Source organism: Blastococcus sp. SYSU DS1024 (assembly GCF_054050795.1).
Map to the genome: position 1 here is coordinate 223,841 of NZ_JBJHAA010000003.1, position 57,671 is coordinate 281,511.

47 protein-coding genes and 1 tRNA gene (1 of these 48 cut by a window edge) are annotated in these 57,671 nt (G+C 74.4%); 28 read left to right on the forward strand and 20 right to left on the reverse strand.

Features of this window, described 5'->3' with window-relative positions:
* Positions 1-98 precede the first annotated feature (98 nt).
* From ACI79S_RS04460 to ACI79S_RS04510, 11 genes are all read left to right on the forward strand, one after another.
* Positions 99-1,094 carry a hypothetical protein gene (locus tag ACI79S_RS04460; protein WP_456592234.1) on the forward strand — a complete coding sequence of 332 codons (996 nt, stop codon included), beginning with the start codon at positions 99-101 and terminating at the stop codon, positions 1,092-1,094.
* Positions 1,095-1,424: 330 nt separating this feature from the next.
* Positions 1,425-6,170: a PKD domain-containing protein gene (locus ACI79S_RS04465; protein WP_456592235.1), complete on the forward strand. Its 4,746-nt coding sequence runs from the start codon at positions 1,425-1,427 to the stop codon at positions 6,168-6,170.
* A gap of 159 nt (positions 6,171-6,329) precedes the next feature.
* Positions 6,330-9,872 (forward strand): transcription-repair coupling factor, encoded by a 3,543-nt coding sequence (mfd, locus tag ACI79S_RS04470; RefSeq protein WP_456592236.1) that lies wholly within the window; start codon positions 6,330-6,332, stop codon positions 9,870-9,872.
* Between the two features lie 61 nt (positions 9,873-9,933).
* On the forward strand, positions 9,934-10,914 hold the full coding sequence (locus ACI79S_RS04475) for a SurA N-terminal domain-containing protein (RefSeq protein WP_456592312.1): 981 nt from the start codon (positions 9,934-9,936) through the stop codon (positions 10,912-10,914).
* A 4-nt stretch (positions 10,915-10,918) separates the two neighbouring features.
* A complete protein-coding gene (locus ACI79S_RS04480) occupies positions 10,919-11,845 on the forward strand; it encodes a MazG family protein (RefSeq protein ID WP_456592237.1) in 927 nt (308 codons plus the stop codon).
* Positions 11,846-11,869: 24 nt separating this feature from the next.
* Positions 11,870-13,270 carry a mechanosensitive ion channel family protein gene (locus ACI79S_RS04485; protein ID WP_456592238.1) on the forward strand — a complete coding sequence of 467 codons (1,401 nt, stop codon included), beginning with the start codon at positions 11,870-11,872 and terminating at the stop codon, positions 13,268-13,270.
* 61 nt (positions 13,271-13,331) lie between these two features.
* A complete protein-coding gene (gene eno, locus ACI79S_RS04490; RefSeq protein ID WP_456592239.1) occupies positions 13,332-14,609 on the forward strand; it encodes a phosphopyruvate hydratase in 1,278 nt (425 codons plus the stop codon).
* 10 nt (positions 14,610-14,619) lie between these two features.
* Positions 14,620-15,216, forward strand: coding sequence for a septum formation initiator family protein (locus tag ACI79S_RS04495; protein WP_456592240.1), 597 nt, complete (start codon positions 14,620-14,622; stop codon positions 15,214-15,216).
* A 94-nt stretch (positions 15,217-15,310) separates the two neighbouring features.
* On the forward strand, positions 15,311-15,793 hold the full coding sequence (locus tag ACI79S_RS04500; RefSeq protein WP_456592241.1) for a DUF501 domain-containing protein: 483 nt from the start codon (positions 15,311-15,313) through the stop codon (positions 15,791-15,793).
* Complete coding sequence (locus tag ACI79S_RS04505; RefSeq protein ID WP_456592242.1) at positions 15,790-16,740, forward strand: Ppx/GppA phosphatase family protein; 951 nt, start codon at positions 15,790-15,792, stop codon at positions 16,738-16,740. Before ACI79S_RS04500 ends, ACI79S_RS04505 begins: the two co-directional genes overlap by 4 nt.
* 63 nt (positions 16,741-16,803) lie before the next feature.
* On the forward strand, positions 16,804-17,565 hold the full coding sequence (locus tag ACI79S_RS04510) for a uracil-DNA glycosylase (RefSeq protein ID WP_456592243.1): 762 nt from the start codon (positions 16,804-16,806) through the stop codon (positions 17,563-17,565).
* Here ACI79S_RS04510 and ACI79S_RS04515 read toward each other — a convergent pair whose 3' ends face one another.
* Positions 17,566-18,465, reverse strand: a complete 900-nt coding sequence (locus ACI79S_RS04515) for an alpha/beta hydrolase (protein ID WP_456592244.1) — start codon at positions 18,463-18,465, stop codon at positions 17,566-17,568.
* A gap of 142 nt (positions 18,466-18,607) precedes the next feature.
* On the opposite strand from ACI79S_RS04515, the gene ACI79S_RS04520 reads away from it, so the two are divergent.
* A tRNA-Leu gene (locus tag ACI79S_RS04520) sits at positions 18,608-18,681 on the forward strand.
* Positions 18,682-18,703: 22 nt separating this feature from the next.
* Here the strand turns inward: ACI79S_RS04520 and ACI79S_RS04525 are convergent.
* Positions 18,704-19,963: a MalY/PatB family protein gene (locus ACI79S_RS04525; protein ID WP_456592245.1), complete on the reverse strand. Its 1,260-nt coding sequence runs from the start codon at positions 19,961-19,963 to the stop codon at positions 18,704-18,706.
* A 268-nt stretch (positions 19,964-20,231) separates the two neighbouring features.
* On the opposite strand from ACI79S_RS04525, the gene ACI79S_RS04530 reads away from it, so the two are divergent.
* Positions 20,232-21,080, forward strand: coding sequence for a Bax inhibitor-1/YccA family membrane protein (locus tag ACI79S_RS04530; protein ID WP_456592246.1), 849 nt, complete (start codon positions 20,232-20,234; stop codon positions 21,078-21,080).
* Between the two features lie 71 nt (positions 21,081-21,151).
* Here the strand turns inward: ACI79S_RS04530 and ACI79S_RS04535 are convergent, their stop codons facing one another.
* Positions 21,152-22,372 (reverse strand): acetyl-CoA C-acetyltransferase, encoded by a 1,221-nt coding sequence (locus tag ACI79S_RS04535; protein ID WP_456592247.1) that lies wholly within the window; start codon positions 22,370-22,372, stop codon positions 21,152-21,154.
* Positions 22,373-22,493: 121 nt separating this feature from the next.
* Complete coding sequence (locus tag ACI79S_RS04540; protein ID WP_456592248.1) at positions 22,494-23,525, reverse strand: SGNH/GDSL hydrolase family protein; 1,032 nt, start codon at positions 23,523-23,525, stop codon at positions 22,494-22,496.
* A gap of 95 nt (positions 23,526-23,620) precedes the next feature.
* Here ACI79S_RS04540 and ACI79S_RS04545 point away from each other — a divergent pair, with 95 nt between their 5' ends.
* Positions 23,621-24,946, forward strand: a complete 1,326-nt coding sequence (locus ACI79S_RS04545; RefSeq protein ID WP_456592249.1) for a DUF2252 domain-containing protein — start codon at positions 23,621-23,623, stop codon at positions 24,944-24,946.
* Here ACI79S_RS04545 and ACI79S_RS04550 read toward each other — a convergent pair.
* The 3 genes from ACI79S_RS04550 to ACI79S_RS04560 are packed head-to-tail and all read right to left on the reverse strand — an operon-like array spanning position 24,897 to position 28,877.
* Positions 24,897-25,397: a GNAT family N-acetyltransferase gene (locus ACI79S_RS04550; protein WP_456592250.1), complete on the reverse strand. Its 501-nt coding sequence runs from the start codon at positions 25,395-25,397 to the stop codon at positions 24,897-24,899. The genes ACI79S_RS04545 and ACI79S_RS04550 overlap by 50 nt on opposite strands.
* Before the next feature lie 14 nt (positions 25,398-25,411).
* On the reverse strand, positions 25,412-27,397 hold the full coding sequence (locus ACI79S_RS04555) for a VWA domain-containing protein (protein WP_456592251.1): 1,986 nt from the start codon (positions 27,395-27,397) through the stop codon (positions 25,412-25,414).
* A gap of 1 nt (position 27,398) precedes the next feature.
* Positions 27,399-28,877: a sigma 54-interacting transcriptional regulator gene (locus ACI79S_RS04560; RefSeq protein WP_456592252.1), complete on the reverse strand. Its 1,479-nt coding sequence runs from the start codon at positions 28,875-28,877 to the stop codon at positions 27,399-27,401.
* Positions 28,878-28,947: 70 nt separating this feature from the next.
* On the opposite strand from ACI79S_RS04560, the gene ilvA reads away from it, so the two are divergent.
* From ilvA to ACI79S_RS04580, 4 genes are all read left to right on the forward strand, one after another.
* Complete coding sequence (ilvA, locus tag ACI79S_RS04565; protein ID WP_456592253.1) at positions 28,948-30,174, forward strand: threonine ammonia-lyase; 1,227 nt, start codon at positions 28,948-28,950, stop codon at positions 30,172-30,174.
* Between the two features lie 144 nt (positions 30,175-30,318).
* Positions 30,319-31,317 (forward strand): ATP-binding cassette domain-containing protein, encoded by a 999-nt coding sequence (locus ACI79S_RS04570; protein ID WP_456592254.1) that lies wholly within the window; start codon positions 30,319-30,321, stop codon positions 31,315-31,317.
* Positions 31,314-32,120, forward strand: coding sequence for an ABC transporter permease (locus tag ACI79S_RS04575; RefSeq protein ID WP_456592255.1), 807 nt, complete (start codon positions 31,314-31,316; stop codon positions 32,118-32,120). The genes ACI79S_RS04570 and ACI79S_RS04575 overlap by 4 nt, the downstream gene beginning before the upstream one ends.
* A gap of 45 nt (positions 32,121-32,165) precedes the next feature.
* Positions 32,166-34,220 (forward strand): M3 family metallopeptidase, encoded by a 2,055-nt coding sequence (locus ACI79S_RS04580; RefSeq protein ID WP_456592256.1) that lies wholly within the window; start codon positions 32,166-32,168, stop codon positions 34,218-34,220.
* A 122-nt stretch (positions 34,221-34,342) separates the two neighbouring features.
* Here the strand turns inward: ACI79S_RS04580 and ACI79S_RS04585 are convergent, their stop codons facing one another.
* Both ACI79S_RS04585 and greA read right to left on the reverse strand, forming a co-directional pair.
* Positions 34,343-34,675: an RNHCP domain-containing protein gene (locus ACI79S_RS04585; RefSeq protein ID WP_456592257.1), complete on the reverse strand. Its 333-nt coding sequence runs from the start codon at positions 34,673-34,675 to the stop codon at positions 34,343-34,345.
* 8 nt (positions 34,676-34,683) lie between these two features.
* Complete coding sequence (gene greA / locus ACI79S_RS04590; protein WP_456592258.1) at positions 34,684-35,187, reverse strand: transcription elongation factor GreA; 504 nt, start codon at positions 35,185-35,187, stop codon at positions 34,684-34,686.
* A gap of 248 nt (positions 35,188-35,435) precedes the next feature.
* Between greA and mca the strand changes: the two genes are divergently transcribed.
* Both mca and ACI79S_RS04600 read left to right on the forward strand, forming a co-directional pair.
* Positions 35,436-36,323, forward strand: coding sequence for a mycothiol conjugate amidase Mca (mca, locus tag ACI79S_RS04595; RefSeq protein ID WP_456592259.1), 888 nt, complete (start codon positions 35,436-35,438; stop codon positions 36,321-36,323).
* A complete protein-coding gene (locus ACI79S_RS04600) occupies positions 36,320-36,640 on the forward strand; it encodes a hypothetical protein (protein WP_456592260.1) in 321 nt (106 codons plus the stop codon). Before mca ends, ACI79S_RS04600 begins: the two co-directional genes overlap by 4 nt.
* Before the next feature lie 78 nt (positions 36,641-36,718).
* Here the strand turns inward: ACI79S_RS04600 and katG are convergent, their stop codons facing one another.
* The gene (katG, locus tag ACI79S_RS04605; protein ID WP_456592261.1) at positions 36,719-38,935 is read right to left on the reverse strand and encodes a catalase/peroxidase HPI; all 2,217 of its coding nucleotides are present in this window, start codon (positions 38,933-38,935) and stop codon (positions 36,719-36,721) included.
* A 488-nt stretch (positions 38,936-39,423) separates the two neighbouring features.
* Here katG and ACI79S_RS04610 point away from each other — a divergent pair, with 488 nt between their 5' ends.
* Both ACI79S_RS04610 and ACI79S_RS04615 read left to right on the forward strand, forming a co-directional pair.
* A complete protein-coding gene (locus tag ACI79S_RS04610; RefSeq protein WP_456592262.1) occupies positions 39,424-40,023 on the forward strand; it encodes a hypothetical protein in 600 nt (199 codons plus the stop codon).
* Between the two features lie 33 nt (positions 40,024-40,056).
* Positions 40,057-41,310, forward strand: a complete 1,254-nt coding sequence (locus tag ACI79S_RS04615; protein WP_456592263.1) for a geranylgeranyl reductase family protein — start codon at positions 40,057-40,059, stop codon at positions 41,308-41,310.
* 194 nt (positions 41,311-41,504) lie between these two features.
* On the opposite strand, the gene trhA is transcribed toward ACI79S_RS04615, so the two are convergent.
* Positions 41,505-42,317, reverse strand: a complete 813-nt coding sequence (gene trhA, locus ACI79S_RS04620; protein ID WP_456592264.1) for a PAQR family membrane homeostasis protein TrhA — start codon at positions 42,315-42,317, stop codon at positions 41,505-41,507.
* 138 nt (positions 42,318-42,455) lie between these two features.
* On the opposite strand from trhA, the gene ACI79S_RS04625 reads away from it, so the two are divergent.
* From ACI79S_RS04625 to ACI79S_RS04650, 6 genes are all read left to right on the forward strand, one after another.
* Positions 42,456-43,235, forward strand: coding sequence for an isoprenyl transferase (locus ACI79S_RS04625; RefSeq protein WP_456592265.1), 780 nt, complete (start codon positions 42,456-42,458; stop codon positions 43,233-43,235).
* Positions 43,236-43,258: 23 nt separating this feature from the next.
* A complete protein-coding gene (locus ACI79S_RS04630) occupies positions 43,259-44,476 on the forward strand; it encodes a DUF885 domain-containing protein (RefSeq protein ID WP_456592266.1) in 1,218 nt (405 codons plus the stop codon).
* Positions 44,477-44,479: 3 nt separating this feature from the next.
* Positions 44,480-44,866, forward strand: a complete 387-nt coding sequence (locus tag ACI79S_RS04635; protein ID WP_456592267.1) for a hypothetical protein — start codon at positions 44,480-44,482, stop codon at positions 44,864-44,866.
* Between the two features lie 68 nt (positions 44,867-44,934).
* A complete protein-coding gene (locus ACI79S_RS04640; protein ID WP_456592268.1) occupies positions 44,935-45,930 on the forward strand; it encodes an ATP-binding cassette domain-containing protein in 996 nt (331 codons plus the stop codon).
* Positions 45,927-46,685, forward strand: a complete 759-nt coding sequence (locus tag ACI79S_RS04645) for an ABC transporter permease (protein ID WP_456592269.1) — start codon at positions 45,927-45,929, stop codon at positions 46,683-46,685. Before ACI79S_RS04640 ends, ACI79S_RS04645 begins: the two co-directional genes overlap by 4 nt.
* Positions 46,686-46,950: 265 nt before the next feature.
* A complete protein-coding gene (locus tag ACI79S_RS04650; protein ID WP_456592270.1) occupies positions 46,951-48,246 on the forward strand; it encodes a PhoH family protein in 1,296 nt (431 codons plus the stop codon).
* 168 nt (positions 48,247-48,414) lie between these two features.
* Here the strand turns inward: ACI79S_RS04650 and ACI79S_RS04655 are convergent, their stop codons facing one another.
* From ACI79S_RS04655 to fliN, 9 genes are all read right to left on the reverse strand, one after another.
* Complete coding sequence (locus ACI79S_RS04655) at positions 48,415-48,663, reverse strand: hypothetical protein (protein ID WP_456592271.1); 249 nt, start codon at positions 48,661-48,663, stop codon at positions 48,415-48,417.
* The gene (locus ACI79S_RS04660) at positions 48,660-51,497 is read right to left on the reverse strand and encodes a hypothetical protein (protein ID WP_456592272.1); all 2,838 of its coding nucleotides are present in this window, start codon (positions 51,495-51,497) and stop codon (positions 48,660-48,662) included. Before ACI79S_RS04660 ends, ACI79S_RS04655 begins: the two co-directional genes overlap by 4 nt.
* Positions 51,478-53,523: a flagellar biosynthesis protein FlhA gene (gene flhA / locus ACI79S_RS04665; protein ID WP_456592273.1), complete on the reverse strand. Its 2,046-nt coding sequence runs from the start codon at positions 53,521-53,523 to the stop codon at positions 51,478-51,480. The genes ACI79S_RS04660 and flhA overlap by 20 nt, the downstream gene beginning before the upstream one ends.
* Before the next feature lie 178 nt (positions 53,524-53,701).
* Complete coding sequence (locus tag ACI79S_RS04670) at positions 53,702-54,850, reverse strand: EscU/YscU/HrcU family type III secretion system export apparatus switch protein (RefSeq protein ID WP_456592274.1); 1,149 nt, start codon at positions 54,848-54,850, stop codon at positions 53,702-53,704.
* A gap of 11 nt (positions 54,851-54,861) precedes the next feature.
* Positions 54,862-55,626 (reverse strand): flagellar biosynthetic protein FliR, encoded by a 765-nt coding sequence (gene fliR / locus ACI79S_RS04675; RefSeq protein WP_456592275.1) that lies wholly within the window; start codon positions 55,624-55,626, stop codon positions 54,862-54,864.
* Between the two features lie 4 nt (positions 55,627-55,630).
* Positions 55,631-55,906 (reverse strand): flagellar biosynthesis protein FliQ, encoded by a 276-nt coding sequence (fliQ, locus tag ACI79S_RS04680; RefSeq protein WP_456592276.1) that lies wholly within the window; start codon positions 55,904-55,906, stop codon positions 55,631-55,633.
* Positions 55,906-56,751 carry a flagellar type III secretion system pore protein FliP gene (fliP, locus tag ACI79S_RS04685; protein ID WP_456592277.1) on the reverse strand — a complete coding sequence of 282 codons (846 nt, stop codon included), beginning with the start codon at positions 56,749-56,751 and terminating at the stop codon, positions 55,906-55,908. The genes fliQ and fliP overlap by 1 nt, the downstream gene beginning before the upstream one ends.
* A complete protein-coding gene (locus tag ACI79S_RS04690; RefSeq protein ID WP_456592278.1) occupies positions 56,748-57,182 on the reverse strand; it encodes a FliO/MopB family protein in 435 nt (144 codons plus the stop codon). Before ACI79S_RS04690 ends, fliP begins: the two co-directional genes overlap by 4 nt.
* On the reverse strand, positions 57,179-57,671 hold the 3' portion of the coding sequence (gene fliN / locus ACI79S_RS04695; protein WP_456592279.1) for a flagellar motor switch protein FliN. It continues 248 nt past the right edge of the window; 493 of the gene's 741 nt are visible here — the last part of the coding sequence; its start codon lies beyond the right edge, outside the window — the gene reads right to left on this strand; it ends in the stop codon at positions 57,179-57,181. Before fliN ends, ACI79S_RS04690 begins: the two co-directional genes overlap by 4 nt.

A 57,671-nucleotide genomic window follows, 5' to 3' on the forward strand; every position in this document is an offset into this window, starting at 1 on the left:
CAGCGGCGCGTGGTGCAGTGGTGCCCAGCCCACGACCGGCACGGCTCGCCGCGGTCCGGGGCACGACCACCTCCTCCGTCGGCCGGGAGCCCTCCTCGATGACCGGAAGCACTGGTCCCGGAGCGACCCGGCCACCGGCCGGCCGCGGGTTCCGCCGGCCCGGGTGGGCGCTCGCGCTCGGCGCCGTCGTGCTGGCGGCCGCGCTCGTGGCGGCCTCCGACCGGGACCCCCCGTCGCTGCGGGCCGACACGGCCTACGCCACGCGCTGCCTGGCGGTGGGCGCGGCGGTGACCGCCGACCCGGGGTCCGGGCTCTCGGCCCTCGAGACCTTCCTCGAGGCAGACGAGCAGATGGGGCCGCTGACGATCCGGCGGAGCTTCGACCCGCGCCTGCCGCGCAGCTTCGACCGGTCGGCGGCCGCGGGCGATCCCGAGGCCGGCGTCCACACCTTCGTCTCCTGGAAGCCGCCGGACGGCGACCACCGCGGGGCGGCGCAGGGCCGGTACGACGAGCAGATCGCGGCCTGGGCGCGGAGCGTGCCCGCCGGTGTCTTCGCCACGTCGTTCCACGAGCCGGAGAACGACATGACCGGGCCCGAGTTCGTGGCCTTCCAGCGGCACGTCCACGCCGTGGTCGAGGCGGCGAACCCGGGCATCCACTGGGGTCCGGTCTACATGGCCTACTGGTGGGACCCGGCCGAGCCGTCCCACTACATCGGCGACCCGGCGCTCTGGTGGCCGGGCGAGGAGCACGCCGACTTCGTGGGGCTCGACTGGTACGGGGCCGACCCGGAGCCGATGACCGCCAGCCCCTCCTTCCGGCACTGGTACGAGTTCATGGAGCCGACCGGGGTGCCGCTCTTCATCACCGAGTACGGCCAGTACGTGCTGCGCGAGGGGGAGCAGGCCGATCCCGTCCTCCTGCAGCGGCGCGTCGAGGCGATCCGCACGGACGCCGCCTGGATCGCCGAGCACCCGCGCATCCGCATGTGGCTGTACTGGCAGGGCACGGGGCGGCGCGGCGACTGGCGGTTGCACGACGACGCGTCCCGGGCGGCGTGGCGCGCCGTCGCGGACACCGGTTGCAGTCCGTGACGAGGGACATGTCCAGCTACTTTTAGTAGTTAGACAGGCGCAGCGGGTAGGTGTTCCGGGCCGGCCGGGCGACTCGTCCCCAGTAGGCCCCGCCACTCGTCGCCCAGCGTGATCACCGCTGGTGGAGGGCCTGTTCGAGGCTGATCACCGAGCGTCCACCGGCGCCGTCCACCCCGTCCGGGGTGCACCCGGACGGGCGAATGGTGACCGTTTGCCTCGACCCGCTCGACCACGCTCTGTGATGCTCCCGCCCGAACGCAGCTCGCCGACGTCGTGTCGCCGGGCTCGCCGTGTGAGGGGAAACGGGGTTCGGGGGACATGGTGTCGAGGTTGAGGCTGCTCTGCGGCCTGGTGGTGACCGCCATCCTGGCGACGCTGGTCGGCGCCACGGGGACGGCGGTCGCGGGCGTGGCGCACGACGGCGTGGTGCAGCAGGCTCCCTACGCCCGCACCCCGCAGATCCTGAACGGCCGGGTCCTCGACCTCGCCGAGGTGGGCGACCGCATCGTGGTGGCCGGCACCTTCACCCAGGTGCGCGACGCCAACGGCAACGGCGGGGTGACGTTCGACCAGCCCTACCTCTTCGCCTTCGACCCCGCGACCGGCGCGGTGGACCCCTCCTTCCGGCCCGTGCTGAACAGGGCGGTCAACGCCGTGACCGCCGGCCCCGACGGCACCGTCTACGCGGGCGGCAGCTTCACCACCCTCAACGGCGCGGACTCCCGGAACCTGGTGCAGCTCTCCCTGGCTTCCGGGCTGCGCACCGGCTCCTTCCGCGCGGGCAACATCAACGGCTCGGTGGACGACCTCGAGGTCTCCGGCAGCCGGCTGTTCGTCGCCGGGCAGTTCACCACCGTCGCGGGCGTCCCGCACGGCGGCCTCGCCACCGTCGACGTGACGACCGGTGCCCTCGACGAGTACATGGGCATCGACGTCCTCGAGAACCACAACTGGCCGCGCGGTACCGCGCGCGCCTCGGTCGGCGTCGAGAAGATCGCGATCTCGCCGGACGGGTCCCGCCTCGTGGCGATCGGCAACTTCCGGACCGCCGACGGGCTCCCCCGTGACCAGGTCGTGTCGGTGCAGCTGCAGGCCGGCGGCGCGGTCGTCGACCCGAACTGGCGCACCACCCGCTTCGAGCCCGCCTGCTCGTCGTGGAGCTTCGACTCCTACGTGCGGGACATCGACTTCGCGCCGGACGGCAGCTACTTCGTGATCGTGTCCACGGGCGGCGCGCACCCCGGGACGCTCTGCGACGCCGCCGCGCGGTTCGACTCCGCCGCGTCCGGCCAGTCGGTCGAGCCGCGCTGGGTCAACGAGACCGGTGGCGACACGCTCTACTCCGTCGAGGTGACCGGCAGCGCCGTCTACGTCGGTGGGCACCAGCGGTGGATGAACAACCCCACCGGCAGGGACTCCGCCGGCGCCGGCGCCGTGCCGCGGCCGGGCCTCGCCGCCCTGGACCCCGCGAACGGCCTGCCGCTGTCCTGGAACGCCGCCCGGCACCCCCGCGGGGTCGGGGCCAAGGCGATCCTCGCGACCTCGACCGGGCTCTACGTCGGCAGCGACACCGAGTACATCGGCAACCGGGAGCACTTCCGGCCCCGGCTGGCGTACTTCGAGCTCGCGGGTGGCAGCTCGGTGACGCCGGCGGCGGTGCGGCAGCTGCCCGCCACCGTGGTGCGCGCCGGCGGGACCGCCACGGGCTGGTTCGTGAACAACAACGTCGTGCGTGCTCGCTTCTTCGACGGCACGACGGCGTCGGCGGACGTCTCCGTCGACACCGCCGGCACCAACTGGGGCCGGGCGCGGGGCGCCTTCATGGACGGCGACACCCTCTACTACGGCTACCCCTCCGGGACGAGCTACGCCCTCTACCGGCGGACCTTCGACGGGGTGTCCTTCGGCCCGGCGACGCTCGTGGACCCCTACAACGACCCGAAGTGGAGCGACGTCGCCACCGGGTCCACCCGCGACGGCCAGCCGATCCACTACCGCGGCGCCCTCCCGGACTTCTACGGCCAGCTCTCCTCGGTGACGGGCATGACCTACGCCGACGGGCGCATCTACTACACCCGCAGCGGTGCGCAGGGGCTGTACTACCGCTCCTTCTCGCTCGACAGCGGGGTCGTCGGCGGCACCGAGCACACCGCCGCGAGCTCCGGCTTCGGCAGCGTCGCCGGCATGTTCGTCTCCGGTGGCCAGCTGCACTGGGCCAACTCGTCGAACGGCGAGCTGCGCCGGGTCGCCCTGGTCGGCGGGGTGCCCAGCGGCGCCTCGGTCGTCGCCGCGGCCGGCCCGTCCACCCGGGGCGGGGCCGACTGGCGGACGCGGGCCATGTTCCTCGCACCGCAGCCCAACGTGGCGCCGACCGCGTCGTTCACGACCGACTGCCTCGGCCTCGTCTGCTCGCTCGACGGCGCCGGGTCGACCGACGGCGACGGCTCGGTGGCGTCGTACTCGTGGACGTTCGGCGACGACACCACCGCCACCGGGTCGATGGCGAGCAAGACCTACGCCGCGGCCGGCTCCTACCCGGTCACGCTCACGGTGACCGACGACGACGGCGCCTCGGCGAGCACGACGCAGACGGTCACCGTCGCGCCGGTCGCCTCGGGCGAGGGGATCGCGCTGCGGGACTCCGCCGGCGTCTCGGCGCGGGTCGTGACGTCCGCGTCGCTGACCGTGCCGGCGTCGGTGCGGGCCGGTGACGCGCTGGTCCTGGCGCTGACCACCAACTCCGACGCCACCGGCCAGGCGCCGGCCGGCTACGCGCTGGTGGGCACCCAGACCTCGGGCACCGCGATGACCACCCAGGTGTTCTCGCGGGTGGCGACGGAGGCCGACGCCGGTGCCACGGTGACGGTGGACCTGAGCAAGCAGGCCAAGGTCACCCTGCAGCTGGCGGCCTACTCGGGCACCGACTGGCGGGACCCGATCGCCTCGGTCACCGCTGCCGCGGAGGTGGGTGGCACGGCGCACACCACGCCGACCGCCATGGTGGACGCCGGCAGCTGGGTGGTCTCGGTGTGGTCGGACCGCTCGTCCTCGGCCCGCACCTTCGCCGCGCCGTCCGCGACCGCGGTCCGGAGCAACCTGGCCGGCGTCGGCAACGGTGACATCGCCTCCCTGGTGGCCGACGGGGGAGCGCCCGTCCCGGCCGGCCAGGTGGGTGGCCTCACCGCGACCGTCCCGGTCGCGAGCGGCCGCGCCACGATGCTGACCGTCGTCCTGGCCCCGGGGGACGGCACCCTCCCGCCGGCCAACGTGGCCCCGACCGCGGCGATCGAGTCGACGTGCGCCTCGCTGACCTGCTCGTTCGACGCCACGGGCTCCACGGATGCCGACGGCACGGTGACCGGGTTCGCGTGGGACTTCGGTGACGGGCAGGTCGCCACGACGGCGACGGCGGAGCACACCTTCGCCGCGGCCGGTGACCACGAGGTCACGCTGACCGTCACCGACGACGACGGTGCGACCTCCGTGGCGACGTCCACGGTGACGGTCGCGGCGCCGCCGTCGGCGTCCGGGATCGGCCTGCGCGGTTCGTCGGGGTCCGCCGACCGGGTGGTCACGAGCGCCGCGCTGGAGGTGCCGGCGTCGGTGCAGGCCGGGGACGGGCTGCTGCTGGTGCTGTCGACGAACTCGACGGTGACCGGGGCCGCTCCCGCGGGCTGGGCCGAGGTCGGGCGGGTGACGGCAGCCGACCTGAACCCGACGACCCAGGTGTTCTCCCGGGTCGCGGCGGCCGGAGACGCCGGGACGACGGTGGCGGTGCCGCTGAGCGGGCAGGCGAAGGTGACGCTGCAGCTGATGGCCTACTCGGGCACGGCCGCGACCCCGGTGGCCTCGTTCACCGCGGCGACCGACGGCGCGGGCACCGCCCACACCACCCCGACCGCGACCGCGGCCGAGGGCAACTGGGTGCTGTCGGTGTGGTCGGACAAGCAGGGCGACGAGCGGCAGTGGACGCCGCCCACGGCCGGGGTGACCGAGCGCAGCAACATCGCGGGGGTGGGCAGCGGCGACATCGCCACCCTGGTCGCCGACAGCGGCGGCCCGGTCGCGGCCGGCCCGGTCGGCGGGCTGACCGCCACGGTGCCGACGCCCAGCAACCGGGCCACGATGATCACCCTGGTCCTCGTCCCGGAGGGCGGCGTCGTCGCCCCGCCGGCGAACGCGGCGCCGACGGCGGCGATCGGGTCGACGTGCGCCTCGCTGACCTGCTCGTTCGACGCCACGGGCTCCACGGATGCCGACGGCACGGTGACCGGGTTCGCGTGGGACTTCGGTGACGGGCAGGTCGCCACGACGGCGACGGCGGAGCACACCTACGCCGCGGCGGGTGAGTACGAGGTCACGCTGACCGTCACCGACGACGGCGGCGCGACGGCGGTGGCGACCTCGACGGTGACGGTGGCCGCGCCGCCGCCGCCCGTGACCGCCGGCATCGGGCTGCGGGGCTCGGCGGGGACCTCCGACCGGGTGGTCACGAGCGCGGCGCTGGAGGTGCCGGCGTCGGTGCAGGCCGGGGACGGGCTGCTGCTGGTGCTCTCGACGAACTCGACGGTGACCGGCGCGGCCCCCGCCGGCTGGGTCGAGGTCGGCCGGGTGACGGCCGCCGACCTGAACCCGACGACCCAGGTGTTCTCCCGGGTCGCGGCGGCCGGAGACGCCGGGACGACGGTCGCCGTGGCGCTCAGCGGGCAGGCGAAGGTGACGCTGCAGCTCATGGCCTACTCCGGCACCTCGACGGCCGGACCGGTGGGGTCGTTCACCGCGGCGACCGCGGGTGCGGGCACCGCTCACACCACCCCGACCGCGACCGCGGCCGAGGGCAACTGGGTGCTGTCGGTGTGGTCGGACAAGCAGGGCGACGAGCGGCAGTGGACGCCGCCCACGGCCGGGGTGACCGAGCGCAGCAACATCGCGGGGGTGGGCAGCGGCGACATCGCCACGCTGCTGGCCGACAGCGGTGGTCCGGTCGCGGCCGGCCCGGTCGGCGGGCTGACGGCCACCGTGCCGACGTCCAGCAACCGCGCCACCATGATCACCCTCGTGCTCGCGCACGCCTGACGCGCCGGCGCACCGCAGCGGGCCCCCGACCGGACCGGTCGGGGGCCCGTCGCCGTGCGGCCCCGACGCCGGCGGCGGCACGCCGAGCTGCCGTCTAGCCTGGTGCGGGGCGTCGCCGCACTCGGCGGCCCCGATCCGATCCCCGGGAGAAGAAGAAGCGTGACCCTGCGCGGCGTGCTCGACGTCGTCCTCACCGATCCCGGCATGGCCCGCGTGGTCGCCGCCGCCGGGAACGCCGAGCTGGCGGTCACCGCGCCGCCGTCCGTGCAGCCGCTGGTGGCTGCCGCGCTCGCCGCGCGTGGCGGCGCCGGGGTGCCCGTCCTCCTGGTGACGGCGGGGGAGCGCGACGCCGACGCCGCGGCGGACCTGCTCCGCTGCTTCCTGCCCGACCGCCGGGTGGAGACCTTCCCCGCCTGGGAGACGCTGCCGCACGAGCGGCTCAGCCCGCGGGCGGACACCGTCGGCCGGCGGCTGGCGATCCTGCGCGACCTCACCCACCCCGGGCAGAACGGCGCGATCGACGTGCTGGTCGCGCCGGTCCGGAGCGTCCTGCAGCCGCTGGCCCCCGGGCTCGGCGATCTGGTGCCCGTCGAGCTGAAGGCCGGGGACTCCGCCGAGCTGGACGACGTCGCCCAGGCGCTCTCCGACGCCGCCTACACCCGGGTCGAGCTGGTCGAGAAGCGCGGCGAGTTCGCCGTCCGCGGCGGGCTGCTCGACGTCTTCCCGCCCACCGAGCCGCACCCGGTGCGCGTGGAGTTCTGGGGCGACGAGGTCGACGAGCTGCGCTACTTCTCCGCCGCCGACCAGCGCTCGCTGGACGAGCGCCCCGAGCGGCTGTGGGCACCGCCGTGCCGCGAGCTGCTGCTCACCGAGGAGGTGCGGGCCCGCGCCGCGGCGCTGGCTCATCTGCACCCGGGTCTGATCGAGGTCCTGGGCAAGCTCGCCGAGGGCATCGCCGTCGAGGGCATGGAGTCGCTGACCCCCGCCCTCATCGGGAACGAAGCCATGCAGCTGCTCACCGACCTGGTGCCCGCGGGCACGCACGTCCTGGTGTGCGACCCCGAGCGGGTCCGCAGCCGGGCGGCCGACCTGGTGCGCACCGCCGAGGAGTTCCTCGCCGCGTCGTGGGCGACGGCGGCCGAGGCAGGGGAGGCGCCGCTGGACCTCGGTGCGTCGTCCTTCCGCGACCTCGCCGACGTCGAGGCCGCCGCACGCACCCGCGGGCTGCCGTGGTGGACCACCGGCGCCTTCACGCTGCAGGCGGAGGACGACGAGCACCAGGTCACCCTCGACGCGAGCCCCGTCGAGCGGTTCCACGGCGACCAGGGCGCCGCCGTCGAGCGCATGCGGAGCTGGCACCGCGACGGGTGGCGGGTCGTCGTCACCTTCGCCGGCCCCGGCCCCGCCCAGCGGGCCGCCGACCAGCTCACCGAGGCCGAGATCGGCGTCCGGCTGGTGCCCGACCTCGCCGCCGCCCCGGACGCCGGGCTCACCCACGTCACCCAGGGCAACCTCGAGGCGGGGTTCGCCTTCCCGGGTGTCGGCCTGGCGCTGGTCACCGAGCACGACCTGACCGGCCAGCGCGGCACGACGATGCGCGACGCGGTGAAGATGCCCGCCCGCCGGCGCAACGCCGTCGACCTGGTGCAGCTCCAGCCCGGCGACCTCGTCGTCCACGAGCAGCACGGCGTCGGCCGCTACATCGAGATGATCAGCCGCACCGTCAACGGCGGGCAGCGCGACTACCTGATCGTCGAGTACGCGCCGTCGCGGCGGAACCAGCCGCCGGACCGGCTCTTCGTGCCCACCGACGCCCTCGACCAGCTCACCCGGTACGTCGGCGGGGAGGCGCCCGCGCTGTCCAAGCTCGGCGGCGCCGACTGGCAGAAGACCAAGAGCAGCGCCCGCAAGGCGGTCAAGCAGATCGCCGGCGAGCTGATCCGGCTGTACTCGGCGCGCATGGCCACCCAGGGCCACGCCTTCGGCCCCGACACCGTCTGGCAGCGCGAGCTGGAGGACGCCTTCCCGTTCCAGGAGACGCCCGACCAGCTGGCCGCGATCGACGAGGTCAAGGCCGACATGCAGCAGACCGTGCCGATGGACCGGATCATCTGCGGCGACGTCGGCTACGGGAAGACCGAGATCGCGATCCGGGCCGCGTTCAAGGCGGTGCAGGACGGCAAGCAGGTGGCCGTCCTGGTGCCGACGACGCTGCTGGCCAACCAGCACTTCAAGACCTTCTCCGAGCGGGTCGCCCAGTTCCCGGTGACGGTGAAGGTGCTCTCCCGGTTCCAGTCGGACAAGGAGACCACCGAGATCCTCCGGCAGCTGGCCGCCGGCGAGATCGACATCCTGGTCGGCACCCACCGGCTGCTGCAGCCGACGACCCGCTGGAAGGACCTCGGGCTGGTCATCGTCGACGAGGAGCAGCGCTTCGGCGTCGAGCACAAGGAGTACCTGAAGACGATGCGGACGGCGGTCGACGTCCTGTCGATGTCGGCCACCCCGATCCCGCGCACCCTGGAGATGTCGTTGACCGGCATCCGCGAGATGTCGACGATCCTCACCCCACCCGAGGAGCGGCACCCCGTCCTCACCTACGTGGGCGCGTGGAGCGACAAGCAGATGGCCGCGGCGATCCGCCGCGAGCTGCTCCGCGACGGCCAGGTGTTCGTGATCCACAACCGGGTGCAGTCGATCGACAAGGCCGCGGCGAAGATCCGCCACCTGGTGCCCGAGGCCCGGATCGCCGTCGGGCACGGCCAGATGAAGGAGCACGAGCTCGAGCGGATCATGGTCGGCTTCTGGGAGAAGGAGTACGACGTCCTGGTCGCGACGACGATCGTCGAGTCCGGCCTGGACATCCCCAACGCCAACACCCTGATCGTCGACCGCGCCGACACCTTCGGCCTCTCCCAGCTGCACCAGATCCGCGGCCGCGTCGGCCGAGGGCGGGAGCGGGCGTACGCCTACTTCACCTACGACCCGACGCGCACGCTCACCGAGACCTCGGTGGACCGGCTGACCACGATCGCCAACAACACCGACCTCGGCGCAGGCATGGCGGTGGCGATGAAGGACCTGGAGATCCGCGGCTCGGGGAACCTGCTCGGCGGCGAGCAGTCCGGGCACATCGCCGGCGTCGGCTTCGACCTCTACGTCCGGCTGGTCGGCGAGGCAGTGGCCGACTACCGGGCGCAGGTGACCGGCGAGGAGGCCCCCGCCGAGCCGGTGGAGGTCCGCGTCGACCTGCCGGTGGACGCGCACCTGCCGCACGACTACGTGCCCGGCGAGCGGCTGCGCATGGAGGCCTACCGCAAGGTGGCCTCGATCCAGGACGAGGAGCAGGCGCAGGCGGTGCTCGACGAGCTCACCGACCGGTACGGGGCCGCACCGGCGCCGGTGCTCAACCTGCTCGCGGTGGCCCGCTTCCGGGTGGCCATGCGGTCGCTCGGCATCACCGAGGTGTCGCTGCAGGGCCGGAACATCCGGGTGGGCCCGGTCGACCTGCCGGAGTCCAAGCAGATGCGCCTGGCCCGGCTGGCCGACGGTGCCTCGTACAAGGCGGCCGTGCGGACCATCTCGCTCAAGGTGCCGGTCGGCCCCGACCGCCGGACGCCGTTGCGCGACGTCGCCCTGCTGGAGAACCTGCACGCGACGCTGACGGCGGTCCTCGGTCAGCCGGTGGCCGCCGCCTCCTGAGCCAGGGCTCGCCGGCGGCGTGCGTCGCAGGTCACAGCCGGTGTGGGAGTCTCCCGGCGTGATGCACCACCGGGCCGCCCGTGCCAGCACCGCCCTGCTCCTGGCCGTCCTCGCCCTGACCGGGTGCCGGTCGGCGCCGGACGTCGCCGCCTACGTGGGGGACGAGCGGATCGGCGTCGCGGAGCTCGAGGCCGAGGTCGCCGACCGGCTCGACGACGCCGGTGTGGCCGCCACCGCGCAGGGTCGGGAGGAGGAGCTCACCCGCCGGGTGCTGGGCCTGCTTGTCGAGGGCGAGGTGCACGACGCCGCGGCCGAGCGCTACGGCGTGCAGGTCACCGACACCGAGGTGACCCGCCGGATCGAGGAGCTGCTCGGCGACGACGACCCCGAGGCCGTCTACGCGCGGCTCGCCGAGCAGGGCATCGGCCGGGCGGACGTCCGGGAGAGCGTGCGCCAGCAGCTGGTGCGGCAGGAGATCGCCGCCGCGGAAGGGGTGGCGGACCCGCTGGACGAGGCTGCCCTGCGCGCCCGGTACCAGGAGGTCCGCGAGGAGCTGGGCCAGGTCGAGTTCGGCTACGTCACCGTGCCGGACCAGGCCACGGCCACCGCCGTGGTCGCGGAGCTGACCGCCGACCCGGCCCGCTACGCCGCGGTGGCCGCGCGGTTCCCCGGCCCGTACACGCTGCCGGAGCTCGGTCGCCGGCCGGCCGACGAGCTGCCGCCCTCGCTGAGCGCGCCCCTCGTCACGGCCGAGCCGGGGACGGCGGTCGCGGTCCCGGTGCCCGAGACGGGCGGGGTCGTCGTCGCCTTCCGCGCCGGCACCGCCTACCCGTCCTTCGAGGAGCTGCGGCCGCAACTGGTCGAGGAGGCCGGGGCGCAGGCGGAGGCGGCGGTCCGGCCGCTGCTCGACGAGGTCCGGGCCGACCTCGACATCGCGGTCAACCCCCGCTACGGGACCTACGAGGAGGGGCGCCTGCTGCCGGCCCAGAGCGGGGTGGTCGACCTCCTCGACGATGCGCCGGCGGCTGCTTCGGCAGACTGACCGGGTGCCCGTCGCGCTCGCCGTCCCCGTCAGCCCCCGCATCCCCGGCCTGCTGAGCCCCGCCGGCTGGCGGGCGGTCTCCGCGGGGCGCCCGCTGGCCGCCCTGCCCGGGGCCGCCGGTACCGCGGCGCTGCTGCGCGCCGACGGGCTGGCCGTGGCCGAGGTGCCCGACGTCGCCGCCGCCGGCGCCCTGGCCGGCGACGTCGTCCTGCTGGTCCCCGCCGGGGAGCCGGTCCCCGGTGCGGAGCTCGCCGCCGCGGCGCCGGAGCCCGCCGGGGTGCGCCTGCTCGACGTCGTCGCGGTGATGGACCGGCTGCGCTCACCCGGCGGGTGCCCGTGGGACGCCGAGCAGACCCACGCCTCGCTGCGCGGCTACCTGCTGGAGGAGGCGCACGAGGCCTACGACGCGATCGTCGACGACGACCCGGTGGCGATGCGCGAGGAACTCGGCGACGTGCTGCTGCAGGTGGTCTTCCACGCCCGCGTCGCCGCCGAGGCGGGGGAGCAGCGGCGCTTCGACGTCGACGACGTCGCCGGTGACCTGGTGGACAAGCTCGTCCGCCGGCACCCGCACGTGTTCGGCGACGCCGGGCCGCGTGATGTCGCCCAGGTGGAGGCCGGCTGGGACGAGATCAAGAAGGCCGAGAAGCAGCGCCGCTCGCCCACCGAGGGCGTCTCCCGCTCGCAGCCCGCGGCCTCGTGGGGAGCGGCCCTGGTGCGCCGGGCCGGTCGGGCCGGGCTCCCCACGCCGCAGCCGGCCGAGCTGGCCGACGCGAGCCCCGAGGCGCTCGGCGAGCGCCTGCTGGCCGTCGTCGCCGCCGCCGAGGCGCGCGGGTGGGACGTGGAGGACGCGCTGCGGGAGGCGGTGCGCCGCTACGCCGGGGAGCTGGACGCCGCCGCGCACCGGCCCGACCGGCCGGCCTCGAGCTGACGGGGGACGCGCCGGCTGGCTAGCGTGGCAGCCCGGTGCACGCTGCGTGAATCCTCCTCGGAAGGAGCCGCTCCGCTGTCCGACACGCTCTCCGCCCCTGCCGTCGACCCGGTCGGCCCCGACGACGCCGTCGAGGGCGTGTCCGGCCTGATGCCGTCCGAGACCTGGCAGATCCTCCTCGTCTGCGCCGGTGCCGCCGTGGCGGCCTGGCTGCTCGGCGTCCTCATCGGCGTCGTGGTCCGGCGGGTGGGCCGCGGCTCGCCCGTGACCGCCGACCTCTCCCGCCGGGGCCGCACCCCGCTGCGCGCGCTGCTGGTGCTGCTGGCGCTGACCGTCGTCCTGGAGGCGGCCAACGAGCTGGGGGAGTGGTCGGAGGTCGTCGTCCACGCGCTCGTGCTCGCGGTGATCGCGACCGTCGGCTGGCTGGTCGCGGTGGCCGTCTTCGTCGCGGCCGACGCCTGGCTGGCCCGGTACGACGTCGACGTCGCGGACAACCGGCACGCCCGGCGGGTGCGCACCCAGATCTCGCTGCTGCGCCGGCTGGCCGCCGTCCTCGTCGCCGTGCTCACGGTCGCGGCGATGCTGCTGACCTTCCCCGGCGCCCGCGCCGCCGGCGCCAGCATCCTCGCCAGCGCGGGCGTCATCTCGATCGTCGCCGGCCTGGCCGCCCAGACCTCGCTGGCCAACGTCTTCGCCGGCCTGCAGCTGGCCTTCACCGACGCCATCCGGGTCGACGACGTGGTCGTCGTGGAGGACGAGTGGGGGCGGATCGAGGAGATCACCCTGACCTACGTCGTCGTGCACATCTGGGACGACCGGCGCCTGGTGCTGCCCTCGACGTACTTCACCACCACGCCGTTCCAGAACTGGACCCGCAAGGAGTCCGCCGTCCTCGGCGCCGTCGAGCTCGACGTGGACTGGACGACGCCGTTCGACCGGATGCGCGAGGAGCTCGACCGGCTGGTCGCCGGTGACGAGAACTGGGACCAGCGGGTCAAGGTCCTGCAGGTGACCGACGCCGTCGGTGCGCTCGTGCGGGTCCGCGTGCTGGTCAGCGCCCAGGACGCGGGGACGCTGTTCGACCTGCGCTGCGCCGTTCGCGAGGGGCTCGTCGGCTGGTTGCAGCGGGAGGCCCCGCACGCCCTGCCGCGCGTCCGGAACGAGGGCGCCGCCGGGTACGAGACCGCCGGGCGGAGCGGACGGCGCCCGGCTCCCGACCCCCGCACCGCACCCCGGCCGGCGCGCCCACCGGGCCGCGGGCCCTCGACCAGCGAGGGGCTGTTCACCGGCAGCCTGGAGGCCCGCAAGCGCTCCCAGGCGTTCAGCGGGCCGAGCGAGGAGGACCAGGCCGAGCGGGCGCGCCACGACCGGACGGCCGCGGACGAGGGGACCGCGGAGCAGAAGCCGGCCCCGCCGGCGCACTGATCCGGCGGGGCGCGGCCGGGGGAGGGCCTCGCCGACCGTTCCGGCTGGTTAGGCTGCCCCCGTGCCGAGCATCGATGCCGTAGGCGCGCGGGAGATCCTCGACTCGCGCGGAAACCCCACCGTGGAGGTCGAGGTCGCCCTCGACGACGGGACGATCGCCCGGGCCGCCGTGCCCAGCGGGGCCTCCACGGGCGCCTTCGAGGCGGTCGAGCTGCGGGACGGGGGTGAGCGCTACGGCGGCAAGGGAGTGACCAGGGCCGTCGACGGCGTCCTCGACGTGATCGGCCCCGAGCTGGTCGGCTACGAGGCCAGCGAGCAGCGGCTGATCGACCAGCGCCTGCTCGACCTCGACGGCACGCCCGACAAGTCCCGCCTGGGCGCCAACGCCATCCTCGGCGTCAGCCTCGCCGTCGCGCGGGCCGCCGCGGACTCCACGGGCCTCCCGCTGTTCCGCTACGTCGGCGGCCCCTCGGCGCACCTGCTGCCGGTGCCGATGATGAACATCCTCAACGGCGGCGCCCACGCCGACAGCAACGTCGACGTGCAGGAGTTCATGATCGCCCCCATCGGGGCGGCCACCTTCGCCGAGGCGCTGGCCATGGGCACCGAGACCTACCACGCGCTCAAGGCGGTGCTGAAGGGCCGCGGGCTCTCCACCGGGCTGGGCGACGAGGGCGGCTTCGCGCCCGACCTGCCGAGCAACCGGGATGCCCTGGACCTCATCGCCGAGGCCGTGGAGAAGGCCGGCTACGCCGTCGGCACCGACATCGCCTTCGCGCTCGACGTCGCCGCCACCGAGTTCCACACGGACGGGGGCTACGACTTCGAGGGCCAGAGCCGGTCGGCGGAGTACCTCGTCGACTACTACCGCGGCCTGGTCGACGCCTACCCGGTCGTCTCCATCGAGGACCCGCTCGACGAGGAGGACTGGGACGGCTGGATCGCCCTGACCGCCGCGCTCGGCGACCGCGTGCAGCTGGTCGGCGACGACCTGTTCGTCACCAACCCGACCCGCCTGGCCGACGGCATCGCCCGCGGCGCGGCCAACGCCCTGCTGGTGAAGGTGAACCAGATCGGCACGCTCACCGAGACCCTCGACGCGGTGAACCTGGCCCACCGCAGCGGCTACCGCTGCATGATGAGCCACCGCTCCGGCGAGACCGAGGACACCACGATCGCCGACCTCGCCGTCGCCACCGACTGCGGGCAGATCAAGACCGGTGCCCCGGCCCGCAGCGAGCGGGTGGCCAAGTACAACCAGCTGCTGCGCATCGAGGAGGAGCTCGACGACGCGGCCCGCTACGCCGGTGCCGCCGCCTTCCCGCGGCTGAACGGCTGAGCGGGGGCCGATGAGCAGCGTTCGCGGCCGGCGGGGCGGGAGCGAGGGGCGGCGCGCGACCGGCCGGGTGCCGCGCGTGCACCACTCGCGGCCGGTCCGCACGGGGCTGCGCTCGGGGGCGTCCAACCGTCCTGCGCAGCGGCGTCCCAACCGCCGCCCGGAGCGCCGGCCGGCCACCGCGGCCGCGCCGCGGCGCCGCCCGCTGTTCACCGGCCGCGCCGTGGTGCTCGTCGGGCTGGTGCTGCTGCTCGCGCTCACCCTGGCCGGGCCGATCCGGCAGTACCTGGCCGGCCAGGCGGAGCTCGCCCGGCTGGCCGCGGAGGGCCGGCAGCTCGACGCGCGGGTCGCCGAGCTGCAGGGGGAGCTGACGCGGCAGGCCGACCCCGCCTACGCCCAGCGGCAGGCGCGGGAGCGGCTCTCCTACGTCCTCCCCGGCGACCGGCTGGTCCTCGTCGTCGACGGGGACGCCGTCGAGGGTGACGCCGGGACGCTGGCGGCCGCCGCGGACCCGGGGCCGCTGCCCTGGTACGAAGGGCTGATGCGGTCGGTGGCCGAGGCCGACGGCGGCGCGGTCGACGAGCCGGACGACGAGGGGACGGCGGAGTGAGATGAAGGACCCCGCTACCCGCCAGACCCCGCAAGCCCGGCCCGGTCCCCTGCAGCGGGGTCGTTCCGGCCCCGTCAGCGAGGAGGACCGGGAGGTGGTCGCCCGGCAGCTCGGCCGCCCGCCCCGGGCGCTGGCCGGCGTCGCGCACCGGTGCCCCTGCGGCCAGCCGGACGTGGTCGAGACCTCGCCGCGGCTGGAGGACGGCACGCCGTTCCCGACGCTCTACTACCTCACCTGCCCGCGGGCCTCGGCCGCCGCGAGCCGGCTGGAGTCGACCGGCCGGATGCGGGAGTGGCAGGCGGAGCTGGGCACCGACCCAGAGCTCGCCGCCGGCTACCGGGCCGCGCACGAGGCCTACCTCGCCGCGCGCGACGCGAAGGACGTGCTGCCCACCCGCACCACGGCCGGCGGCATGCCCGACCGGGTCAAGTGCCTGCACGCGCTGGCCGGCCACGCGCTGGCCGCCGGCCCCGGCGTCAACCCGATCGGCGACCGCGCGGTCGCCGAGATGGGCGAGTGGTGGGCCAGGGGTCCGTGCGCCCGCCCCGAGGGCCCCGGCTCCCAGGACGACGCATGACGCGGGTCGCGGCGATCGACTGCGGCACCAACTCCATCCGGCTGCTCGTGGCCGACGTGCCGGAGGAGGGCGGGCACACCGACCTGCTGCGGCGGATGGAGGTCGTGCGCCTCGGCCAGGGCGTGGACGCGACCGGCCGGCTCGCCCCGGAGGCGATCGAGCGCACCCGTGCGGTGCTGGCCGAGTACGCCGCGGCAGCCCGCGAGCTGGGCGCCACCGGCGTCCGGATGGTCGCCACCAGCGCCACCCGGGACGCGGCGAACCGCGCCGACTTCGAGGGCATGGTGCGGGCCACCCTGGGGCGCACGCCCGACGTCGTGACCGGCCGGGAGGAGGCCGAGCTCTCCTTCCTGGGTGCCACCGGGTCGATCGCCGCCGCGGCCGCCGCGCACGGGCTGGAGCCCGCCCCGGCGCCCTGGCTCGTCGTCGACATCGGCGGCGGCTCCACCGAGTTCGTGCTCGGGGACGCCGACGGCGTGACCGCGGCCCGCTCGGTCGACATCGGCTGCGTGCGGCTCACCGAGCGGCACCTGCGCGACGACCCGCCCACGCCGGAGCAGATCGCACGCACCGAGCGCGACATCCGCGCCGCCCTGGCCCAGGTGCGCGCCGAGGTGCCGGTGGGGAAGGCGGCGAGCCTGGTGGGGCTGGCCGGGTCGGTCACCACCGTGGCGGCCCTGGCTCTGGGCCTGCCCACCTACGACTCGGCGGCGATCCACGGCTCACGCATCCCGGTGGCCGACGTCCGCCGGGTCGCCGCGGACCTGCTGGGGGCCACCCGGGCGAGCCGCGCCGCCGAGCCGGTGATGCACCCGGGCCGGGTCGACGTCATCGGCGCCGGCGCGCTGATCCTGCGGGTGCTCATGGACGAGTTCGGCCTGGCCGAGGTCACCGTCAGCGAGCACGACATCCTCGACGGCATCGCGCTGCGCCTGGCCCGCTCGTAGAAGGACCCCGGTGCCCCCCACGCCTCGCAGGCTCGCCGCAGGCCCCTGCACCGGGGCCGCCTGATGCCCCTGGACGCCGGGGGTTTCCCCGTCACCCGCACCCCCGCCGGGGTGGCGCGCAGCGCCCGCGCTGCGCGTGAGCTGCCGGTCCTCGACGAGCGCATCTCCGGCTGCTACGCCTGCCCGCGACTCGTGGCGTGGCGCGAGGAGGTCGCCCGGGTCAAGCGGGCGTCGTTCCGCGACCAGGACTACTGGGGCCGCCCGGTGCCGGGCCTGGGACCCGCCGACGCGCGGATCGCCGTCGTCGGCCTGGCGCCGGCCGCGCACGGCGGGAACCGCACCGGCCGGGTCTTCACCGGCGACCGCAGCGGTGACTGGATCTTCGCCGCGCTGTGGCGGGCGGGCCTGGCCAACCAGCCGACGTCGACGCACGTCGGCGACGGGCTGGAGCTCACCGACGTGCGGGTGGCCGCCGCGGTGCGTTGCGCCCCGCCGGCCAACGCGCCCACCCCCGAGGAGCGGGACACCTGCTCACCGTGGCTGGCCCGCGAGCTGGAGCTGCTGCCCCGGCTGCGGGTGGTCGTCGTCCTCGGCGGTTTCGGCTGGACGGCGCTGTGGCCGGTGCTCGCCGCCGCCGGGTACGCGCTGCCGCGCCCGCGGCCGGCGTTCGGGCACGGGGTCGAGGTGCAGCTGACCGGACCCCGCGGCCCGCTGACCCTGCTGGGCAGCTACCACGTCAGCCAGCAGAACACCTTCACCGGCAAGCTCACCGAGCCGATGCTGGACGCCGTCCTCACCCGGGCGACCCAGCTGGCGGCCGGTTGATCAGCGGGGCCGCAGGTGCCCGCCCAGCGCCTCACCCAGCGCGGTGACGGCGGCGGTGGACTCCCGCACGGAGCCGGCCGACACGTGGAAGACGTGCCAGAGGCCGTCGAACCGGCGCAGGTCCACCGCCACGCCGGCGTCCCGGGCCCGCCGGGCCAGCCGCACCGACTCCTCGAGCAGGATCTCCTCGCTGCCCACCTGCACGACCAGCGGCGGGAGGCCGGTCAGGTCCGCGGCCAGGGGCGCGAGCTCCGGCGCGCGCAGATCGCGGCCGGGGGCGAAGTCCGCGGCGCACCGGGCCAGCCACGCCGGCTGCAGCATGGGATCGCGCAGGTCGTCGCGCCGGTCGGCGCCGGAGAGGTCCAGCCACGGTGAGACCAGCCCCAGCGCCGCGGGCAGCGGGTCGCCGGCGTCGCGCAGCCGCAGCGCCGCGGTCAGGGCGAGCCAGCCACCCGCCGAGTCGCCGGCGAGCACCGTGCGCTCCGGCGAGCCCACGCGCCCCTGCAGGTCGCGGTATGCGGCCAGCGCGTCGTCCAGCGCCGCGGGGTAGGGGCGCTCGGGGGCCAGCCGGTAGTCCAGCAGGTGCACCGTCGCGCCGGAGGCGGCCGCCAGGTGACTCGCCAGCGTGCGGTGGGTGGCGAACGAACCGGTGGTGAAGCCGCCGCCGTGCAGGTACAGCACGTCGCCGGTCGACGTCGTCGCGGGGAGCATGACCTCGGTGGCCCGGCCGCCGAGCTCGCCGCGGCGGATCCCCACCCCCTGGGCCGGCGGGATCGGCGCGCTGACCAGGTCCAGCCACCGCCGTTGCGCGCCCACCGGCACGCGCGCGCCGAGCACGGGGCGCACGAGGGTGCGCACGATCCGGCGCATGGCGCCGGCCGGCAGCTGCGGGGGCGTCACCGGGCGCTCCGTGCCCGGGACGCCGTGGTGCAGGGCGGCGGCGTGGTGACCAACGGGAGCCTCCGGTCGGGGGAAGGGGCAGCGCGGTCACCGTACGGGCACCCCGGTGCCCGCGGCGCCGGCCAGCTAGCGTGCGGACCGCGCCCCCGTAGCCCAACTGGCAGAGGCAGGCCCCTTAAAAGGGTTCCAGTGTCGGTTCGAACCCGACCGGGGGCACGACCAGGGCGGGTGGGGTGGTCTACGAGGTCCGGGCCGCGATCGCTCGGCCCATGCGTGCCAGCGCCTCGCTCAGCACGGCGGGCGAGGTGGCGATGTTGATGCGCACGTGCCCGGCGCCCCCGGTGCCGAAGACGTGGCCCGAGCTCAGGGCCACCCGTGCGTGGTCCAGGAAGAACCGTGCCGGCCCGTCCAGGTCGCTCACGACGGCGCGGCCGCCGCTGGGGGACTCGGGCGGGAGGCCCAGCGGACGGCAGTCCACCCAGGCCAGGTAGGTCCCCTCCGGTGCGCGCAGCGTCGTCGTGGGGAGGTGCTCGGCCACCAGCTGCTGCAGCAGCCGCCGGTTCTCGTCGAGGGCGGCGAGCACCGCATCCAGCCAGCCGCCGGCCTCGCGGAAGGCCGCGGTGTGCGCGATGACGCCGAGGTGGCTGGCCCCGTGGCCGACCTCCTCCGGGAGGCGGGCCAGGTCCGCGGCCGCCTCCGGCCCGGCGACGACCACGGCCGCCTTGAGACCTGCCAGGTTCCACGCCTTCGACGCCGACATCAGCGCGAAGCCGTCGTCGACGACGCTCAGGTAGGGCACGAAGCGGGCACCGGGGAGGACGAGCGGCGCGTGGATCTCGTCGGAGACGACGCGCACGCCGTGTCGCTGGGCGAGTGCGGCGACGGACTCGAGCTCGGCGCGGGTGTGCACGGCACCGGTGGGGTTGTGCGGGTTGCACAGCAGGAACGCCGGGTGGGCGCTGCGGGCGCTGGCTGCGGCGAAGGCGGCGTCCAGCGCCTCGGGGTCCAGGCGGCCGCGCGGGTCCAGCGGCGCCTCCACGACAGGGCGCCCGGCGTGCTCGACGAAGGCGTAGAAGGGCGCGTACACCGGCGGGGTCACCACCACGACGTCGCCGGGACCGGTGACGAGGCGGAGCACCTCCACGATGCCCATCATCACGTCGGGCACGACAGCCGTGCGGCCCGGGTCGATGCCGGTCCAGCCCCACCGGTCGGCCGCGAAGGCGGCCACCGCCTCCGGGTACTCCCGTCCTGCGTGGTAGCCGGTGTCGCCCGCGTCGACCGCGCGGTGCAGCGCCTCGCGGACGGGGCGTGCGAGGGCGACGTCCATCTCGGCGACCCACAGCGGCAGCACATCCGCCGGGTGGGTGCGCCACTTCACGCTCGTCCGCCGGCGCAGGTCCTCCAGGGGCACCTGCAGGAACGGGTTGGCCGGCCGCGCCCCGGCCTCCCGGCCGGGGGCAGCCGTCGAAGGACCGGGGGGCATGTCGGCGGTCATGGAGGTGCTCCGATCGGGTGCGGTCGGCAGGGCGGGCGGGCGGCGAGGACAGCATCGGGCACCCCTCGCCGAGCCCGCCGGGTGAGCGCCGCCGATGGTGCCGTGCCGGACGGGGGAGTGTCTGCGACCGGTTTCCCGACCCGCACCCGCGGGGGTGATCCGGATCTGCGGCAGCTGTGGAACGCTGTGGGCGTGTCGGGCGTTGACCCGACCGAGTGGAGTGCGCGATCAGGCTCCACGACCGACGAGTCACCTCGAGGAGATGACGATGGCCAGTAGGAACCCGGCGTTCAGCCGTGGGTTCGGCAACGCGGGCCCCGGCCAGCAGTACGCCGGTTGGGGCAACCAGCCCCAGTACGGCGCCCCCCAGTACGGGGCCCCGCAGTACGGCGCCCCGGCGCCGCAGCAGGAGCAGTACGCCGCGCCGTCCCCGTACGGGACGACCGAGGAAACCCGCTACATGACGATGGACGACGTCGTCACCAAGACGGGTCTGTCGTTCCTGGTGACCGTCGTCGCCGCGGCGCTCACCTGGGCGATGCCCGGCACCGCCGCCATGGCGCTCGCCCTCCCGGCCGTGCTCGTCGCGCTGGTGCTCGGCCTGGTGATCGCCTTCAAGCAGATCGCCAGCCCGGTCGCGACGCTCTCCTACGGCGCGCTGTACGGCGTCGCGCTGGGCGCGATCAGCGAGGTGTTCAGCCTCCAGTTCGGCTCGGGCATCGTCATGCAGGCGCTGATCGGCACCTTCGGTGTCTTCGCCGGCATGCTGGTGATCTACAAGACCGGCGCCATCCGGGTCACCCCCAAGCTGACCCGCTGGATCGTCGGTGCGCTCATCGGCGTGCTGGTGCTCGTCGTGGTCAACCTTCTCGCCGGTTTCTTCGTCGAGGGTGGCCTGGGCCTGCGCGACGGCGGCCCGCTGGCCATCGTCTTCAGCCTCGTCGTGATCGGTGTCGCGGCGTTCACGCTGCTGCTCGACTTCGACATGGCCGACGAGGCGATCCGCCGCGGCGCTCCGGCGAAGTTCGCCTGGTACATCGCCTTCGGCCTGCTCATCACGGTCATCTGGCTGTACCTGGAGATCCTGCGGCTGCTCTCCTACTTCCAGGACGAGTGAGCCTCCGCACCACATGACAGTGGCCCGGTCCCCGCGAGGGGGCCGGGCCACTGTCATGTCCGGGGGCTACCTCAGGAGAGGCGCTCCAGCACCATCGCCATGCCCATGCCGCCACCGACGCACATGGTCTCCAGGCCGAACGTCTTGTCCTTCGTCCGCAGGCCGTTGATCAGCGTCCCGGTGATGCGGGCGCCGGTGCTGCCGAAGGGGTGGCCGACGGCGATGGCGCCGCCGTGCACGTTCAGCTTCTCGATCGGGATGTCCAGGTCGCGGTAGCTGGGGATGACCTGCGCGGCGAACGCCTCGTTGATCTCGACCAGGTCGATGTCGTCGATCGTCATGCCGGCCCGCTGGAGCGCGAGCTTCGAGGCGTCGACCGGCCCGTAGCCCATGATCTCCGGCGAGAGGCCGGTGACCGCGGTGGAGACCACCCGGGCGAGCGGGGTCAGGCCGAGCTCGCGGGCCTTGGTGTCGCTCATGATCACCACGGCCGAGGCGCCGTCGTTGAGCGGGCAGGCGTTGCCGGCGGTGACCCGGCCGTCGGGGCGGAAGACCGGCTTGAGGCCGGAGATCCCCTCGAGCGTGGTGCCCGGCCGCGGGCCGTCGTCCTTGGTGACGACGGTGCCGTCGGGGAGCGTGATCGGGACGATCTCCCGCTCCCAGAAGCCGTTGTTGATCGACTCCTCGGCGAGGTTCTGGCTGCGGACGGCGAACTCGTCCATCTCCTGGCGGGTGACGCCCTTGAGCAGCGCCAGGTTCTCCGCCGTCTGCCCCATGGCGATGTAGACGTCGGGGACGTTGCCGTTCTCCCGCGGGTCGGTCCAGGAGTCGGCGCCGCTCTCGGCCACCTTGGCCACCCGGGCCTGGGCGTCGGCGAACACCGCGTTCTGCGTGTCGGGCAGCGAGTCGCTGTTGCCCTTCACGAACCGCGAGACGGTCTCCACGCCGGCGGAGATGAAGACGTCGCCCTCGCCGGCCTTGATGGCGTGCATGGCCATGCGGGTCGTCTGCAGGGACGAGGAGCAGTAGCGGGTGATCGTCGTGCCGGGCAGGTGGTCCATCCCCAGCAGCACGCTGACGACGCGGCCCATGTTGTAGCCCTGCTCCCCACCGGGGAGGCCGCAGCCGAGCATGAGGTCGTCGATGTCGCGCGGGTCGAGGGCGGGCACCTTGTCGAGCGCGGCCCGGATGACCGCGGCGGCGAGGTCGTCGGGCCGCATGTCCTTGAGCGACCCCTTGAACGCGCGGCCGATGGGGGAACGCGCGGTCGAGACGATGACGGCTTCGGGCATGGTTCCTCCACGGTGAGGGGGTCCGGACGCGGCGCGCCGGACGTCGGTCACCTCGGAAACTACCCCGGCCGGGCGGACCGGGGCCCGGCCCCAGGTCAGGAGGACGCCGGTGTGGCCGGGGTCACCTCGTCTGCCCGGCGAGCGGGTCGCTCTCGGCGTGCTCGGCCTGCTCCGGGGTCGGCACCCCCGTCGGCCGGCGGCGGCGCAGCAGCGCCCACGGACCGCGGGGCCCGGTCTCCGAGCCGGCCACCTCGGCGGCCTGGACCTCGGTCCCGGGACGGTTCACCGCCCGGGCCGCGGCGCGGGCGACCGGCTTGACCGTCTGGCGGCGCAGCGAGCGCAGGCCGCGGTCGGCCCGCGTCGGCCACACGCCGAGGGCGTCGGCGACCGAGGGCAGCAGCACCGCAGCCGCCGCCGCATAGCCCGCCGCGCTCGGGTGGAACTCGTCGACGCTGAACATGCTGGAGTCCGACGCGAACGCCGGGCCCAGCAGCGAGCCGAGCGACACGGTGCGCCCCCCGGCCTCGACCACGGCGATCGTCTGCGCCGCGGCCATCTGCCGGCTCCAGCGCCGGGCCAGCGTGCGCAGCGGCTGCGCGATCGGCCGGATGGTGCCCAGGTCGGGGCAGGTGCCGACGACGACCTCGCAGCCGGCCGCGGTCAGCCGGCGGACGGCGTCGGTGAGGTGGCTGACCGAGACCGACGTGGGGGTGCGGGCGGTGACGTCGTTGGCGCCGATCATGATGACCGCGACCGCGGGGCGCTCGGCCAGCGCGCGGTCGACCTGCACCTCGAGGTCGGCGGCGCGGGCACCGGACTTGGCCAGGCGCACCAGCCGCACGGGGCGCTCGGCGAGCTCGGCCAGCCCCGCGGCGACGAGCACGCCGGGGGTCTCGGCGGCGCGGTGCACCCCCAGCCCGACGGCGCTCGAGTCGCCCAGGACCGCCAGCACGATCGGCTCACCGCCACCCCGCCCGTAGACGCCGTCGCCCGACGGGGGGTCCTCCTTGTACGTGCGGGCCTCGACCTTGCGGCGGGCCACGCGCGCCTCCTCGCGGAGGAGGGCGACCAGGGCAGCTCCGGCCAGACCGACCCCACCGCCGCCGTAGGCGGCACCGGTGGCCAGTCGTCGGGCCGTGGCGGTGCGCGTCATGGTCCCTCCCTGCCTGGTCGGTGCCGACGTCATCGGGGCACCACCGACGTTATCGGCCCCCTACGGTGCAACCTGTGCCCCCATCCCTCCCTGGTATGAGCTCCGCTGCGCCGACCGACGAGCGGACGCGGCAGATCGTCGGCGTCCTGGTCGATGCCTTCGGTGACCTCATGGACGCCGATGCCGACGCCTTCCGCACCAAGTTCCGCAAGATGGCGGCCGATCCGTTCGCCTTCTACCGGGGCAGCGCCCCCCTGTTCTACGCGGACATGGCGACGTCCGAGGATCGCTGGTGCGACGAGCGGACGTCCCGGGTGTGGATCCACGGTGACCTGCACGCGGAGAACTTCGGCACGTACATGGACGCCAACGGCCGGATCGTCTTCGACGTCAACGACTTCGACGAGGCGTACCTCGGGCACGTCAGCTGGGACCTGCGCCGCTTCGTCGCCAGCTTCGCGCTCATGGCGTGGCGCAAGGCGTTCTCCGACGAGGTGATCAGTGAACTGCTCGCCGTCTACCTGCGCGCGTGGCTCGACCAGGTGGCGGCCTTCACCCGGTCGGACGCCGACCGCGAGTTCGCCCTGGTGGCCGGCAACACCCACGGCGCCGTGCACGAGCTGATCCGCCGCACGGCCACCCGCACCCGCCTGGGGCTGCTGCAGCGGATGACCGTGGTCGAGGGCGACGCGCGCCGCTTCGCGGACTCCGCGCGCAACCGCCGGCTGGACGACGCCGAGCACCAGGAGGTGCTCGCGGCGCTGGAGCGGTACAAGGCGACGCTGCCGCCCCGGCCGTGGCGGCGCGAGGTCGCGTACGACGTCAAGGACCTCATCGGCACCGGTGGCTTCGGCATCGGCAGCGCGGGGCTGCCGGCCTACAACGTCCTGCTGGAGGGCTACGACCAGGCGCTGGAGAACGACGTCGTCCTGTCGGTCAAGCAGGGCAACGTGCCCGCCCCCGGCCGGGTCGTCGACGACCCGCGCATCCGCGGGTACTTCGCGCACGAGGGCCACCGGACGGCGCTGAGCCGGCGCGCGCTGCAGTCGCACGCCTCCCAGTTCCTGGGTTACACCGACATCCGCGGCACGGGCTTCGTCGTCGCGGAGCTGTCGCCCTACGAGCTCGACCTCGAGTGGGAGGACCTCACCGAGCCCGCCGACATCCGCCCGGTCCTGGAGCAGCTCGGGCGGGCGACGGCGAAGCTGCACTGCGTGGGCGACGCCGACAGCGACCACACCCTCGTGCCGTTCCAGACCGAGGAGGCGATCACCGCGATGATCGGCGACCGGCGGGAGGAGTTCGTCGCCGACCTGGTCGCCTTCGCGCACGACTACGCCCACCGCACGCAGGAGGACCACCGGCTCTTCGTCAACGCCTTCCGGGCGGGGCTGATCCCGGGGATCCGCTCCAGCGGCTGACGGCCCCCGCTGCCGGGCGTCTGACCTCGACCAGCATCCCGATGTGCGGTCCGAGTTCCGGCTTGTCGAACTTCTCGCCGACGACGCGGGACCCCGTGCGCTCGTAGAACCCGACGACGGTCGTGCGGGCGTCGCACCAGACCAGGTCGGCGCCGAGGTCGGCGAGCCGGTCCAGGCCGTGCTCGACCAGGGCCCGCCCGATGCCGGTTCCACGAACGGCGGGGTCCGTCGCCATGCCGCGCAACTGCCAGGGCGCCCGGCTGCCGGGGCGGTACGGGCAGGGAGCCGGGGAGAACCGGACCACGCCGATCACCGCACCGTCCTGGCGGGCGGCGAGGTGGACGGTGTCGGGATGCTCGTCGCCCGCCCAGGTGATCGTCCCGCCGTCCGGTCGCAGCACGGCGGCCCGGAGCGCGTACGTGGTCTCGGGCAGCACCTCGTCGACGTCCACCCCGGCAGTGTGCGTCAGCGGGCGCGGCGGCCGCGGCGGGTCCGCAGGTAGTCGGCGACGACGTACTCGCCCAGCCGGTCGGCGTCCGGCTCGAACACCCGTCCGCCGGCGCGCTGGGTCAGGTCGTGCACGAAGTGGACCAGCCCCGGATCGGGGTCGAGGGCGAAGACGTTCACCGTCGCGCCGGACCGGGCGACCCGTTCCACCTCGGCCACCGTGCGGGCGATCGTCTCGGGCATCGGCGGCCAGCAGAAGTACGGCGTCCCGTCGTCCTCCAGGTGGGCGGTCGGCTCCCCGTCCGTGACCACCAGCACCACCGGCTCGGCGTCGCGGTGCCGTGCGAGGAACCGGCGGGCCAGCATCAGCCCGTGCTGCAGGTTGGTCCCCTGCAGGGTGTCGACGCTGAGCTCGGCGAGCGTCTCCGGGCGCAGCACCTGGGCCGTGGAGGAGAAGCCGATGATCTCGATGGCGTCCTGCGGGAACCGCGTCGTCACCAGCGAGTGCAGCGCCATCGCCGTCGACTTGGCCGCGCCCCACGTGCCGCGCAGCGCCATCGAGTAGGAGAGGTCGACCAGCAGGGCGACGGCGGCGCCGGTGCGCCGCTCGGTCTCCACCACCTCGAAGTCCTCGACGGCGATGCGGACCCGCCGCTGCCCCTCCCGGCGTGGCTCGCCCGCCGTCCGCAGCACGGCGTTGCGGACGGTGCGGACGACGTCCAGCGGCTGCTCGTCACCGAACCGCCACTCCCGGGAGCCGCCGGTGAGCTCCCCGGCCGCCCCGGCGTCGGCGACGTCGTGCTCGCCGCGGCCGGTGGCGTCGAGCTGCGCGAACACCCGGCGCAGCGCGGTGGCGCCGAGCCGGCGGACCGCCTTGGGCGAGAGCTCCAGGGTGCCGCCGGAGCGGTTGAGGTAGCCCTGGCGCTCCAGCTCGCGTTCGAGCTGGCGGAGCGCGGCGAGGTCGTCGGCGGCCGAGCGGCCCAGCGCGCGCTCGAGCAGCTCCTCGTCGACGTCGGCAAGCGACGCCCCGGCGTAGCCCTGCGACAGCTGGTTGGACAGCGCCTCCAGGTCGGCGAGCTCGGCGACGGCGGTGGTGGCGTCGCCCATGCCGAGCCCCTGCTCGCCGTCGGGCACCTGGCCGCGCTGCCCCCAGGGCAGGTCGGGGCGGGCCTGGCGCAGCGCGTCGGAGAGGTGGGCCATCTCGCTGGCCAGCCCCATGTCCTCCATCGTCTGCGCCATCAGCTCGGCCAGCTCGGCCCGCTGCTCGGGGGAGAGGCCGGCCATCATCCGCTGCTGCGCCGCGGCCCGGCGGGCCAGCGAGTCGATCAGCTCCTCCACGGACTCCGGGTCGTCCGGGAAGAACTGGCCGTGCTGCTCCATGAAGTCGGCGAACTGCTGGTCGGTGTCCTCGCCGCGGTTGTGCGCGTCGACCAGCCGGGAGAGGTCGGCGACCATGTCCTTGACCGCCTGCATGTCGGCCTCGGTGGCGTTCTCCAGCGCCTGCTTCATCGACGCGAAGGAGCTGTCGAGCACCTCCCGGCGCAGCAGGTCCTGGATCTGCTCGTAGGCCTGCCGGCCCTCCGCCGAGCGCCACGACCAGTCCTTGAGCGCGCGGACGGCGCCCGCGGTGTCCTCGGGCAGGGCGTCCAGCTCGGCCTCGGCCAGCCGCGCGGCGTCGTCCGGATCGGGGAACAGCTCCCGCCGTTCGGCCTGCACGGCGCGGTCGAGCAGCTCGCGCACCTCCTGCAGCGTGCCGTCCATCCGCCCGGCGGTGCGGGCCTGGCGCAGTCGGTCGCGCACCTGCCGGCGCAGCTCGTCCAGGCCTTGCCGGCCCTGCGTGCCGCGGCGCAGCAGCTCGCGCAACGCCTCCCGGACGCCGCTGCCGTCGAGCACCGAGTCGCCGATCTCGTCCACGGCGTCGCCGAGGTCGTACGGCGGGGCCAGCGGGTCGGGGCCGCCCCGCCACTCGCCGTACCGGTAGCCGCGGGGCCGGCGCGTGCCCACCTCAGGCCCCGTACACGGTGCGGCCGCCGTCGGTGTCCTTCGCCAGCCGGCGGGTGAGGTGCAGGCCCTCCAGGGCGAACTCCACCGCGGCCGCCGCCTGCTCGGCGGACTGGTCGCCCTCGGGCACCCCGAGCCGGCCGAGCAGCTCGGCGAGCTTCGGGACGGTGCCCAGCTGCCCCAGCAGGGCCGGGGCCGGGACGAGGTCGCCGGACTCGACGGTCTCCCCGCCGGTGAAGTGCTCCTGCAGGCCGGTGAGGTCGAGGCCCGCGCACCGCGCGCGGAACGTCTGCGCCGTGGCCTGGCGAAGCAGGTGCTCCAGGATCTCCAGCTCGCGGTCGTCGTCGGGATCGGCACCGGCGTCGGCGAACTCGACCTTGCCGCGGCTGGCCGGGACGATGCTCGGCAGGTCGACCACCCGCGCGACCGGCCGGGTCTCGCCGGCGACCGCGGCCCGGCGGACGGCGGAGGCGGCGACGGTCTCCAGCCCCGCGATGGCGAACCGGGCGCTGACCCCGGAGCGCTGGTCGACGTGGCTGGACTCGCGCACCAGCCGGGTGAACCGGGCGACGATCTCGACCAGGTGCTCGGGGACGACGGGGGTGTCCAGGGAGGCGGCGCCCGCGGGGCTGCCGAGCCCGCTGGTCCGCGCCTCCTGGTGCAGCAGCCGGATCTCGTCGGCGAGCTCGATCGGGTAGTGGGTGCGCACCTCGGCGCCGAACCGGTCCTTGAGCGGGGTGATGATCCGCCCCCGGTTCGTGTAGTCCTCCGGGTTCGCGCTCGCGACCAGCAGCAGGTCCAGCGGCAGCCGCACCCGGTAGCCGCGGATCTGGATGTCGCGCTCCTCCAGCACGTTGAGCAGCGCGACCTGGATGCGCTCGGCCAGGTCGGGCAGCTCGTTGACGCTGAAGATGCCCCGGTTGGTGCGGGGGACCAACCCGTAGTGCACGGTCTCCGGGTCGCCCAGCGTGCGGCCCTCGGCCACCTTGATCGGGTCGACGTCGCCGATCAGGTCGCCGACGCTGGTGTCCGGGGTGGCCAGCTTCTCGCCGAAGCGTTCGCTGCGGTGCAGCCAGCCGACCGGGGTGGCGTCACCGTGCTCGGCGATCTGCCGGTGCGCCCAGACGCTGATGGGCTGCAGCGGGTGCTCGTTGAGCTCGCTGCCGACGAGCACCGGGGTCCACTCGTCGAGCAGGCCGACGAGGGTGCGGATCAGGCGGGTCTTGCCCTGGCCGCGCTCGCCGAGCAGGACCAGGTCGTGGCCGGCGATGAGGGCCCGCTCGACCTCGGGCAGGACGGTCTCCTCGAAACCGACCATGCCGGGCAGGGTGGGCGAGCCTTCGGCCAGGCGGGCGAGCAGGTTGGCGCGGATCTCCGCCTTGACCGGGCGGGAGGTGGCGCCGCTCGCGCGGAGCTCGCCGAGCGTCGTGGGTGCGGGGGAAGGGGTGGCCGGTGCGGTGGTGGCACCCGGGGTGTCCGTCACCCCCGCCACGGTACGACGGCCGCGCGCGTCCTGGTCGGTCGCGGACGACGGCCCCTGCCAGGATCGACGCATGGCAGGTTCCGGCGGTCCTCCTCTGGTCAGCGGTGCCGACGTCGCGGCGGCGGCGGAGCTGCTCGCCGGTGTCGTCCGGCGCACCCCGCTGGAGCACTCCCGGGGGCTGGCCGACCGCGTCGGGGGACCGGTCTGGCTCAAGTGCGAGAACCTCCAGCGCACCGGCTCCTTCAAGCTCCGCGGCGCCTACACCCGGATCGCGCGGCTGACCGACGAGGAGCGGGCCCGCGGCGTGGTCGCCGCCAGCGCCGGCAACCACGCCCAGGGGGTGGCCCTCGCCGCCCGGCTGCTCGGCGCCGAGGCGACGGTCTACATGCCCGAGACCGCACCGCTGCCGAAGGTGGCGGCCACCGAGGCCTACGGCGCGCGCGTCGAGATGTTCGGCCAGTCCCTGGCCGAGCCGCTGCTCGCCGCGGCGGAGCACGCCGAGCGCACCGGCGCGGTGTTCATCCACCCCTTCGACCACCCGGACGTGATCGCGGGCCAGGGCACCGTCGGGCTGGAGGTGCTCGAGCAGTGCCCGGAGCTGGCGACGGTGCTGGTCTGCGCCGGCGGCGGCGGGCTGGTCTCGGGCATCGCGGCCGCGGTGAAGGAGCGCCGTCCCGACGTCCGGGTGGTGGCCGTGCAGGCCGAGGAGGCCGCCGCCTTCCCGGGCTCGCTGGCCGCCGGGCGGCCGGTCGCGCTGGAGACCATGTCGACGATGGCCGACGGCATCGCCGTCCCCGCGCCCGGCGACCTGACCCTCGCCCACGTGCGGGGGCTGGTCGACGAGGTGCGCACGGTCAGCGAGGAGGACCTCTCGCGGGCACTGCTGTTCTGCCTGGAGCGGGCGAAGCTGGTCGTCGAGCCCGCGGGTGTGGCCGCGGTCGCCGCTGTCCTGGCCGATCCACGGGCGTTCGAGCCCCCGCTGGTCGCCGTCGTCTCCGGCGGCAACATCGACCCGGTGCTGCTGCTCAAGGTCGTGCAGCACGGCATGGCGGCGGGCGGGCGGTACCTGTCCCTGCGGCTGCGGGTGCCCGATCGGCCGGGCTCGCTGGCCGCCGTCCTCGCGGAACTCGCCGCGGTGGGCGCCAACGTGCTGGAGGTCGAGCACGAGCGGACCTCGACCCGCCTCGGCATCGGCGAGGTGGAGGTCTTCGTCGTCGTCGAGACCCGGGGCCCCGCGCACGCCGGGGAGGTCATCGGGGCGCTGCGCGCCGCCGGGTACGCCGTCACGCCGGAGTAGCCGCGGCCGGACCGATGAGTTCCCCGGTCCCGGGCGGTCCTGGTTGCCGTCCCGCACCTGCGGGGCGGGGCGGAGGAGCAGCGCGTGCACGCGACGGAGAAAAGCGGTGGGGAACTGTCGGTGGGCGGGCCTAGCGTCCGCGGCATGACCGACGCGATCGTCGTCGAGGGGTTGGTCAAGCGCTTCGGTGCGACCACCGCGCTCGACGGAGTGGACCTGACGGTGGCCGAGGGCTCGGTGCTCGGGCTCCTCGGCCCGAACGGCGCGGGCAAGACGACGGTGGTGCGCATCCTCACCACGCTGCTGGCCGCGGACGAGGGGCGGGCGGAGGTGGTGGGCCTCGACGTGGTGCGCGACGCCGACCGGGTGCGCGCGGCGATCGGTCTCACCGGCCAGTACGCCGCCGTGGACGAGTACCTCACCGGGTTCGAGAACCTGGAGATGGTGGGGCGGCTCTACCGGCTCGGCCGGGCGGAGTCGCGCCGGCGGGCCGGTGAGCTGCTGGAGCGGTTCGACCTCTCCGCCGCGGCCGATCGGCCGGCGAAGACCTACTCGGGCGGCATGCGCCGGCGGCTGGACATCGCCGCCTCGCTGATCGCCCGCCCGCGCGTGCTCTTCCTCGACGAGCCGACGACCGGCCTGGACCCGCGCAGCCGGCTGGCCATGTGGGAGTTCATCGCCGACCTGGCCGGTGGTGGGACGACGATCCTGCTCACCACCCAGTACCTGGAGGAGGCCGACCGGCTGGCCGACCGGATGGTCGTCATCGACCGGGGCCGGGTCATCGCCCGCGGCACCGCCGACGAGCTCAAGGCCCAGGTCGGCGGGCAGCGGCTGGAGCTGACGGTCACCGATGCCGCGGTGCTGCCCGACGTCGTCGAGCGGCTGCGCCCGCTCGCCGTCGAGGACCCGGTGGTCGACGTGCAGGCGCGCCGGCTGTCGCTGCCGGTGAGCGGCGGTGCGGCGGTGCTCGCCGAGGCGCTGCGCCGGCTCGACGGCCGGATCCCCGAGATCATCGACGTGGGGCTGCGCCGGCCCGACCTGGACGACGTCTTCCTGGCGCTGACCGGCCGCGCGGCCGAGGAGGTCGCCACCGACGACGAGACGACGGCCGAGCCGGCTGTCACCGGAGGTGCCCGATGAGCAGCATGGCCGCGACGCTCTCCGACAGCGTCGTCATCACCAAGCGCAACCTGATCAAGGTCAAGCGCGTGCCCGACCTGATCGTGTTCGCGACGCTGTCGCCGATCATGTTCGTGCTGCTGTTCCGGTACGTCTTCGGCGGCGCGATCCAACTGCCGCCGGGCACGAGCTACGGGGAGTTCCTGCTGCCCGGGATCTTCGCCCAGACGATCGTGCTGGGGAGCACGACCACGGGCGCGAGCCTGGCCGAGGACCTGCAGAAGGGGCTCATCGACCGGTTCCGCTCGCTACCGATGTCCCGCTCGGCGGTGCTGATCGGCCGCACCGTCGCCGACGCCGGGCTGAACACCATCTCGATCACGGTGATGGCGCTGACCGGCCTGGTGGTCGGCTGGCGGATCCACTCCTCGGTCGGGGAGGCGATCGCGGGGTTCCTGGTCCTGCTGCTGTTCGCCTACGCCATCTCCTGGCTCATGGCGATGGTCGGGCTGCTCGTGCGGACCCCGGAGGTGGTCAACAACGCCAGCTTCATCGTCATCTTCCCGCTGACGTTCGTGGCCAACACGTTCGTCCCGCTGGAGTCCTTCCCGTCGGTGCTGCGCAGCTTCGCCGAGTGGAACCCGGTGTCGGCCGTGGTCCAGTCGGCGCGCAACCTCTTCGGCAACACCTCGCCGCTGGCGCCGACGCCGGACGCCTGGTCGCTGCAGAACCCGGTGCTCTACACGCTGATCTGGGTGGTGCTCATCCTGGCGGTGTTCGTGCCGCTGTCGGTGCGCACCTACCGGTACGCCGCCGGCCGCTGAGGGACGCCGGCCGGGTTCGCCGAGGACCGCGATGTAATGGCGGTGATGAACACTCCCGAGGCACTCGCCGCCGACAACCCCCTCGCCGCGCCGTCCGACCTGCCGTTCCGGCTGCCGCCGTTCGCCGACATCACCCTCGAGCACTGCCGGGAGGCGCTGCTCGCCGGGATGGCCGAGCAGCGCCGGGAGGTGGCGGCCATCGTCGGGTCGGACGAGCAGCCGACGTTCGAGAACACGGTGGTGGCACTGGAGCGGTCCGGCGCGCTGCTCGACCGGGCCTGGTCGGTCTTCGGCAACCTCTCCTCGTCGGTGGCGACGCCGCGGCTGCGGGAGATCGAGCGCGAGATCGCCCCGCTCGCCGCGGCCCACGACGACGCCCTGCGGCTGGACCCGGCGCTGTTCGCCCGCATCGATGCCGTGCACGCCGCCCGGGACACCGCCGGCCTGGACGCCGAGTCGGTGCGGCTGGTGGAGCGCTACCACCTCGACTTCGTGCTCGCCGGCGCCCGGCTCGACGACGCCGGCCGGGCCCGGCTCGGTGAGCTGAACCAGCAGCTCTCGGAGCTCTCGACGACGTTCGGGCAGAACCTGCAGCTGGCCACGGAGGCAGCGGCGGTGCGGGTCGAGGATGCCCGGGAGCTCGACGGGCTGAGCGAGGAGGAGCTGGCGGCCGCGGCGCGCGCGGCCACCGACCGCGGGCTCGACGGGTACCTGCTCACCCTGGTGCTGCCCACCGGTCAGCCGGTGCTGGCCAAGCTGCGCGACCGGGGGCTGCGGCGCCGGGTGTTCGAGGCGTCGGTGAGCCGGGCGTCGGCGGGGGAGCACGACAACCGGCCGGTTGCCGAGCGCATCGCCCGGCTGCGGGCCGAGCGGGCGCGGCTGCTGGGCTTCGACACCCACGCCGACCTGGTGCTCGCCGACTCGACCGCGCGGACCACCGCCGCGGTCGACGCGGTGCTGCGCTCGATGGTGCCGGCGTCGGTGGCGAACGCCGAGGCCGAGGCCGAGGTGCTGCGCGAGCTCGCCGCCGGCGACGGTGTCGAGCTGGCGGCCTGGGACTGGGCGTACTACAGCGAGCGGGTGCGGGCCGAGCGGTACGCCGTCGACACCACGGCGCTGCGGGCGTGGTTCGAGCTCGACCGGGTGCTGGTCGACGGCGTCTTCCGGGCCGCCGAGCTGCTCTACGGCTTCCGCTTCACCCCGTGCCCCCACCTGGCCGGCTACCACCCCGACGTCCGGGTGTGGGAGGTGCGGGACGCCGACGGCGCCGAGGTCGGGCTGTACCTGGGCGACTTCTTCGCCCGGGAGGGCAAGCGCGGCGGGGCGTGGATGAGCTCCTTCGTCCGCCAGTCGCGCCTGCTGGGTACCCGCCCGGTCGTCGTCAACAACCTCAACGTCACCCGCGCCCCGGACGGCCGGCCCACGCTGCTGACCCTCGACGAGGTGAACACGCTCTTCCACGAGTTCGGCCACGCGCTGCACGGGCTGAGCTCGGCGGTGACCTACCCGCGGTTCGCGGGCACCGCCGTGCCGCGGGACTTCGTGGAGTTCCCCAGCCAGGTCAACGAGATGTGGGCGCTCTGGCCCGAGGTCCTGTCGCACTACGCCCGGCACGTGGAGACCGACGAGCCGCTGCCGGCATCGGTGGTGGCGGCGATCGACGCCGCGCAGCTGTGGGGCGAGGGCTTCGCCACCCTCGAGTACCTGGCCGCCACGCTGCTGGACCAGGCGTGGCACCGCCTCACGCCCGACAGCGAGATCGGGGACCCGGTGGAGTTCGAGCGGGCGGCCCTCGCGGCCGCCGGCGTGGCCTCGGCGCTGGTGCCGCCGCGCTACCGGACGACGTACTTCCAGCACGTCTTCGCCGGCGGCTACTCGGCCGGCTACTACTCCTACATCTGGTCGGAGGTGCTCGACGCCGACACCGTGGAGTGGTTCAAGGAGAACGGGGGCCTGCGGCGGGAGAACGGGGACGTCTTCCGGCAGCGGCTGCTCGCGGTGGGCGGATCGGTGGACCCGTTGGCCGCCTTCCGCGCCGTCCGCGGCCGCGACGCCGACCCGGGCCCGCTGCTGCGCCGCCGCGGCCTCGCCCGGTCGTGACCGGAGCCATGATCAGGTGACCTGATCATGGCGCGTCCTCCCTCACGGTGGGCGGTGAGGGAGGACGCGCTGCGGTGCGGGAGGACGGCTCGTGGCCGCGGTGCGATCCGAGGATCGCGGTGTCAGAGCCAGGGCAGCGAGAGCACCAGGTCGAGGTCGTCGGGGGCGTCCCCGTCGCGCACCAGCCGGTTGGGCTGGCGGTGGCCGCACGCCGTGCAGCGGTGGACCACCTGCCAGCCCTTGCCCGACTTCTCCACCAGCCCGATCGGCTCCATCGGCTGCCGGCACTCGCTCGCCCGGTCACCGGGCAGGTCGTCGACGTGCAGCGACCACAGGCAGTACGGGCAGTGGTTGCGGTAGTGCCCGTCGGTGTTGGCCGGCACCGGCGTCGTGCAGTGCACGCACGCGAACCCGGTGTTCTCCGCCCGCCGGGAGCGGGCGCGGGGTGCGCTCACCGGCCCGGTCAGGGGACGAACGGCTCGACCGCGACGACCTCGACGGTGATGTCCTTGCCGTTCGGCGTCTGGTAGGTCACCGAGGTGCCGGGCTCGGCGCCCATGATCGCCGAGCCGAGCGCCGACTCGGGGGAGTAGACGGTGAGCTCGGTGGTGCCGGCGATCTCGCGCGAGCCGAGCAGGAACTTCTCGGTCTCGTCGTCCCCGGCGAACTTGATCGTGATCACCGTGCCCAGGGCGGCGTTCGTGGCGGTCTTCGGGGCGTCCCCGACCCGCGCCTTGCGGAGCAGGTCGGTGAGCTGGCGGATCCGGCCCTCCTGCTTGCCCTGCTCCTCCTTGGCAGCGTGGTAGCCGCCGTTCTCCTTGAGGTCGCCCTCTTCGCGGCGGGCGTTGATCTCGGCGGCCATGGCCGGGCGGTTCGCCACCAGCTGGTCGAGCTCGGCCTTCAGCCGGTCGTGGGCCTCCTGGGTGAGCCAGATGCCCTGGTCCTGCTCGTCAGTGGGGGTGGACACGTGGGAGAACTCCTGGGATATCGGGTGCGCGTCCCGGTGTGGGACGACCGTGGTCGATCCGGCCAAGCTAACACCGCGGCGCGGGCCGATGCACCGCTGCGGCGCATCGCGGGCGGATGCGGAACCGTAGCGCATCGGTGCGTGACGGACGACACGTTCCGCCCGGACGGGGGGCTGACCTGGGAGTCGTCGGCCACACCCGGGTGGGCGTCCGCCACTCGCGTCGCCCGGCGAGGGACACTGTGCCGGTGACCCAACCCGACCAGTTGCGCCTGCTCGCGGTGCACGCTCATCCGGACGACGAGTCGAGCAAGGGCGCCGCCACGATGGCGAAGTACGTCGCCGAGGGCGTTCGTGTCATGGTGGCCACCGCCACCGGCGGGGAGCGCGGCTCGGTGCTCAACCCCGCGATGGACCGTCCCGAGGTCTGGGAGCGGCTCCCGCAGATCCGGGTGGAGGAGATGGCGAGGGCGCGCGAGATCCTCGGGATCGAGCAGGAGTTCCTCGGCTTCGTCGACTCGGGGCTGCCCGAGGGCGACCCGCTGCCGCCGCTGCCCGAGGGGTGCTTCGCGCTGGTGCCGGTGGAGGAGGCCGCGGCGCCCCTCGTCGAACTCATCAGGCGGTTCAAGCCGCAGGTGATGACCACCTACGACGAGCGTGGCGGCTACCCGCACCCCGACCACATCAAGACCCACGAGATCTCGGTGCACGCCTTCGAGGCGGCCGGCGACCCCGACCGGTACCCCGAGCTGGGTGAGCCCTGGCAGGTCAGCAAGCTCTACTACCACATGAGCTTCACGCTGCCGCGGACGAAGGCGCTGCACGAGGCGATCCTCAAGACCGGCGCGGAGTCGCCCTACGCCGAGTGGCTGGCGAAGTGGGACCCGGCGCACGACGTCTCCCACCGCGTCACCACCCGCGTCCCGTGCGCCGAGTACTTCCCGGTGCGCGACGCCGCGCTGATCGCGCACGCCACCCAGATCGATCCGCTGGGCCGCTGGTTCGCGTGCCCGGTGGAGACCCAGCAGCAGGTGTGGCCCACCGAGGACTACGAGCTGGCCCGCTCGCTGGTCGACACCCCCACGCCGGAGGACGACCTGTTCGCCGGCATCCGCAGCGAGGTGACCACCCGATGACCGGAACGACCCTGACCCTGCTCGCCGCCGCCCAGCAGCAGGCCCCCGAGGACGTCGGCAAGGCCGGCCCGCTCGGCCTGTTCCTGATCGTGGTGCTCCTGATCGCCGCGGCCCTGCTGGTCAGGTCGATGAGCGGCCACCTCAACCGGCTGCCGCGCAGCTTCGACCCGGCCGACCGCGAGCCACCGGTCGTCGTCCCCGACTCCCCGGCCGGGCTGGTCGAGGAGCGCGAGCCCGGCCAGGAGCTGCTCGACACGCTGCGGCGCGCGCCGCTGGCCATCGAGGCCCCCCGGCGCGACGGCGACGACCGGCGCTGACGCCGGCCCTCGGGGCATGCCCGGGCGGACGCCCCGGACCGCGCGAGGCGGGCCGGGGCGTCCAGGTGCGGGTGGCGCTCACCCGAGGTCGTAGCGGTCGAGCTCCATGACCTTGACCCAGGCGGCGACGAAGTCGCGCACGAACTTCTCCTTCGCGTCGTCGGCCGAGTAGACCTCGACGATGCCGCGCAGGATCGAGTTGGAGCCGAACACCAGGTCCGCGGCGGTGGCGGTGCGCACCACGGTGCCGTCGGCGTCCAGCCCCTCGTAGACGCCGTCGGTCTCGGCCGAGGTGCGCCACTGGATGCCCAGGTCGAGCAGGTTGCGGAAGAAGTCCTGCGAGAGGACGCCCGGGCGGTCGGTGAAGACGCCGTGCTGCACGCCGCCGGTGTTCGCACCGAGCACGCGCAGCCCGCCGACCAGCAGCGTCATCTCCTTGGCCGTGAGCTCGAGCATGTAGGCCCGGTCGACCAGCAGCGTCTCCGGCTCGAGCTTGCTGCCGGGGGAGATCCAGTTGCGGAAGCCGTCGGCCCGCGGCTCGAGCCAGCGGAAGTTGTCGACGTCGGTCTGCTCCTGCGAGGCGTCGGTGCGCCCGGGGTGGAAGGGGACGGTGACCTGCACGCCGGCGTCCGCCGCTGCCTTCTCCACCGCGGCGGAGCCGCCGAGCACGATGAGGTCGGCCAGCGAGATCCGCTTGCCGGTCTCGGACTCGAACGACTGCCTGACCCGCTCCAGCACCGGCAGCACGTCCCGGACGCCTTCGTTGACCGCCCACCCGATCTGCGGCTCGAGCCGCAGCCGGGCGCCGTTGGCCCCACCGCGCTTGTCGGTGCCGCGGTAGGACGCCGCGGCCGACCAGGCGGTGTGCACCAGCTGCGACACGGTCAGGCCGGAGGCGAGGAGGCGAGAAGAGAGGTCGGCGATCTCGGTCTCGCCGACCAGCTCGTGGTCGACCGCGGGAACCGGGTCCTGCCAGATCAGGTCCTCGGCGGGGACGTCCGGGCCGAGGTAGCGGCTCTTGGGGCCCATGTCGCGGTGCAGCAGCTTGAACCAGGCGCGGGCGTAGGCGTCGGCGAAGTACTCGGGGTCGGCGGAGAACCGCTCCGAGATCTCCCGGAAGCCCGGGTCCTGGATGAGGGCGAGGTCCGTGGTCGCCATCATCGGCGGGTTCTTCTTGCCCGCGATGTGCGCGTCGGGGACGAGCTCCTGCGCCTCGGGGTTCGACGGCTGCCACTGCTTGGCGCCGGCCGGGCTCTCGACGAGCTCCCAGTCGTAGCCGAACAGGGTCTCCCAGTAGGTGTTGTCCCAGGTGGTCGGCGTCGGCGTCCAGGCGCCCTCGAGACCGCTGGTGATGGTGTCGGCGCCCTTGCCGGTGCCGTGCTGGCTGATCCAGCCCAGGCCGTTGCCGTGCACCGGGCAGCCCTCGGGCTCCGGGCCGATGAGCTCGGGGTTGCCGGCGCCGTGGGTCTTGCCGAACGTGTGGCCGCCGGCGATGAGGGCGACGGTCTCCTCGTCGGTCATGCCCATGCGGTTGAAGGTCACGCGGATGTCGTGGGCGGAGGCGACCGGGTCGGGCCGGCCCTTCGGCCCCTCCGGGTTGACGTAGATCAGCCCCATGGTGACGGCGGCGAGGTGCCCCTCGTCGAGGTCGAGGGGCGCGTTGTCGGCGTAGCGCTCGTCGCCGAGCCAGGTGTCCTCGGGGCCCCAGAAGACCTCCTCGGGCTGCCAGGTGTCCTCGCGGCCGAAGGCGAACCCGAAGGTCTTCAGGCCCATGTCGTCGTGGGCGACGTTGCCGGCGAGCAGGAGCAGATCGGCCCAGGAGAGCGCGCGGCCGTACTTCTGCTTGATCGGCAGCAGCAGGCGGCGGGCCTTGTCCAGGTTGGCGTTGTCCGGCCAGCTGTTGAGCGGGGCGAAGCGCTGCCCGCCCTGGCCACCGCCGCCGCGGCCGTCGGCGATGCGGTAGGTGCCGGCCGCGTGCCAGGACATCCGGATGAACAGCGGGCCGTAGTGGCCCCAGTCGGCCGGCCACCAGTCCTGCGAGGTGCGCATCACCTCGACGACGTCCCGCTTGACCGCCTCGACGTCGAGCGTCGCGACCGCGGCCCGGTAGTCGAGGTCGCCCAGCGGGTCGGAGTCCTTCGAGGGCTTGTTCAGCACCGAGAGGTCGACCTGGTTGGGCCACCAGTCCCGGTTGCTCTGCGGACGCCGGTTGGTGACCTGCGTCGGCGACGGGATCGCCGGGTTCTCGCTCTCGCTGGTGCTGTCGGTCTGGACCTTGTTGGTCTCGTCCTTCACGGCGTGCCTTCCTGGGGGTGCGGTGGGGTGGGCGGGCGAACGGTCGTCGGGTCAGGCGGTGGCGCAGGCGGGGCAGCGGCCCCTGCGGCGGGTTCCGCCGCGCGAGGCCGCTGTCGGTGAGCGCCCGCAGGGCGTCGTGGACGGCCAGGTGCGAGGCCGCGCCCAGCCGATCGCGGGCGGCAGCGACCAGGGCGCCGGTGCCGAGCGGGGGAGGTGCGTGGACGGCGCGCGGCACCGCCGGGCGTGGGCGGGTGACGCGCAGGCCCACGGTGCGCAGGTCGCGTCCGAGTTCCCACGGGGTCGGGCACGGGATCATCGTGAAGGCTTCTCCGGATCAGATCCAGTCTCTCCTGGCTCCGTCGCGGCAGGGCGTCCGGCACGCACCCGGATGGGCACCGCTGTCCGCTCTGGGCGCAGCGATCTGCCTTCCCGCCGCACGTCGTCGCGCTTACGGTGCAACTGTGTAATCAACGCACCAGGAGGTCGCCATGCACGCTCATCGATTCGCCGACGGCCCCTTCGGCCCCGGGTCCCGCCGGGGGCGGGGTGGCGGCTCTGGAGGCCGCGGGTCCGACGCCCCGCCGCCGGTGGACCGGGCCGAGGTCGCCGGCTGGTTCGCCGGGCGCCTGCCCGACGGCTGGTTCACCGGGCCGGTCGAGCTCACCGTCGACCGGGACGAGATCACCGTCGTCGGCACCCTGGAGGAGCCGGCCGCCGGGGAGGGCGACGCCGACGCCGCCCGCGCCGGACGGATCGAGCGGTTCCGCGAGGAGACCCGGGCCCGGCGGATGGCCATCGCCGACGCGGCGCAGGAGCGCTACGGCCGGTCGGTGGCGTGGGGCGCGGCCTGCGGCGGTACCCGTCAGCTGTTCACCCACGCCTCCGTGCCGGTCATGACCCGCCTCCGCCAGCCCGAGCGGCTGGTCCTCGACACCCTCGTCGACGCCGGGGTGGCGCGCTCGCGGTCGGAGGCGCTGGTGTGGGCGGTGCGCCTGGTCGGCCGGCACGCCGACGAGTGGCTGGCCGAGCTGCGGCACGCCATGGCCTCGGTCGAGGAGGTCCGGGCCCGGGGGCCGCAGGTCGGCTGATCCCGGTGGCCGGCGGGAAGGGACACTGGTTCCGTGCCCCCCGCCCCCGCCGTCCCCGAAGCCACCGACGTCCTCGTGGTGGGCGCCGGCCCGGCGGGCGCCGCCGCCGCCGCGTGGGCGGCCCGCACCGGCCGCGACGTGGTGCTGGCCGACGCCGCGGTCTTCCCCCGGGACAAGACCTGCGGCGACGGGCTGACCCCGCGGGCGGTCGCCGAGCTGGACCACCTGGGGCTGGGGGACTGGGCGCGGTCGAAGGCCCGCAACCGCGGCCTGCGCGCCGCCGGGTTCGGCCGTGAGTGGCAGCTGCCCTGGCCGGGCGGTGCGTTCCCCGACCACGGCAGCGCGGTGCCGCGGACCGAACTGGACGCGCGCATCCGGCAGGTCGCGCTCGACGCCGGTGCGAGGCCGGTCGACGGGGCCCGCGCCGTCGACGTCGAGCGCGACGGGGACCGGGTGCGCGCGGTCGTCTTCGAGGACGCCGACGGTGGGACGACGACGATCACGTGCCGACGGCTCGTCGTCGCCGACGGAGTCCGGTCACCGCTGGGCCGGGTGCTGGGCCGGGAGTGGCACCGCGACACCGCCTACGGGGTGGCCGCACGCAGCTACGTGCGCTCCGGTCGCAGCGACGACGAGTGGATCAGCTCCCACCTGGAGCTGCGCGGTACCGAGGGAGAGCTGCTCTCGGGCTACGGCTGGGTCTTCCCGCTGGGCCGGGAGGCCGGCGAGGTCAACCTGGGTGTGGGCACGCTGGCGACCGCGCGCCGGCCGGCCGGGGTGCAGCTGAAGTCCCTGCTGGAGTTCTACGCCGAGACCCGGCGCGGGGAGTGGCAGCTGGACGGGAAGGTCCGGGACGTGACCTCCGCGCTGCTGCCCATGGGGGGTGCGGTGTCCGGGGTGGCCGGCCGCAACTGGGCGCTGGTGGGCGACGCGGCCGGCTGCGTGAACCCGCTCAACGGGGAGGGCATCGACTACGGCCTGGAGACCGGCCGGGTCCTGGCCGGGCTGCTGGGCGAGGACGACTGGACGGCGGCGTGGCCGGCGACCCTGCGGCGGCACTACGGCGAGGCGTTCTCCATCGCCCGGCGGCTGGCCGGGCTGCTCACCGTCCCCCGGTTCCTGCCCCTGGCCGGCCCGGTCGGCATGCGCTCGCGGCCGTTGATGACGGTGGCGCTGCGCGTCATGGGCAACCTGGTCACCGACGAGGACCGCGACCTCGTGGCGAGGCTGTGGCGCATCGCGGGCAGGGCATCGGTGCGGATGGACGACAGGAAGCCGTTCTCCTGACCACGCGCGGCGTGAGCCGGTCCACCTGAGCGGGGTCCCGGAGGGATCCCCGAAGGTGGACGTGACGCAGGACGAAGAGGAGACCCGCGGCAACGCCGCGTCGTGCCGAGCGGGGCCCGGAGGGTCCCGCGCAGGCGCGAATCAGTGGCTCGACGCAGCCCGGGACGGTACCTGGCCGCGGTCGTCTGACGGAGTCAGACGAAAGGGGAATTGAACACCGCGAAGTACACCGCGATGTAGTGGCAGAGCGCCGCGACGACGGTCATCGCGTGGAAGACCTCGTGGTAGCCGAAGGTCCCCGGCCACGGGTTGGGCCACCTCAGGCCATAGGCGATGCCGCCCAAGGTGTAGAGCACACCGCCGACGGCGAGCAGGACCATCGAGGCGACCCCGGCGATGTGCAGGATGTCGGTGAGGACGAAGATCGCGACCCAGCCCAGGCCGATGTAGAGGGGGACGCCGACCCAGCGCGGCGCCGTCGGCCAGCTCATCTTGAGCGTGACACCGGCCAGCGCGCCGGCCCACACCCCGCCGAGCACCCAGAAGCCCGTGGGCTGGTCGACGGCGAGCAGCGCGAACGGCGTGTAGGTGCCGGCGATGAACAGGAAGATCATGGAGTGGTCGAGCCGCTTCATGATCTTCCAGCCGCGCGGTGACCAGCGACGGCGGTGGTAGAGCGCGCTGATGCCGAACAGCCCGCAGATGGTCAGGCAGTAGACCGCCACCGACCACCCGGCGCGGGCGCCCTGGATCGAGGCCAGCGGGATGAGCACCGCGCCGGCGACGATCGCGCCGAAGAACGAGAAGAGGTGGATCCAGCCCCGCGCGCGCGGCCGGGTATCGGGGTGCTCCCAGTCGGCGTCGGCGAAGTCCTCGGCCACCCAGGTCCGCTCGACCTGCTCGCCCTCCGAGGCGACGGTGGCGACCGCCTGGTCGGCGGGGGCCTCCAGCTCCGCCCCGTCGGCCTCCACCCGGACTGATGCGCGATCGGCGGGAGGGACGCTCATGCTCCGAGATTACGGAGGGCGTGATGCGGCGTCATCCGGGACGGGTTGTGAGCTTGCTGCCAGCGACCCGGCGCCGTGGGCGCCACGACGTCGCAGCGCTCCCGGCCGGCGGGCAGCGGGGGGCCTAGGGTGACCGTCGTGGGGGTGCGTCGACGGGTCCGTGACGCGCTCATCCAGGTGTACGAGCGGCGGCTGGCGCGGGCGCTGGTCGGTGCGGACGTGCCGCGGCACGTGGGCGTCATCATGGACGGCAACCGGCGGTGGGCGCGGGCCATCGGGCTCGAGGACGTCGCGCACGGGCACCGCCGGGGCGCGGACAAGATCGCCGACCTGCTCGGCTGGTGCGACGACGCCGGGGTGCAGGTGGTCACCCTGTTCATGCTCTCCACCGACAACCTGCGCCGCCCGGAGTCCGAGCTCAACGCGCTGCTCGCGATCATCGAGGACGTCGCGGTGGACCTGTCGCGGCCGGGACGGCGCTGGCGGATCCGCAGCATGGGCGCGCGCGAGGTGCTGCCGGCGCGCACGGTCGCCGTCCTCGAGCGGGCGGAGCGCGACACGTGCGACCGCCCGGGGGCGACGGTCAACCTGGCGGTCGGGTACGGCGGGCGGCGGGAGATCGCCGACGCCGTGCGCTCGCTGCTGAGCGAGCACGCCACCCGTGGCACCTCGCTGGAGGAGCTGGTGGAGGTGCTCGACGTCGAGCACATCGCAGAACACCTGTACACGCGCGGTCAGCCCGACCCGGACCTGGTCATCCGCACCAGCGGGGAGCAGCGCATGTCGGGGTTCCTGCTGTGGCAGACGGCGAACGCCGAGTTCCACTTCACCGACGTCTACTGGCCGGACTTCCGGCGCGTGGATTTCCTGCGTGCGCTGCGGGACTACTCGGCCCGGCACCGCCGCTTCGGCGGGTGAGGGCGGCTGCGAGACTGGCCGCCATGACCGCGGGACCCCTCGACGTCGCCCTGGAGTACGTGCGGCTCGGGCTGCGCTTCGACCGCCTGGAGCCCGGCTTCGTCGACGCCTACACCGGTGACCCGCGGATCCGGGCGCAGGTCCGGGACGAGCCGGCGCCGACCCCGCGCGGGCTGCGCGACCGCGCCCGGGAGCTGCTGCGCGAGCTGGACGCCGCCGGGCTGCCCGAGGAGCGCGCCGCCTTCCTGCGCGGTCAGCTGACCGGCCTGGAGTGCGGCGCCCGGAAGATGAGCGGCGAGCCGGTCGGCTTCGTCGAGGAGGTGCGCGCCTACTTCCAGGTCGACGTGGAGCTCGGCGACGAGGCCGCCTACGCCGCCGCGCACGCGGAGCTGGACGCCCTGCTGCCTGGCGACGGCGCCCTGGCCGAGCGGTACGCCACCCACCGCCGCCGCGAGGAGTGCCCGCCGGACCGGCTGGAGAGCGCGGTGCAGGCGCTGTCGAGCGCGCTGCGCGACCGGGTGCGTGGCCAGTACGGGCTCCCCGACGTCGAGACGGTGCGCTACGAGGTGGTCACCGACAAGCCGTGGTCGGGGTTCAACTACTACGAGGGCGCCTACCGCTCCCGCGTCGCGATCAACGCCGACCTGCCGCACCGGCTCTCCCAGCTCGCGCACCTGGTGGCGCACGAGTCCTATCCCGGGCACCACACCGAGCACTGCCGCAAGGAGCAGGGGCTGGTCGAGCGGGCCGGCCGCATCGAGCACACGGTCTTCCTGGTCAACACCCCCGAGTGCCTCATGGCCGAGGGGCTGGCCGATCTGGGTGTCCCGGCGGCGATCGGGGATGGCTGGGGGCGCTGGTCGGAGGAGATCCTCGGTGATCTCGGTCTGCGGTTCGACGGCGAGCTGGCCGAGCGGATCGCGGTGGCGGCCGCGCCGCTCAACCGGGTCCGGCAGGACGCCGCAGTGCTGCTGCACGACCGCGGCGCCGGCGCCGACGAGGTGGCGGCGTACCTGCAGCGGTGGGCGCTGGTGACCCCGGAGCGCGCGCGGCAGCAGATCCGCTTCCTCACCGACCCGCTGTGGCGCGCCTACATCTCCACCTACGTCGAGGGGTTCGACCTGCTGACGCGGTGGCTGGCCGCCCGGCCGGCGGACCAGCCCGTCGCCGACCGATTCGTCCGCCTGCTCGACGAGCCGCTCACCCCGCAGCGGATCGCCGGCGAGATCCGGGTCGCCTGACCTGTGGCCGCCCGCTCCCCGGCGCAGGCCCGGTTCCTGGGGCTGTGGACCGCGGGCTGGCTGGCTGTGCTGCTGGTGGCCGGCATGCTGCGGTTCGGCGACCCCGCGCTGCAGTGGCCGGTGCTGCTGGTCCCGGCCCTGTGGGCGCTGGTCGCCCTCCGGCCCCGCCGGGCGTCGCGGTCGGGCCGGGCGGGATCCCGGCGCCCCGGACGATCGGCCGACGAGTGGGCCGACGACGGGTGGGCCGACGACGAGTGGACCGACGACGGGTGGGCCGAGGTCGGCCGGCCGGGGGACGCCGGCCCGTGGCCGCCGCCGGGCGAGCGCACCGACACCGTCGAGCGTCCCGCGGTGCGTCGCCGGTCCGACGGCACCGAGCGGCGGCGGTGACCGGCCGGCGCTGACGCCGTCGGCGAAACCGGTGGAAGGCGTCGGCGGGCGGGAGGATGCTGTCGCGCGTGATCCACGCCCGCGGCCTCGCCCGCACGTTCCGCAAGCGCAAGCAGGAGGTCCACGCCGTCGTCGGGGTCGACCTGGACGTCGCCCCCGGTGAGATCGTCGGCTTCCTGGGCCCGAACGGGGCCGGGAAGACGACGACGCTGCGCATGCTGACGACGCTCCTGGAGCCCACGGCGGGCACGGCCACCGTGGCCGGCTGCGACCTGCGGGCCGACCCGGTCGGGGTCCGCCGCCGCATCGGATACGTCTCCCAGAGCGGCTCCACCGCCCCGGAGGCGCGGGCCGGGGAAGAGGTCGTCGACCACGCCCGCCTCTACGGCATGAGCACCGCCGAGGCGACCGAGCGCGGGCAGCGGCTCTTCGCCGAACTGGACCTCGACGGCCTCTGGGAGCGCCAGCCCAAGGCCATGTCGGGCGGCCAGCGCCGCCGGCTCGACATCGCGGTCGGGTTGATCCACGTGCCGGAGCTCGTGTTCCTCGACGAGCCGACGACGGGGCTGGACCCGCAGGCGCGGGCCAACCTGTGGGAGCACATCCGCGGTCTGCGCGAGGAGCGCGGCACGACGGTCTTCCTGACCACCCACTACCTGGACGAGGCCGACGCGCTCTGCGACCGGATCCTCGTCATCGACCACGGGGCGATCGTCGCCGAGGGCACCCCCGACCAGCTGAAGTCCCAGGTGGGCGGCGACGTGCTCACCGTGATGGTGGAGCGCCCGGAGCAGGCCGCGGAGGTCGCGCACCTGGTCGGTGCCCTGCCGGGGGCCGAGCAGCCGCAGCTGCTCGCCGACCGGGTCGTGGGCCGGGTGCCGCACGGAGGCCGCGCGCTGGTCGAGCTGGTGCGGGCGCTGGACGCCGCGGACGTCGCCGTCAGCGGCATCGAGAGCCGCCGGCCCAGCCTCGACGACGTCTTCCTCGGCCTGACCGGGCGGTCCCTGCGCGAGTCCGGCGCCGCGCCGGCGTCTCCCCCCGCCCCGGCGGTGGCCGGGCGATGAACACCCTCCTGCGCGACACCGGGACCGTCTTCGTCCGCGCGATGCGCATGTCGCTGCGCAACCCCGCCTGGCTGGTGATCAGCCTGATGCAGCCGATCCTCTACATCCTGCTGTTCGGGCCGCTGCTCGAGCCGCTGGCCGAGCAGCTGGGCCCGGGCGACGCCTACCAGATCTTCGTCCCCGGCATCCTCGTGCAGCTGGGCATGTTCGGGGCGCTGTTCGTGGGCTTCGGGCTGATCGCCGAGTGGCGGGCGGGGGTGATCGAGAGCCAGCGGGTCACCCCGGCCAGCCGCACCGCCCTGCTCCTCGGCCGGGTGCTGCGCGACGTCGTCGTCCTGCTGACGCAGGGGGCGCTGCTGGTGCTGGTGTCGATCCCGCTCGGCTTGCGGGCGCCGGTGCTGGGCGTCGTCCTCACCCTGCTGGTCGTCGCCCTGCTGGGTGCGGCGCTCGCGGCGGTCTCCTACGCCCTGGCGCTCACGCTGAAGAGCGAGGACGCGTTCGCGCCCCTGCTCAACGCCGTCGTGTTCCCGCTCGTGCTGCTGTCGGGCATCCTGCTGCCGATGAGCCTCGCGCCCGGGTGGCTGCAGGCGGTCAGCGACGTCAACCCGTTCAAGCACGTGGTCGAGGCGGCCCGTGAGTTCTTCGTGGGCGGCTACGGCACCTCGACGGCGTGGTGGGGGGTCGGGATGACGGTGCTGCTCGCGGTGCTCGGCTGGGCGTTCGGGGTGCGCCGGTTCCGTCGCGAGTCGAGTTGACGGTCCGTGCGGGACGGCTGCGACGGGTGAGGCTTCCGGGTGACATCCACCCCTTCTCGTGGGGTGCACGTCACGTGGATGTCACCCCCCGGGCATAGCGTCCGCAGTGGACGGCGAGCTCCCCTCGCCGTCCACGGGAGGCCCGGTTGGTGCGACTGCGTTCGTCGTCCAGAGGGGCCGGTCCCCGGCTCCTGCGCCGGGGCCCGGCCACCTTCGAGCAGGGGTGCGCCTCGTCGCCGGGGCGTCGCCTCACGGGAGCCGACTCGTGACCACTCGCCGTACGTTCGTCCTCGACACCTCCGTCCTGCTGTCCGACCCGGGCGCGCTGCTGCGCTTCGGCGACGCCGACGTGGTGCTGCCCCTCGTCGTCATCGGGGAGCTGGAGGAGAAGCGCAACCACCCCGAACTCGGCTGGTTCGCCCGCCAGACGCTGCGCATCCTCGACGACCTGCGGGTCACCCACGGCCGGCTCGACGCGCCGGTGCCGGTGGGGGAGAGCGGTGGCACGCTGCACGTCGAGCTGAACCACAGCGACCCGGCGGTGCTCCCGGCCGGTTTCCGCAACGACAGCAACGACAGCCGGATCATGGTGGTCGCGCTGAACCTGCGGGCGGAGGGCCGGGACGTCTGCCTGGTCACCAAGGACGTGCCGCTGCGCGTCAAGGCCGCGGCGGTCGGGCTGGAGACCGACGAGTACCGCGTGCTCGACGCGGTGGACGCCGGCTGGACCGGGATGGCCGAGGTGTCGGTGGGGGACGCCGAGATCGACGTGCTGTACGAGGACGGCGAGGTGTTCCTGCCGGCCGCGGCCGAACTGCCCACGCACACCGGCCTGGTCCTGCTCTCCTCGCGGGGGTCGGCCCTCGGCCGGGTCACGCCGGACAAGCAGGTGCGGCTGGTGCGGGGTGACCGGGATGCCTTCGGGCTGCACGGGCGCTCGGCCGAGCAGCGGGTGGCGCTGGACCTGCTGCTCGATCCGGAGATCGGCATCGTGTCCCTGGGCGGCCGGGCCGGCACCGGCAAGTCGGCGCTGGCCCTGTGCGCGGGGCTGGAGTCGGTGCTGGAGCGGCGGGCGCACAAGAAGGTGGTCATCTTCCGGCCGCTGTACGCCGTCGGCGGCCAGGAGCTGGGGTACCTGCCGGGCGGCGAGGGCGAGAAGATGTCGCCCTGGGCCCAGGCGGTCTACGACACCCTGGGCGCGCTGGTGTCCCGCGAGGTGCTCGAGGAGATCGCCGCGCGGGAGCTGATCGAGGTGCTGCCCCTCACCCACATCCGCGGCCGCTCGCTGCACGACTCGTTCGTGATCGTCGACGAGGCGCAGTCGCTGGAGCGGGGCGTGCTGCTCACCGTGCTGTCGCGCCTGGGCAGCAACTCCCGCGTGGTGCTCACCCATGACGTCGCCCAGCGGGACAACCTGCGGGTCGGCCGGCACGACGGCGTCACGGCGGTCATCGAGAAGCTGAAGGGGCACGTGCTGTTCGCGCACGTGACGCTCACCCGTTCCGAGCGCTCGCCCATCGCGGCGCTGGTCACCGAGATGCTGGAGGACCTGCCGCTCTGACCTGGCGGCCCCCTCCGGGGGTGTGCCCGCTCCCGCGTGGGGTCCGCCCGGACCCCACGCGGGAAGCCCGCGGCGCGCTCCCGGAGCGACGTCGTCCCAGCGCACGGGTCACCACGGCCGCGTCTCCCCGGCAGCGCCCCGGGGCGGCAGCTGCACCCGCAGAACTGGTCAGGCGGCGTCGGCTCGCTCCTCCGACGGCGCCGGCCGGGTGGCGGGCCGTCGCCGGCCCGCGGGCGCGGGCTTGGGTGGTGCGGCGACGGCGCGCACCAGCGCGACGACGACCCATCCGGCGGCCAGGCACCACGGCAGCCGGTTCACCATCTCCTCGGTCGTGAAGTCCCCGCGCAGGCCGAGCGCGAGCACGGGGACGGCCAGCACGAGCCCGACGAGCAGGACGTCCCAGCGGAAGGGGCTCATGTCTGCGGGCTGTCCAGGCGCTCGCAGAGCAGCGAGGCCCAGCGGTGCGGGGTCGCGCGGGCGCCGTCGAGGAGGGCCACGGGGATGGTCAGCCGCTGCAGCACCGCCGCCGGGTCCGCGCTGGAGTCGGTGTCCTGCACGACGAGGGCGTCGACGCGGGTGAGCCCGTCGAGCCATGCCTCGAGGTCCTCGGGCTTGCGGGTCGCCTCGGCGACGGCCCAGACCGACGCCGGCGACCAGATGGCCAGCATCTGCGACATCCAGTAGGAGTCGCTGCGGAGCGGCGCGTCCACGGCGACGATCGTCAGCATGCCGGCGTCGGCCGCCTCGTGCTGACGGTCGACGGCCGCGTCGGTCGTGGTCACCCGGCTGCCCTTGGGGGCGAGCCCGGCGAGGTCGCCGCGGGTCGCCCACTGCACGCGGTCGGGGTCCAGCCGCAGGGAGACGGCGAGCGCGCGGGCGGCGCGGAGGGCCTCGACCCCGGGCCCCACGACGAACAGCACCTCACCGGCTCCGGTGGGGAGCTCCGGCGCCGCGGGCAGCCGCGTGGCCAGCACCCGGGTCAGCGCCGCGTAGGTGCCCTCCGCCTCGATCCGGCCGGCGAAGTCCGCGGCCAGCAGGTGCTCGGGCAGGCCCAGCTCGCGCAGCCGGGCGACGACCTGGCGCGAACCGGCGTGGCCGAGCCCGGTACGCCGCGACGGAGCCGGGACGTCGGCGGCCCGCGCGGCGGAAGCCGGCCGGTCGGCGTCGACGGCGTCGTCGATCCCGGCCAGCTCGGGGTGGTCCTCACCCATGAGGGGGCCCACCGGGAGGCGCGTGACGGTCGCCAGGGTGCGGGTCGCGGGCGCCCCGGTCGCCCGGGCGGCGGCGTCGCGCGGGCCGGCTGCCGCCGGGCGCGACGGCGGGACCGCCGGGCGACCCGACGTCGGCGGCACGGGCGGCAGCCCACGGCTCCGCGCGCCGGGCAGCGGCGGCAGCAGGGACACCCGCGGCATGACGGTGGTGGCGTCCGACGACAAGGCGAGGGGGGCGGGGTCGCTGGCGGTCCGGGCGAGCAGCGGCTCCTCGGCGTCCTCGGCGACGGGCTCCTCGGCGACGGCCTCCTCGGCGACGGCCTCTTCGGCGACGGCGTCGTCGGCGACGGGCTCCTCGGCGACGGGCTCCTCGACGGGCGCTTCGGCGACGGGCTCCTCGGCGACGGCGATCGGGACCCAGTCGTCCTCGACGGCCGGCACCGGCGACGCGGCGACGACCGTGGCGTCGACGTCCTCGACGGGGAGCGCGGGCTCCTCGGCGACCGGGGCGACCTCGACCGGAGCCGCCGGCGTGGGCGCCGGGGCCAGCACGTCGGCCCAGATGGGCGCCGCGGTGCCGACGGGACGAGCGAGGACCGGCTCCCCCCACAGCGTGGTGTCGACGGCGGAGCCGCCCCAGCCGAGGTCAGCGGAGGTCGGCTCGGGGACGACCGGCGGGAGGGGGGCGTCGAACAGGGGGAAGGACGACGCGGCGACGACGGGCTCCGGCACGACGGGCGCGGGCACGGGCGGTGACGAGGCGACCGGCTGCTGGCTGACCGAGGCGAACAGCGGGGTGTCGAGGGGGTCCGGCTCGACGACGGGGCGCTCACTGCGGACCGCTTCGTGGACGACGAGGTCGGGCGCGGGGAGGACCGGCTCCGGCAGGAGGGCCGCAGCGGCGCCCGGGATGTCGAGCACGGGCAGCACGGGCAGCACGGGCCCGGCCGGTACCGGCTCGGTCAGCGCCTCCCGCGGGGAGTCCCCGGCCAGCATCTTGCGCAGGATGCCGGCGAGGGCCTCGTCCGAGTGGCCCTGGGCCAGCGCGTCGCGCAGCGCCTCCGCGATCTCCTGCTGCCGCGCGGACGGCTCCGGCGCGGCGGGCTCTGCCGGAGGGGTCGCCCAGGTGGGCAGGCCCTCGGCGTCGGTCGTGGACGTGGAGGGCGGCGCGGTGGCCTGATCTCTCACCGTGAACTCCTCCTGCACGGCCTGGGACCGCATCGACGGATCTGCTGAACGAATGGCCGCGGCCAGGGACGAGCGGGGCGCCGGCGTGCCGGACGCTTCGGCGTTGAACGGATCCGGGTCCTGTGCGGCCGGGAGGAGCTCCGCCGGCTGTGCCAGCGCTTCCTCGACGGCCTGCCGCACGTCACGGTCCCCCGAGACCATGCGGGCCAGCGCCGCCGTGAACGGGGAGGGCGCGGCCGCCGCGGCGTCGTGGGCGGCCGGCTGCTTCGCCGGCGCCGCGGCCGTCTGCGTGCGCGGGGTGGCCGCGGGCCCACGTGTCGCCTTCGGGAAGGTGGCCCGGGACGCCGACGACCGCCCGTACCCGGTGGAGGGCGCCGCGGGGGCGGCGGAGGTGCCGGTCGCGGCGGACGAACCGCCCAGCAGGCCGGCCAGCTCGTCGATCCGCTGGTCGTCCGCGGGCGCAGCGGGCGTGGTGGGCCGGGAGGAGGTGCCGGAGGACGAGGTACCGGGCGTCACCGGTTCCCGGCGCGTGGCCTCGGCGGCCCAGGCGGCGGCGCCGTTGCGGGCGGGGGCCGTCGTGCGGGCGCGGGCCGGGGCGGCCGACGCCAGCGGGGAGTCGTACGCGGCGACGGGGGTGGCCTGGGTGGGGCCCGTCGACGGCGAAGGGGCGCCGGGGCGGACGAACTGGTCGGGCGCGACCTCCGCGACGTACCGCTCGGTGGCGAAGAAGCCCAGCACCCCGCCGGAGCGGACCCGGCGCACCCCGACGACCCGGACGTGCGGTCCGAACTGCTCGCGCGCGGCCGCGATCGCGTCGTCGCGCGTGGCGGCCTCAACGGATCGCAACGGCACCGCTCACCACTCCCAGCGACTCGATCTGGGCCGTCCGGGACACCTCCGCGTAGGAGATGACCGGCAGCCGGGGCAGGATCTGGCGCATCAGCCGCGCGAGCGCCGCGCGGACCTGGGGCGAGCAGACGAGGACGGGGGACAGGCCCTGCCGCTCGGCTTCCTCGAGCATGCCGCTGCAGCCGTGGACGAGGGCGTCCACCGCGCCGGCGTCGAGGGCGAGGACGGCGCCCATCTCGGTCTGGCGGACCGCCTCGAGCAACCGCTGCTCGAACCCGGGCTCCAGCGTGAGCACGTGCAGCCGCTCGTCCGGCGTGACGTAGGGCTGGCTGATCGCCGAGCCCAGTGCCGCCCGGGTCGCCTCGACCAGTCCGTCGAGGTCGGTCGAGTGCTTGGCACGTACAGAGAGTGCCTCGAAGATGCGGACCAGGTCGCGGATCGACACACCCTCGGCGAGCAACGCGTGCAACACGCGTTGCACCTCTCCCAGGGTGAGCAGCGTGGGGGTCAGCTCCTCCACGACGACCGGGTGGGAGCGGCGCACCATCTCCACGAGGAGACGGACGTCCTCCCGCCCGAGCAGGTCCGCGGCGTTCTGCCGGACGACCTCCGCCAGGTGGGTGGTGATGACCGACGAGCGGTCGACCACGGTGGCCCCGGCCATCTCGGCGGCCCGCTGCAGCTCGGCGGGCACCCACTTGGCGGCCAGCCCGAACACCGGCTCGTGGGTCGGCTTGCCGGGGAGCCCGTCCAGCGCGTCGCCGATGGCCAGGACCGTGCCGGCGGGGGAGGTGCCCTTGGCGACCGGCACGCCGTTGAGCCAGATGACGTACTGCGAGGAGGGCAGATCGAGGTTGTCGCGGGTGCGCACGAGGGGGATCACCAGGCCGGTCTCCATGGCGACCTTCCGGCGCAGGGCCTTGACCCGGTCCAGCAGGTCACCGCCGCGCGAGGTGTCGACCAGTTCGACGAGGTCGAACGCCACCTCGAGCTCCAGCGGGTCGACCCGCATCCGCTCGGCGATCGCCTCGGGGGAGTCCGGGGCGGGCTCCAGCTCGGCGGCCGCCGCGGCCGCCTCGGCGTCCTCGTCGACCTCCGGCTCGTCGGTGAGGCGGGTGGCCAGGAAGAGGAACAGCGCACCGACGACCAGGAAGGGCAGCTTGGGCAGCCCCGGGATCAGGCACAGCGCCAGGGCGGCGCCGCCGGCGATCCGCACCGGCTGCTTGAACCGGCCGAGCTGGGCGATCAGGTCGGTGCCCATGTCGCCCTCGCTGGCCGACCGGGTCACGATGATGCCGGTGGCGGTCGACATCAGCAGCGCGGGGATCATCGAGACGAGGCCGTCGCCGACGGTCAGCAGCGAGTAGGTGCTGACCGACTCGGCCGGGGTCAGGCCGCGCTGCATCATGCCGATGGCGAAGCCGCCGATGAGGTTGACCAGGGTCACCACGATGCCGGCGATGGCGTCGCCCTTGACGAACTTCGACGCACCGTCCATGGAGCCGTAGAAGTCGGCCTCGGCGGTGACCTCGTGGCGGCGCTTGCGGGCCTGGGCCTCGTTGATCAGCCCGGCGTTGAGGTCGGCGTCGATCGCCATCTGCTTGCCCGGCATGGCGTCGAGGGTGAAGCGGGCACCGACCTCGGCGACGCGGCCCGCACCGTTCGTGATCACCACGAACTGCACGATGGTGAGGATCAGGAAGATCACCAGGCCGACGACCAGCGAGCCGCCGATGACGATGTGTCCGAAGGCCTCGATCACCTTCCCGGCGTAGCCGTCGGTGAGCACCAGCCGGGTCGACGAGACGTTGAGGGCGAGCCGGAAGAGCGTCGCGATGAGCAGCAGCGACGGGAAGACGGCGAAGTCCAGCGGCTTCTTGATCTGCATCGCCACCAGGAGGACGAGCAGCGAGATCGCCAGGTTCAGCCCGATCAGCATGTCCATCATCGCGGCGGGCAGCGGCACCACCAGCATGAGCACGATCGCGACGACGCCGACCGGGACGGCGGCCTTGCCCAGGCCCTTCACTCGCCCGCTCCGGGAGCGGGGGACAGACGCTGGCTCACCCCTCCCTCATCGGCAGCCCGGCGCGCGGGCGGTACCGCCGTCCTCCCTCACCGTGCAGCGTCCTCCCTCACCGTCCACCGTGAGGGAGGAAGCGCCATGATCAGGGAACCTGATCATGGCCGGCCCGGCCCCGGCGGGGTCAGGCGGCGACGGTGGGGCGGCGCCGGCCGGCCTTGGGCAGATCCGTCGTGTCCGGCGCCTCGAACCCCGGGCGGTGGAAGCCGCCGCGCACGCCGCGGGCACCCAGGTGCATGACGAAGGCCAGCACGCGGGCGACCGCGGTGAACAGCTGCGGGGGGACCTCCTGCCCCAGCTCGCAGGAGGCGTGCAGCGCCCGCGCCAGCGGGATGTCCTGGACCAGCGGCACGCGCGCCTCGGCGGCCCGTTCGCGCAGCTTCGCCGCGACCTCGCCGGCGCCCTTGGCCACCACGCGCGGCGCGCCCTTGGCGGCGTCGTACTTGAGCGCGACGGCGACGTGGGTGGGGTTGACCAGGAGGACGTCGGCCTCGGCCACCTCGGCCATCATCCGGTTGCGGGACATGGCCATCTGCACCCCGCGGCGGTGCGCCTTCATGTACGGGTCGCCCTCGGCCTGCTTGTGCTCCTGGGTGATCTCGTACTTGCTCATCTTGAGCTGCTTCAGCATCTTGGCCCGGACGACGACGAAGTCGGCGACGGCGATGACCAGGCCGGTGACGGCGACGACCCGGAACATCAGGACGGCCGAGTCGGTGAAGGTGGCCGCGATCGCCGAGAGCGGCAGCGCGCCCGCGGAGGACACCAGCGTGTGGGCCCGCTCGCTGGTGACGATCACGACCGTGCCCAGGGCCGCCGTCTTGATCAGCGCCTTGGACACCTCCCACAACCCCTGGGTGCCGAACATCCGCTTGAAGGCCGGGAGGGGGTTGAACTTCTTCAGCGTCGGCTTCATCGGCTTGCCGGCGAAGCGCACCCCGCCCTGGGCCGCCGAGGACGCGACGCCGACGAGCATGAGGGCGATCGCGGTCGGCAGCAGCGTCGTCAGGAAGGCCATGAGCGCGGTCCCCAGCAGCGTGGTGACCGTGGTGATCTCGGGGTTCTTGACCACCGTGCCGACGTGCACGAACAACTGCCGCACCGTGTCGAAGGCGTTGCCCACGAGCATCGGCAGCAGGAAGCTCGCCGCCGCCACCCCCAGCCAGGTGCCCAGCTCCTGGGTCCGGGGGATCTGCCCCTCCTTGCGCGCCTTCTTCAGGCGCTGGGGAGTGGGCTTCTCGGTCTTCTCACCACCCGGTCCGTCCTTGGCCATGCGTCACCCCCTCAGCCGCCGCGCAGCGAGGTCATGGCCCGCGCACCGTGCTCGAGCAGCGAGTCCAGGGCGGGCGGCAGCAAGGGGAACGTCAGCCCCAGCATCGCCAGGGTGAGCATGATCTTCACCGGGAAGCCGAGCGAGAAGACGTTGAGCGCCGGGGCGGCGCGGCTCAGCAGCGCGAGCGCGACGTCGGCGAGCAGGAGCACGGCGACCATCGGGCCGGCGATCTGCAGGGCGGCGAGGAACATCATCGAGAACGCGGTGATGAGGACGGCCGCGAGCTGGTCGGTCGGCACCTCCCCGCCCACGGGAAGCCCCTCGTAGGAGGTGGCGAACCCCTTGACCATCAGCAGGTGGCCGCCGCTGGTGAACAGCAGCGTGGTGGCCAGCAGGTAGTGCAGCTTGCCCAGCGAGCCGTTCTGGGTCATCGACATCGGGTCGTAGCCCGGCTGAAGCGAGAAGCCGCCGGCGAGGTCGAGGATGTCGCCGGCCATCTGCACCGCCGTGAACAGCACCTGGACGACGAACCCGAGCGCCGCGCCGATGACCACCTCGGTCACGGCGGTGACGAGCAGGAAGCCGGCCGTCGGCTCGGGCAGGGTGGGTGCGATCTGGGTCGACAGCAGCACCGCGAGGGCCAGGGCGAGGGCGCCCTTGACCGGACCGGGGATCACCCGGGAGTTGAACGGCGGGGCCAGCAGGATGAAGCCGGCGGCCCGCGCCGTGCCGAGCAGCAGGGCCGCGAGCGTGACCGCCGGGACCGAGAGGTCCACGGCGCTACGTCCGGTCGAGCAGCGCCGGCAGCTGGTCGAACAGGGCGTGCGTGAAGCTGACCAGCTCGGAGAGCACCCAGTTCCCGGTGACCAGCAGGGCGATCGAGACGGCGATCATCTTCGGGACGAAGGAGAGCGTCGCCTCCTGGATCTGGGTGGCCGCCTGGAACAGCGAGATCAGGAAGCCGACCAGCAGGGCGGTGATCAGGATCGGCGCGGCGACCTTGGCGGCGACCATCATGGTCTGCGCCGCGATCTCCGTGACGTCGGCGTCCGACATCAGCCCGCCCCCCCGTAGGAACCCACCAGCGCGGTGGTGATCAGCGCCCAGCCGTCGACGACGACGAAGAGCAGCAGCTTGAACGGCAGGGACACGATGGTCGGCGGGACCATCATCATGCCGAGCGACATGAGCGCGGCGCTGATGAGCATGTCGAGCACCAGGAACGGGATGAAGATGACCATCCCGATGATGAACGCGCTCTTCAGCTCCGACAGGACGAAGGCGGGGATGAGCGTGGTCATGCTGACCGCGGCCGCGTCGGCCGGGGCCTCCTCGCCGGAGAGCCCGATCATCAGCTTCAGCTCGTCCTCGCGGGTGTTGGCCAGCAGGAACTCGCGCAGCGGCCCCACGCCCGCGTCGTAGGCCTGGGAGACCGACATCGCGCCGTCCATGTAGGGCTGGACGGCGAGCTCGTTGATGTCGGAGAACACCGGGCCCATCACGAACAGGGTGAGGAACAGCGCGATGCCGGTCAGCACCTGGTTCGGCGGCGACGTCGCCATGCCGAGCGCGTTCCGGGTGAGCCCCAGCACCACGATGATCTTGGTGAACGAGGTGGCCAGCAGGAGCACCGACGGGGCGACCGACAGCACGGTGATCGCCAGGATCAGGGTGATGGAGCTGCTGGGGGAGCCGTTGCCGATCGAGATGTCCACGGTGCCGCCGACCTCGGGCGCCACCGGCGCGGTCGGCTCCGTGGGTGCGGTCGGGACGGCAGCGGCCGGGCCCGCCAGCAGGACCGCCGCCACCGTGGCGACCAGCAGGGCCAGCAGGACGACGAGGGCGCGGCGTCGCGCCGGCCGGCTGCCCGCGCGGGACAGCGCGCGCACCGTGGTCGTCATGTCCGCCGGACCGTCCGCTCGCGCAGCTCGTCGACCAGCGAGCCCCAGCCGTTGCGGTCGAGGACGGAGCCGGCGAGGACGCCTTCCGAGCGCGCCGCCTGCACCGGGATCGCGGGCGCGCCCTCACCCGGGCCGTCCGCGTTCCGCGGTCCGCCCGGCGCCCGTCGCTCGCGCAGCGCCGCGGCGACGGCCTCGGCGTCGATCTCCGCGAGCAGGGTGACCTGCTCCTCGGTGGCCCCGACGACCAGGACGACGTCGGCGATGCGCACGACGTTGACCGTGCTGGCGCGGCCCATGCGCTGCCGGGCGATGACCTCGATGAGGCCGTTGCCCTGGCCCAGCCCCTTCTTCTTCGCCAGCCGGGCGGCGAACCAGAGCACGCCGCCGATGAGGGCGAGGGACAGGAACAGGCGGATGACCATCCACGTCATGAGGCCTGGGCCCCCAGCTCGGCGGCGTCGGTGACGATCTCGCTGATCCGCAGCCCGAAGTCCTCGTCGACGACGACGACCTCGCCGCGGGCGATCAGCGTGCCGTTGACCAGCAGGTCGGCCGGTGCGCTGGCGGCGCGGTCGAGCTCGACGACCTCGCCCGGGTGCAGGGACAGCAGCTCCTGCACGGTCATCCGGGTACGGCCGATCTCGACGGTGACCTCCATGGCCACGTGCCGCAGGAGCTCCAGGCTGCCGCGCTGCTCGCGGGCGGCGGGCAGCGTCACCTGCAGCGCGAGGGTGGCCTGGTGCTCCCCGTCGGCCAGCAGCGGGACGGCGACGAACATGCCCTTGTCCCGCAGCCCGTCGAGGGCGGCGACCGGCTCCTCGGTGCGCTCGGAGGCCACGCGCACGCGGCCGAGGGTGGCAGCGGCGGCCTCGAGGGCCGGGCGCAGGGCCGCGGAGACGTCCATCTGGCCCACGGGGGAG

Bases quoted from the DNA above. Each gene is read 5' to 3' on its own strand.
- ACI79S_RS04540 (WP_456592248.1), bottom strand. From the start codon at position 23,525: ATGACGCGCACCGCCACGGCCCGACGACTGGCCACCGGTGCCGCCTAC.
- ACI79S_RS04545 (WP_456592249.1), top strand. From the start codon at position 23,621: ATGAGCTCCGCTGCGCCGACCGACGAGCGGACGCGGCAGATCGTCGGC.
- ACI79S_RS04525 (WP_456592245.1), bottom strand. From the start codon at position 19,963: ATGACCGCCGACATGCCCCCCGGTCCTTCGACGGCTGCCCCCGGCCGG.
- trhA (WP_456592264.1), bottom strand. From the start codon at position 42,317: ATGAGCGTCCCTCCCGCCGATCGCGCATCAGTCCGGGTGGAGGCCGAC.
- ACI79S_RS04505 (WP_456592242.1), top strand. From the start codon at position 15,790: ATGACGCGGGTCGCGGCGATCGACTGCGGCACCAACTCCATCCGGCTG.
- ACI79S_RS04655 (WP_456592271.1), bottom strand. From the start codon at position 48,663: ATGAGCCCCTTCCGCTGGGACGTCCTGCTCGTCGGGCTCGTGCTGGCC.
- ACI79S_RS04575 (WP_456592255.1), top strand. From the start codon at position 31,314: ATGAGCAGCATGGCCGCGACGCTCTCCGACAGCGTCGTCATCACCAAG.
- ACI79S_RS04600 (WP_456592260.1), top strand. From the start codon at position 36,320: ATGACCGGAACGACCCTGACCCTGCTCGCCGCCGCCCAGCAGCAGGCC.
- ACI79S_RS04610 (WP_456592262.1), top strand. From the start codon at position 39,424: ATGCACGCTCATCGATTCGCCGACGGCCCCTTCGGCCCCGGGTCCCGC.
- ACI79S_RS04530 (WP_456592246.1), top strand. From the start codon at position 20,232: ATGGCCAGTAGGAACCCGGCGTTCAGCCGTGGGTTCGGCAACGCGGGC.
- ACI79S_RS04630 (WP_456592266.1), top strand. From the start codon at position 43,259: ATGACCGCGGGACCCCTCGACGTCGCCCTGGAGTACGTGCGGCTCGGG.
- ACI79S_RS04570 (WP_456592254.1), top strand. From the start codon at position 30,319: ATGACCGACGCGATCGTCGTCGAGGGGTTGGTCAAGCGCTTCGGTGCG.
- ACI79S_RS04645 (WP_456592269.1), top strand. From the start codon at position 45,927: ATGAACACCCTCCTGCGCGACACCGGGACCGTCTTCGTCCGCGCGATG.
- fliP (WP_456592277.1), bottom strand. From the start codon at position 56,751: ATGACGACCACGGTGCGCGCGCTGTCCCGCGCGGGCAGCCGGCCGGCG.
- ilvA (WP_456592253.1), top strand. From the start codon at position 28,948: ATGGCAGGTTCCGGCGGTCCTCCTCTGGTCAGCGGTGCCGACGTCGCG.
- ACI79S_RS04460 (WP_456592234.1), top strand. From the start codon at position 99: ATGACCGGAAGCACTGGTCCCGGAGCGACCCGGCCACCGGCCGGCCGC.
- ACI79S_RS04510 (WP_456592243.1), top strand. From the start codon at position 16,804: ATGCCCCTGGACGCCGGGGGTTTCCCCGTCACCCGCACCCCCGCCGGG.
- fliQ (WP_456592276.1), bottom strand. From the start codon at position 55,906: ATGTCGGACGCCGACGTCACGGAGATCGCGGCGCAGACCATGATGGTC.
- ACI79S_RS04690 (WP_456592278.1), bottom strand. From the start codon at position 57,182: ATGACGTGGATGGTCATCCGCCTGTTCCTGTCCCTCGCCCTCATCGGC.
- ACI79S_RS04670 (WP_456592274.1), bottom strand. From the start codon at position 54,850: ATGGCCAAGGACGGACCGGGTGGTGAGAAGACCGAGAAGCCCACTCCC.
- ACI79S_RS04580 (WP_456592256.1), top strand. From the start codon at position 32,166: ATGAACACTCCCGAGGCACTCGCCGCCGACAACCCCCTCGCCGCGCCG.
- ACI79S_RS04475 (WP_456592312.1), top strand. From the start codon at position 9,934: ATGCACCACCGGGCCGCCCGTGCCAGCACCGCCCTGCTCCTGGCCGTC.
- ACI79S_RS04495 (WP_456592240.1), top strand. From the start codon at position 14,620: ATGAGCAGCGTTCGCGGCCGGCGGGGCGGGAGCGAGGGGCGGCGCGCG.
- ACI79S_RS04535 (WP_456592247.1), bottom strand. From the start codon at position 22,372: ATGCCCGAAGCCGTCATCGTCTCGACCGCGCGTTCCCCCATCGGCCGC.